Source organism: Tenacibaculum sp. TB-53 (genome assembly GCF_059716285.2).
This window is the reverse complement of the sequence record NZ_CM202790.1, coordinates 1-57,671: the sequence shown is the minus strand read 5'-3', so window position 1 is coordinate 57,671 and position 57,671 is coordinate 1. Positions and strand designations below refer to the sequence as shown.

Below are 57,671 nucleotides of genomic sequence, written 5' to 3'. Positions count from 1 at the left end.
CACTAATTCAACCTATTATTCAAAAACGATTAGCTGAAAAGCTAGAACAAGAACGTTTAGAAAATGAGTAGAAAAGATATATCAAACATACAAATAGATAAAAGCCAAGAACAGCAAAACAAAAACTTTAAACACGAAGATTTTGTTGCAGGTATTGCACCTAACTTACGTGGACCTTACTCTACCATGTATGTTCGTAGACCTTGGACAATTCGTCAATATGCAGGTTTTTCTACAGCTGAAGAAAGCAATGCTTTTTACCGTAGAAATTTAGCTGCTGGTCAAAAAGGATTATCAGTTGCTTTTGATTTAGCTACACACCGTGGTTACGACTCAGACCACGAACGTGTACAAGGTGATGTTGGAAAAGCTGGTGTTGCTATAGATTCTGTGGAAGACATGAAAGTTTTGTTCGACCAAATACCATTAGATAAAATGTCCGTTTCCATGACTATGAATGGAGCCGTTTTACCAATTTTGGCATTTTATATTGTAGCAGCTGAAGAACAAGGTGTAGCTCCTAAACTATTATCAGGAACTATTCAAAACGATATTTTAAAAGAGTTTATGGTGCGTAATACTTACATTTACCCACCTACTCCATCAATGAAAATTATTGCTGATATTTTTAGATATACTTCTGAAAATATGCCTAGATTTAATTCAATTTCTATCTCTGGATACCATATGCAAGAAGCTGGTGCTACTGCAGAAATTGAATTGGCTTATACTTTAGCTGACGGATTGGAATACATTAAAAAAGGGCTAGAAGCAGGAATGGACATTGACACCTTCGCTCCTCGCTTATCTTTCTTCTGGGCTATTGGAATGAATCATTTTATGGAAATTGCCAAAATGCGTGCAGGAAGAATGTTATGGTCTAAATTGGTAAAGCAATTTAACCCTAAAAACCCAAAGTCATTAGCATTAAGAACTCACTGCCAAACTAGTGGATGGAGTTTAACTGAGCAAGATCCTTTTAACAACGTAGCCCGTACTGCAATTGAAGCTATGGCTGCTGCTTTTGGAGGAACACAAAGTTTACATACCAACGCTTTAGATGAGGCAATTGCCTTACCTACCGATTTTTCAGCACGAATTGCTCGTAACACACAAATATACTTACAACAAGAAACCCATATTACAAAAACAGTTGATCCTTGGGCAGGTAGTTATCATGTAGAAAAACTTACTGAAGAAATTGCCAATAAAGCATGGGAGCTAATTCAAGAAGTTGAAGAATTAGGAGGAATGACCAAAGCTATTGAAAAAGGGATTCCTAAAATGCGTATAGAAGAAGCTGCTGCAAAAAAACAAGCAAAAATCGATAGTGGACAAGATGTTATTGTTGGTGTTAACAAATACCAATTAGAGCAAGAGGATCCTTTACATATTTTGGAGGTAGATAATGAAGCAGTTCGTCAATCTCAAATTGACAGACTAAACGACTTAAAATCGAAAAGAAATCAAGCTGAAGTAGATAAAACTTTACGTGATTTAACTGAATCTGCTAAAACAGGTGAAGGAAATTTATTAGATTTAGCGGTAAAAGCTGCAAGAAACAGAGCTACTTTAGGTGAAATTTCTGACGCTCTTGAAACTATTTTTGGACGTCATAAAGCAGTACATAAAACAATATCTGGCGTGTATAGTAAAGAAATAAAAGACGACGAGTTATTTAAAAAAGCTACCGAATTAGCTGATAAGTTTTCAGAATTAGAAGGGCGACGTCCTCGAATTATGATTGCTAAATTAGGACAAGACGGTCACGATCGTGGTGCTAAAGTAGTTGCTACTGGTTATGCTGATTTAGGTTTTGATGTAGATATAGGTCCATTATTCCAAACACCACAAGAAGCCACCAAACAAGCTATAGAAAATGATGTACATATTTTAGGTATTTCATCATTGGCTGCAGGACATAAAACGTTAGTTCCGCAAGTTATTGCTGAACTTAAAAAATATGACCGTGAAGATATTATGGTTATTGTTGGTGGTGTAATTCCAGCACAAGATTACCAATTCTTATTTGACGCTGGTGCTGTAGGTGTTTTTGGCCCTGGAACTAAAATTGCGCAAGCTGCCATTGATATGTTAACTATTTTAATTGATAGTGTAGAAGAATAACAGTTATGAAAATAAAATTTATTGATAGAAAAACAGGTAAAATAATTACCGAAACCCCTCCTGGAGAAGGGTATTTAAAATTGCTATATAATAATCCATTTGGTAAAATGGCTTTATTACCATTAGTTAAACGTAAATTTTTGTCATCGTGGTATGGTAAGCTCATGAACAAACCTAATTCTATTAACAAAATAAACAGTTTTGTTAGAGAACTTCAAATCGACATGAGTGAAGCCGAAAGACCATCTGAAGACTACATTTCTTTCAATGACTTTTTCTATCGAAAATTAAAACCTGGTGCACGCCCTATTGAGGAAGGCTTTGTTTCTCCTGGTGACGGAAAAATGTTAGCATTTAAAAACATTTCTGATATTCATAACTTCTTTATCAAAGGAAGAAAATTTACCTTAGAGGAATTTCTAGGCAATAAAGAGCTAGCCACAAAACATAAAAACGATTCTTTAATTATTTTACGACTCGCTCCAAATGATTACCACAGGTATCATTTTCCATACAACGGAACTCCTTCCGAAGTAACCAAAATTAAAGGACGCTACTTCTCAGTTTCTCCGCACGCTTTGGCTGCTAACTTCACTAGAGTATTCTGCGAAAACAAAAGAGAGTACTGTACTTTGGCAACACAAGACAAAGGAGATATTATCATTGCTCCCGTTGGAGCGACCATGGTTGGAAGTATTATTGAAACCTACAAACCTAATTCCGAAGTAAAAAAAGGCGATGAAATGGGATATTTTGCTTTTGGCGGTTCAACTATTGTGTTGTTAGTTAATAGTTCCAAAATAACTATTGATGAAGATATTTTAACCAACACCAAAAACAAGATGGAAACCTTTGTTAAAATGGGAGAAAAGATAGGTATTTAATTATGCTAACTTTAACAATTCTTTTCTCAAAATAACACTCATTCTTTCAAAAAAGCGAGCTTTAATCCGTAAATTTGCAACGTTTTATACTTAGCAGATTTACTGATGAAAAAAATCTTAGATATTCTCTACTCTACCCGTTTAATGGCTGTATTATTTTTTGTTTTTGCCATTGCCATGGGAATTGCCACTTTTATTGAAAACGATTACGGAACCCAAACCTCTAAAGCATTAGTGTACAATACTTGGTGGTTTGAGTTGATTATGGTGTTCTTTGTTATCAATTTTTTTGGAAATATTTTTAAGTACCGATTATACAAAAAAGAAAAATGGTCTGTGTTATTATTTCATATATCATTTCTATTAATCTTAATAGGCGCCGGTATTACTCGTTATATTAGTTATGAAGGTTTAATGGTTATTGATGAAGGAGAAACAACCAATCAATTTTATTCTGAGCACACCTACTTAAATGTCATTATTGACAATGGTGAATTTCAAAAAACTACTGCAAACAAATTACTTTTATCTGCTTGGGGTAAAAACTCTGCAAGTTTTGAAGAAAACTTTCAACCTAAAAAGGCAGGAAAAAATCATACGGTTTCTTTTAATTTAGTTGACTATATTCCTTGGTCTGAAACAAAAATGGTTTTAGACGAAAACGGAACAGAGCATTTATTTTTTGTAGAAAGTTCTGATGGAAGCAGACACGAGCATTACATTAAGAGAGGAACTATTGAAAATATTCATAATATTTTAGTAGGCTTTGAAGCTCCTAATAAAGAGGCTGCTTCAATTAACTTCTTTTATGAAGACGGTAGCTTAAAAATGATTTCTAAAAATAATGGAGATTGGTTTAGAATGGCTGATCAAAAGAAAGGTTTAATAGTTAAAGATAGTGCTCAACATTTTCAATTATTAACACTTCACAACGTAAATGGATTACAATTTGTAGTCCCTAAGTCTCCAGAAAAAGGAGAGATTAAAACAGTTAGGGGTAAAAAAGATGATAAAAAATATGACACCGTAATTTTTGATATAACTACAAATGGAGAAACTGAACGTGTTGAGTTTTATGGAGGCAAGTTTAATGTAGACAACCAACAACAATTTAGTATTGGAAATTTAAATTTTAGAGCTTGGTATGGATCTAAATTGTTACAAACCCCTTTTAGCGTAAAATTAAATGATTTTCAATTAGAAAAATATCCAGGATCAGAAAGTGCCGCAGCTTATGCTAGTGAAGTTACTGTAATTGCTCCTAACGAAACATTCGATTATAGAATATTTATGAACCATATTTTAGATTACGGAGGGTATAAATTTTTCCAATCAAGTTATAAAATTGACGGTGAACACGAGCAAACACATTTATCTGTAAATCACGATTTTTGGGGTACTTGGGTCACGTACATTGGTTATTTCTTATTGTTCTTTGGTTTAACTGCTTCTTTATTTGTTAAAAATACTCGTTTTTACGACTTAAAACAATCATTAGTTAAAATACGAAACAAGAAATCCAAGCTATCTCTAATTGCTTTATTTATTTCTTTAGCTAGTTATACGCAACATAAACAACATGAACCAAAACAAGTTTCTGAAGCCCAAATTGATTCTATTTTAATCGCAAATAAAGTAGATAATAAACATGCTGATTTATTTAGTTCTTTAGTTATTCAAGATGCTGGTGGACGTATGAAGCCTGCCCACACCTTTGCTTCAGAATTAGTTAGAAAAGTAGCCCATGTAGATAAATTTAAAGACATGGATCCTAGCCAGATTTTACTTTCAATTACAGAAAGTCCGATGCTTTGGTTAAACGTTCCCTTTGTGTATCTGGAAAAAGGGAATACACAAATTAGAGAAATTTTAGGGCTTTCTGAAGATACTGAATATGCTCGTTTTATTGATTTTTACAACCCTGATGGCTCTTCAAAAATTAGCAAACTTGTTGTTGAAGCTGAGAAGAAAAGGATTCAAAATAAATTTGAACAAGATGCTATTAAGATTGAAAGAAGAGTTTGGTTGTTATCGCAAGCTTTAGGAGGTGGTATATTACGTATTTATCCAATTCCTAACGACGAAAATAACAAATGGGTTTCGCAGCCCGAAACACTACAGGCAAATTTTAAAGGAACAGATTCTGTTTTTGTTCGTCAGTCATTACCCGTATATTTACAGTTATTACAAGCATCAAAAAAATCGGGAGATTATACTGAAACCAATAAGGTTTTAAATGGAATTAAGAAATTCCAACAAAAATTTGGTTCAGAAGTTATTCCTTCTAAAGACAAAATCGATTTAGAAATAGCTTACAATAAGTTAAATATTTTTGTAAAACTTTCTAAATATTACGGATACGTAAGTTTACTTTTAATTGTTTTTGTTTTCTTACAAATTTTTAATAACAAACCATGGGTTAACTATATAGTTAAGATACTTATAGGAATTGTTATTTTCCTTTTCGTTTTTCATGTATTAGGATTAACAGCTAGATGGTATATTAGTGGCAATGCCCCTTGGAGTAATGCTTATGAGTCCATTATTTTTGTAGGTTTAGCAACTATGTTATTTGGGTTAATTCTAGGAAAAAAATCTTCATTAACCATAGCTGCTACAACATTTTTAGTCTCGATTATTTTAGCTTTTGCTCACCAAAATTGGTTAGACCCTGAGATTGCTAACTTACAACCAGTATTAAACTCTTGGTGGCTATATGTACACGTTTCTATAATTGTTGCTGCTTACGGACCTTTCTTCTTAGGAATGATTCTTGGTGTATTTGCTTTGTTTTTAATCGTTTTCACCAACAAGAAAAACAAAAAGAAAATGGATTTACACATTAAAGAATTAACTATTATAAACGAAATGGCATTAACTGTTGGTTTAGTAATGTTTACGATTGGTAACTTTTTAGGTGGAATGTGGGCAAATGAAAGCTGGGGACGTTATTGGGGATGGGACCCTAAAGAGACTTGGGCTTTAGTTTCTATTATGATATATTCTTTTGTATTACATATGCGTTTAATACCAGGTTTACGAGGAAGATACACTTTCAATTTAGTTTCTATTTTAGCCATCTCATCAATTATGATGACTTACATGGGGGTTAATTTTTACTTATCTGGCCTACATTCTTATGCAAGTGGTGATAAAGTAGTTACGCCAGCATCAGTTTATTATTCTTTAGCTTTTGTTGCTGTTTTAGGAACTCTTGCTTGGATAAAAAACAAAAAGTATTACAAAAAATAAGTTGATAGGTTTTCTGTTAAAAAAATGTATTTTTGCAAACCGATAAAAAGAAGAGACAATTATGTTCAATAAAAATATAAAATTAGTTTTAGCTACCTTAATTACTATATGGTCTGTATATGAGTTCATACAAGGGCACATTATGAACGGTATATCAATACTATTACTTGCTGGACTATTTATTTTATTTTATTTTAAAAACGAGTTTATTCTTTTAGCTTTCTTACAACTACGTAAACAAAATTTTGCTGGAGCTCAAAAATGGTTAGGGTATATTAAAAACCCATCTACTGCATTAACAAAAAAGCAAGAAGGGTATTATAATTACCTACATGGTATTATGCTATCTCAAACTAACATTACTCAAGCCGAAAAGTTTTTAAAGAAAGCTGTTAAGTTAGGTCTAGCTATGGATCATGACTTAGCCATGGCTAAATTACAATTAGCAGGAATAGCAATGACTAAACGTAGAAAAAGAGAAGCTACAAACTTAATGGCAGAAGCTAAAAAGCTAGATAAACATGGCATGCTTAAAGAGCAAATGCAAATGATGAAACAGCAAATGAAGAAGATTTAATGCTTCTTCTTATTTTTTCATATTTCTCTTAAACTCTTTTAATTATATATTTAGCTTAAAAAAGAAAATAAGAAATGGTTTTAATTGCCGATGGTGGTTCTACTAAAGCTGATTGGATAGCTCTCGATGATACTAAAAAAGAAGTTTTTAGAACAACTACTCTAGGTCTAAACCCGTCTGTTTTAACAAAAGATGAAATGCTTAGCACAATAAATAGTGCTAACAACTTATTAAAAATACAAAACGACACTTTACAAGTCCACTTTTATGGAGCTGGTTGTGGAAGTCCTAAAGCTGCTAAAAGTTTACAAAATGTTCTAAAATCTATCTTTAAAAAAGCAACTGTATTTGTTTCTGAAGATACCTTAGCCGCTGTTTATGCTAGTACTGGTAAAAACCCTGGTATTGTGTGTATCTTAGGAACAGGTTCTAACAGCTGTTATTATGATGGAAAAGACATGATTACTACAGCTCCATCACTTGGCTACACTATTATGGATGAAGCTAGCGGGAATTATTTTGGCAAAAAATTATTACGTGATTTTTATTATAATAAAATGCCAAAAAAAATAGCTTCAGCATTTAAAACTTCTTTTGAACTTGATACTGATACCGTAAAAATAAACCTATATAAAAAACCATATCCAAATATGTATTTAGCTTCTTTTGCTAAATTTATGCTGGAGTATAGAGATGAAAAATACGTCAGAAAAATGATAAAAAAAGGGGTTCAAGAGTTTTTCAAGTATCGTATTCTTCCTTTTGAAAAAAATAGTCAAACACCAATTTATTTTATCGGATCAATTGCTTATTACTTTCAGGATATATTAGACAATGTCGCCTCTAAAAATAATTTATCTATTACTAATGTAATTCAACGTCCTATTGATAATTTGGTTAACTTTCACCGAAATAATTCTTTTTAAAAAAGCGCTACAACTCTTTCTAAAGCCATACCTCTAGAGCCTTTTACTAAAATTGTACTACTCTCGATTTGGTTGTTCTTTATATATTCTTCAAACTCATTAAACCCATTAAACCTTTTATACTTAGTCGTGGTTTTATAAAAATTCTCACCTATAAGGAAAGCTTCGTCTAAGTTTAATTCTTTTATAAAATTTACAATACTCTGATGTTCGTTTGAACTATATTTTCCAAGTTCAAACATATCTCCTAAAATTATTGTTTTATTATTAGCTTGCAGCTTACTAAAACTCTCTAAGGCTGCTTTCATACTTGTAGGGTTAGCATTGTAAGCATCTAGAATTATTCTATTAGTTTTTGTATTTATTACCTGAGACCTATTATTAGAAGGGACGTAATTTTCAATTGCCTCTTTTATTAATTCTGTTGTTACATTAAAGTAATTACCAATAGTTATCGCCGCTGATATGTTAGCAAAGTTATAGGCTCCTATTAAATTACTTAATATCTCTGTATTATTATACGACAACTTTACAAATGGATTAGCCTCTATAAACTTTATGCTTTCATCAAAGGTAATACTCTCTATATCTTTTGTTTTAGCTATCTGCTTTTCATCATTGGGATTAACAAAAACTTTTTTGTTTTTGGCTCTCAAATAATCATATAATTCTGATTTAGCCTTTACCACACCTTCTAAAGAACCAAAACCTTCTAAATGTGCGCTTCCAAAATTTGTTATATACCCATAATCAGGGTTTGCTATTTCTGATAAAAACTCAATTTCTTTAGCATGATTTGCTCCCATTTCTACAATGCCAACTTCTGTATTCTTATTCATTGACAATAAAGTTAATGGTACACCAATATGATTATTAAGATTTCCTAAAGTTGCTGTAGTTTTATATTTTTTTGATAAAACTGAATTTATCAATTCTTTTGTTGTTGTTTTCCCATTACTTCCTGTTAATGCAATTACAGGAATTCCTAGTTGATTTCTATGATGATTTGCAAGTTTTTGTAGAGTTTCCAAAACATTATCAACCAAAATTAATTTTTCTGAAGTTTTATAATCAGCTTCATCAATTATTGCGTAACTAGCTCCATTAGTTATTGCCTCTTCGGCAAACTTATTTCCATTAAAATTCTCTCCTTTTAATGCAAAAAAAAGTGTGTTTTTTCTAATAGTTCTAGTATCTGTATCTACTAAACCATGTGTGATATATAAACTGTATAACTCTTCTATCTTCATAAAGTAAAAATAAAAAACCTCATTGAAATTCAATGAGGTTTTGTTGTATAAAATACTATTTTATTATCTAGCTCTATCTGGTGTAGCTGTTTTTCTTTTATTTAGCACCATTGGTCCCATTTTATCTGTAGCACATCTAAACCCTATGTAGTTTGTTGCCATATATTCTGGGAAATATCTTCTTTGAGCTGGATCTAACCAGTACTCTCTGTCAGCCCAAGAACCACCTTTATATACTCTAGACTTATCACTAATTAATGTAGTTCTTCTCTTATCATCATATTTATAATTATTAACCACATTACCTAATGTGTCAATTTCAGCTTCTGGCTTTTGAGGAGAGTTATACATTCTTTTTGTACGATCTAATTGATCTTTATCTAATCCATAGAACTTAGAAGAAGCCTGATCTCCATCACCTAAACTAGAATTGTTAGCTAAGTTATAATTTCTTCTCATGTAAGTATCTTCTTTAGTAATAGGAATATACTTAACACTTCCTGGTAAATCTTTAGGAACAATTCTACCGTTTTCTAAAGTATCATACTCTACTTCACCATCACCCACAATAACAACTTTACCCTCTTCATTGATTAATTTTTTAGTAAAAATGTTACCTCTAAAATAATTAAAGTCATTTGCTTCAGAATCGATAATTGGTCTATACACATCTTCTACCCATTCAGAAACATTACCAGACATATCATATAGTCCAAAAGCATTAGGAGGGTAACTTCTTACTGCATTAGGAATATCTGATCCATCACTACTCCATCCAGCAATACCACTATAATCTCCTTTTCCTTGCTTAAAGTTAGCTAATTGATCTCCTCTTCTTCTCTTATCTCTGTCACGAGTATACTTTCCACTCCAAGCATATTTTTTTCTTCCTCTAATATTATTATATTCACGGTTTTCAAAAATAGCTTTTGCAGCATATTCCCATTCTACCTCAGTAGGCAGTCTGAATTTTTGAGATAAAATACCATCTGAAGATGTAACCTGTCTACCTGTAAAGGTTCCTTTTTCTGGTTTTGGTTCTCCTTTTACCTTTGGAACTGGTATACCCTTTTTATAAATTGTAGAGTCTCCGTCGAATATCGCGTAAGGATCTGTTAAATAAGTATCGGTATCAAAATTATTTTCTCCTTTAAAGCTTATAGAATCTTCTTTAAAAATGTTTTTTATAACACCTTTATCCATTAAAATTTTCAAGTTAACAGCATTGGTACGCCACTTACAATATTTATTTGCTTGAATCCAACTAACACCTACAACTGGATATTCAGCATAAGAAGGGTGTCTTAAATAACTCTCTGATAAAAGATTCGTATTCCCTAAACCTTTCCTCCATACCAAAGTATCTGGTAATACCGAAGGGTAAATGTTTTTAAACTGTGGGTCTTCTGGAGGAAAAACATCTTTAGTATACTGCATAAATAACCCATATTCTGCATTCGTTACCTCTGTTTCATCCATATAAAAAGTACGAACATGCATTTTTTGTGGAGTTGTATTCCAATCAAACATAACATCATCTTGTACTAATCCCATGGTGAAAGTACCTCCTTCTATGTGAACCATCCCTGGTGGTACATTTTTTCCTTCTTTATACTCTCCCTTTAAATATCCTCCATAGTTTGGGTCATTAAAGTTCCAACCAGTTAATGAAGATTTACTCGACCCACCTCCATTACTTTTACAAGAAGTAATTAATAAACTAGTGATCGCCAATAAACTAAATAATTTCAACGTACTTTTCATGTATTTTTAACTGTTTTTTAAGGGTGTCGCAATTTACAATATTTCTAATTTCTTACAACTAATTTATTTATAAATTCACATTTAGTAACCTTATCTATGCTAGATTACAAACGACAGTTTTTATACTTTAGTATTACGAATCTAAGAAAAAGATTAAAAAACAGACCATTAAAGTTTATTATTTTTTAACAGCGTAAAAATATTTTTTTCATTATTACGTATACAATATATAATATTGTTTAAGCAAACTCGTTTAGTTAGTTAACTAATAAATAAACCATTAAGTTTTATTTATACGAAATCTAAAAAAAGTTACTAGTTATAAACTCCCTCAAGAAAAATTATATATTTGCTAAACAATTAATCATATTTTACATGAAAAAATTATCTATCGTATTATTTTTTGTGTGCTTTACCCTTCAAAATAAAGCGCAAGCCCAAACATCAATAAACACAACGGCAATGCCTTTCTTATTGATTACACCTGATGCTCGTGCTGGTGGTATGGGAGATATTGGAGTAGCTACCTCTTCAGATGCTTATTCAATTTTTCATAACCCTGCAAAAACTGCATTTAATCAAAACAAAATTAGCATAGGACTCAATTACACGCCTTGGCTTAGAAACTTAACTGACGATATTTTTGTTGGTGGAGGCTCTTACGTTAATAGGTACAGTGAAAAATCTGCTTGGGGTGTTGACTTAAAATACTTTTCTCTTGGAGAAGTTAATTTAACAGATACTAATGGCGGTTCTAATGGAATTGAAAACCCAAATGAATTAGCTATTACTGGTATTTATTCATTAAAGTTGAGTGAAAATTTTTCTATGGGTATAGGTTTAAAGTATATTCATTCTAATTATAAAATCAGAAGTAATGACTCCAACTTAGATGCAGTTAATTCTTTTGCAGTTGATGTTTCTGGTTATTATCAATCTAAGGAAAAAAACTTTGGAAGCTTTAATGGTCGTTACCGATTAGGTTTTAATATCGCTAATATTGGCCCAAAAGTAGAATATAGTCCTGGTGTTCCTAACTTCATCCCAACCAATGCAAAAATTGGTGGTGGTTTTGATTTCATTTTTGATGACAAAAACATTTTGGGACTTAACTTGGAACTTACAAAATTACTTGTTCCTTCAAGTCCTAACTCAGAGAGAGGTTGGTTTGAAGGAATGTTTACATCTTTAGGAGATAGAAGTTTTAGTGAAGAATTGCAAGAAACTACATGGGCTTTAGGTGCAGAATATCTGTATAACAATGCCTTTGCTCTTAGAGCTGGTTATTTTCATGAGAGTGAAGAAAAAGGACAACGTCAATACTTTACCTTAGGTACAGGATTTACTGCTAGAGCTTTTACTTTAGATTTATCTTATTTAATAAATACTGCAGCTGTTAACAACCCGTTAGAAAATACATTACGTTTTTCTTTATCGTTTGATTTAGGAGAACTATATGAAGTATATTAAAAAGTGGTATTTTTTTTATAAATTCGTATCAGAATACAAAAGCAGTCTTACCGACTGCTTTTTTTGACTAATTTATTTACGATGAAGAAAATTGACGTAACTACTAAAGCAACTGTATTTGATAATATATCACAATTATCAACTGAAGATGCTTTTTTAATTCAAAAAGCTATTGAGGCAAGACAAAAAGCTTACGCTCCTTACTCTAAATTTAATGTTGGAGCTGCTGTATTACTAGACAATGGTCAAGTTGTTTTAGGAAACAATCAAGAAAGCGCTGCTTATCCCTCAGGTATGTGCGCAGAACGAGTAGCTATTTGGAAAGCGGGCTCTGAATACCCTAACATGAAAGTACTAAAAATAGCCATTACTGCTGCTTCTGAAAACTCTACGGTAGATAAACCTGTTGGTCCTTGTGGAGCTTGTCGTCAAACATTATCAGAATATGAAATCAACCAAAAACAACCAATTGAAATACTATTTACAGGAGAAGTTGGACAAATAGTAAAAACGGAATCGTTACTTTCATTATTACCTTTTTCATTTGATAGCTCATATTTGTAACAACCATCGAGTATCAAAATCACAAAAAAAAGCACCTCTGATTTTTAAAAAAAAAATTTAACTTGTTTTTTTTAAAAACATAACAAATATTTGAAATTGAATGTAAATAAAACGGTTATCATCAATAAAAATATTTTATTTGTAATTACCAACCCTAAAAAAAATCATTTATTTCAATGAAGAAATCAGTAATTACAGGAACAGGTTCATTTATCCCATCTATCAAAAAGGAAAATGCTAACTTTAATAATCATTCATTTTTAAATGCCGATGGAACATCTTTTGACAACCCTAACCCTATAATTATTGAAAAATTCAAATCCATTACTGGCATTGAAGAACGTCGTTACGCTAAAGATGAATATAAAGCTTCAGATTTAGGTTTTTTTGCTGCGCAAAAAGCTATTAAAGATGCTAAAATTAATCAAGAAGAATTAGATTATATTATTTTTGCTCATAATTTTGGTGATGTTAAAAAGAATGCCATTCAAAGTGACATTCTTCCAAGTTTAGCTACTCGTGTAAAACATTTGTTACAAATAAAAAACCCTAACTGTGTTGCCTACGATATTTTATTTGGTTGTCCTGGTTGGGTTGAAGGTGTCATTCAAGCACAAGCGTTTATAAAAGCAGGAATTGCTACAAAATGTTTAGTTATTGGTGGTGAGACTTTATCAAGGGTTGTTGACATGAATGACCGTGACTCTATGATTTATAGTGATGGTGCTGGTGCCTGTATCATAGAAGCTACTGATAAAAATGATAGTGGAATTTTAAGCCATGCTTCACAAACCTTTACTAAAGATGAAGCCTACTTTTTATTTTTTGGAAATTCAAACGATAAAAACAAAGACAAAGACGTACGCTACATTAAGATGCATGGACGAAAAATTTATGAATTTGCCTTAACCAATGTTCCAAAAGCTATGCAAACTGCTTTAGATAAAAGTGGTGTAGCTATTGATGATGTAAAAAAAATATTCATCCATCAGGCCAATGAAAAAATGGATGAAGCTATTATTAAACGTTTTTATCGTTTGTACAAAAAACCAATTCCTGAAGGTGTGATGCCAATGAGCATTCATAAATTAGGAAATAGTTCAGTAGCAACCGTACCTACCCTACTTGATTTAGTTTTAAAAGGAAATATTGAAAACCAAGAAGTAAAAAAAGGAGATGTTATTATTTTAGCATCAGTAGGTGCTGGTATGAATATTAATGCTATAGTTTACAAGATTTAATAGTTTAAAAAACTCTTTAATTTCTTACTAAATATTCTCGCAAATATAAAATCTAAGTACTATTTTTGCGCATGCAACAACACAACGTACTTATATTAGATTTCGGATCGCAATACACACAGTTAATTGCGCGCCGTGTAAGAGAATTAAATATTTATTGTGAAATTCACCCTTACAACAAAATACCACAAAATTTAAACGATTTTAAAGCTGTAATCCTTTCAGGAAGCCCATCTTCAGTTCGTTCAGAAGAGGCTCCTCATCCAGATTTGTCTGAAATCAGAGGTAAGAAACCATTATTAGCAGTGTGCTATGGCGCACAATATTTAGCTCATTTTTCTGGTGGTTTAGTAGCTCCTTCTAATACTCGTGAGTATGGTAGAGCTAACTTATCTTTTATTGAAGAAGGAGAAGAATTCTTTAAAGATATTTCTGAAGGAAGTCAAGTTTGGATGAGTCATTCAGACACAATTAAAGAGTTACCTACTGGAGGAACATTATTAGCAAGTACTCATGATGTACAAAATGCAGCATACAAAATTGATGGAGAGACTACTTATGCTATCCAATTTCATCCAGAAGTATATCATTCTACAGATGGTAAACAATTATTACAAAACTTTTTAGTTAATATAGCTGGGGTAGCTCAAACATGGACACCAGATTCTTTTGTTGACGAAACTGTAGCTGAATTAAAAGCTAAGATTGGTAATGACAAAGTTGTTTTAGGTTTATCTGGAGGAGTAGATTCTACCGTAGCTGCAGTTTTATTACACAAAGCAATTGGAAGTAATTTGCACTGTATTTTCGTAAACAACGGATTGTTACGTAAAAATGAGTTCACCGACGTATTAAAACAATACGAAGGTATGGGATTAAACGTTAAAGGGGTCGATGCTTCGGCACGTTTTTTGGACGAACTAGCTGGATTAAGTGACCCAGAAGCAAAACGTAAAGCTATTGGTAAGGTTTTTATTGATGTTTTTGATGATGAAGCACACCAAATAGAAGATGCCAAATGGTTAGCACAGGGAACAATTTATCCCGATGTAATTGAGTCAGTTTCAGTTAATGGAGGTCCTTCAGCTACTATTAAAAGTCATCATAATGTAGGTGGTTTACCTGATTTCATGAAATTGAAAGTTGTTGAGCCTTTACGTATGATTTTTAAAGATGAAGTACGTAGGGTTGGTGCTTCTATGGGAATTGATAAAGAATTATTAGGTCGTCACCCTTTTCCTGGGCCTGGTTTAGCTATTAGAATCTTAGGAGATATTACAGCTGAAAAGGTTCGTATTTTACAAGAAGTAGATGCTGTATTCATCAACGGATTAAAAGAAAGTGGGTTGTATGATAAAGTATGGCAAGCTGGTGCTATTTTATTACCCATAAATTCTGTTGGGGTTATGGGAGATGAAAGAACCTACGAAAAAGTGGTAGCTTTACGAGCTGTAGAAAGCACTGATGGTATGACTGCTGACTGGGTAAATTTACCTTATGAGTTTTTACAAAAAACATCAAATAAAATAATTAATAATGTAAAAGGTGTAAACAGAGTTGTATATGACATTAGCTCTAAACCACCAGCAACAATTGAGTGGGAATAAAAATCCACCATTAATATAAAAAAAGAGTAGATGAAGAAATTACAGTTTTTACTATTAGTTTGTGTTTTAACTTTTGCCGTTTCTTGTGGCCAGCAAAAACGTTATGTATCCTACAAAATTCAAGAAGGTGAAACGATGCGAGACATTGCGGATCGTTTAGACATAAAAACGAAAGATTTATTACGTTTAAACCCTGATGTCGGAAGACGTCCTGAAGCTAACACAGTAATTGTAATACCAAACCCTAAAATTAAAAATAGTACTTCTTCGTCTACTACCTCAGCTGAAGAAGAGGTAAATACTACCGATACCAATAATAACAAAGGTACGGCTATTGAAACTGAAGAAGATGATACTGTTTTTCAACAAACAGTTGTTGAGTATGAAACTCACGAAGTTCAAAAGGGAGAAACTGTGTATCGTATTACAAAACAATATGGTATAACAAAAGAGGATTTAATTAAATTTAACCCTGAGTACACCAATATTCAAAGTAATAATTTAAGTATTGGTCAGATATTAAAGGTTAAGGCTTTAGAAAAAACAGTTACTATTAATAAAAATGAAGTTTTAGAAAAATTCTTAACGCATACTGTTAAGAGTAAAGAAACTATGTATAGTTTAACTCGTTTTTACAATGTATCTAAAGAGGACTTACTACGCTTGAACCCAGAATATCCAGATTTGGCTGACAATAAATTATCAGTAGGTCAATTATTAAAAATAAAACCTATTGAAGAGGTTAGTAAAAGAGAAAACTATTCTTTTTACAAAGATTCTATTCAAGTTAACACATCTATTAATCTTGCTATTTTACTTCCTTTCAAGGCTGATGAATATAGTGAAAAATCAAATAAAGATATTTTTGATGACAACCCTTTAACTAATATGGTAACTGACTTCTATATGGGAGCAGAAGTTGCTATTGATTCTATAAAAAGACAAGGAGTTAAAGTAAATGTTAACGTTTTTGATACAGGAAATAGAGGAAAGAATGTAACCACAATTCTTGAAAATAAAAAATTAGAAAATACAGATGTAATTATTGGTCCTTTTTATTCTGATAAAGCAGAAGTTATTGCTCGTAATGTAAACTCTAAAGTCGTTTTTCCACACTACTCTAATAAACAAGATAAATTTTCTTCACCTAAGTTAATTAAGACAGCTCCTGAAAAAAACAGCTATCAGATATACTTAGCATCTTATTTAAAAGATAGTTATAAAGATCAAGAAATATTTATTGTCAGTGACGAAAAGAAAGACACAAATTCAAAAGTTTCTATAATTATATCTGAACTGAAAAAACATGATAGTATTAATAATATACATATCTTAAAGCCTGAAAAAGGCTATATAAAGAGAACGCGTTTTACAAGTAAGATGTCTTCTAAAAGACATAACTGGGTTATAATTGCTTCTGACGACAATGTAGTAGTTGCTGATGCTCTAAATAGTATGATTAGCTTACCTGACGAAACTAAAGTTCAGGTATTTGCTATTAGTAAAGGCAATGCTTACGATAAGATTGATAATAATAAACTTGCTAGTATAAATTTCACTTATGTTTCTAATACTTATTCAGACGAAAATGCCATAGAAACTAAAGATTTTAACAATAAATATTTACAAAAAAACAACACTATTCCTTCAGACTATGCTATTAAAGGTTTTGATATAACATATGATGTTTTAATGCGTTTGGCTTCAGGAAATGAACTTACAGACACCTTTAAAAAAGGTGTTTCTTTACGTGTTGAAAATAAATTTGACTACCATAAAAAGATGTTTGGGAGCAGTGGAAATCAAGGTTTATTTATTGTTAAATACAATGAAGATTTAAGTTTAAGTAGACTTAGATAAAATCTAATCTAAATTTTATAATACAAAAGCCAAAACTAAAAAGTTTTGGCTTTTGTATTACCCATACATTTCTTTGTAATATTTTTGGTACTCTCCACTTGTGACATTCTTAACCCAATCTTTATTTTTCAAATACCATTTAACTGTTTTTTCTATTCCTTCTTCAAATTGTAAAGAAGGTTTCCATCCTAGCTCATTCTTAAGCTTTGATGCGTCTATTGCATAACGAAAATCATGACCTGCTCTATCTTTAACGTGAGTGATAAGTTTTTCTGACGCTCCTTCATCTCTTCCAAGAAACTTATCTACTACTTTTATTAGAACTTTAATTAAATCAATATTTTTCCATTCATTAAGCCCTCCAATATTATACGTATCTCCAATTATCCCTTTATGAAAAATAACATCTATTGCTTTCGCATGATCTTCCACATATAACCAATCTCTTACATTTTCTCCTTTACCGTACACTGGTAAAGATTTGTTATTACAAATATTATTAATGAATAACGGAATTAATTTCTCAGGAAACTGATATGATCCGTAATTATTTGAACAGTTAGAAATTACGATTGGCAAACCATAGGTATTTTTGTATGCTCTTACAAAATGATCTGATGAAGCTTTGGATGCTGAATATGGTGATTGGGGATTATACGAAGTTTTTTCAGTAAAAAAACCATCATTTCCTAAGCTTCCATAAACCTCATCCGTAGAAATATGATAAAACAATTTTCCTTTAAAATTGTCTTTCCAACTATTTTTTGCTACTTCTAATAAATTTAAGGTTCCATAAACATTTGTTTTAACAAACGACAAAGGATCTGTAATAGAGCGATCTACATGCGATTCAGCTGCTAAATGAATAATTCCATCAATTGAATAGCTAGAAAACAATTTTTTCAATAAATCTTCATCGCAAATATCTCCTTTTACAAAGGTGTAGTTCGGTTGATGCTCAATGTCTTTTAAATTTTCTAGATTTCCTGCGTATGTTAACGCATCTAAATTTACTATGTGTTTGTTTGGGTATTTATTTACAAACAATCTTACCACATGAGAGCCTATAAAGCCAGCTCCTCCTGTAATTAATATATTCCTCATGAAAGTTTAGTATATAAACTCAAAGTTACTAATAAATAAACGGAGTTTTTAACTCTGTAAAAGTAGAAAGTTGTTGGTCTTTTGAAGAAAGTATTATATCTTCAGTATCAATTCTCCAATCAATATTCAATGTAGTATCATTCCAAATAATTCCTGAGTCATATTCAGGGGCATACCAATTATCTACTTTGTATGCAAAAACAGCTTCTTTGGATAAGGTTACAAATCCGTGTGCAAACCCTCTCGGTATAAATAGTTGTTTTTTATTTTCTTCAGATAATTCTAAGGTGATGTGCTTACTATAGGTAGGTGAATCTTTTCGAACATCTACAACTACATCTAATACTTTTCCTTGAATACATCGCACTAGCTTCGCTTGAGCAAAAGGTGGCTTTTGAAAATGTAATCCGCGTAGAACTCCATAAGTCGATTTCGACTCATTGTCTTGAACAAAATTTACATTTCCTATATTTTCTTTAAATTCTTTTTGATTGAAAGATTCAAAAAAATACCCTCTTTGATCTCCAAAAATTTTTGGTTCAATAACAACAACTTCAGGAATTTTAGTCTTCGTAAAAATCATTATTTCTCTTTTGCTAAGTTTAATAAATATTGTCCGTAGCTGTTTTTTTTCAAAGGTCCTGCTAAATTTCTGACTTGTTCCTTATTAATATACCCCATATAGAGCGCTATTTCTTCTATACATGCTACTTTTAAACCTTGACGTTTTTCAATGGTTTCAATAAATTGACTTGCTTCTAATAAAGAATCATGCGTCCCGGTATCTAACCAAGCAAAACCACGTCCCATCAATTCAACTTTTAGTTGTTCGTTTTCTAAATAATACTGGTTTACAGAGGTAATTTCCAATTCTCCTCTTTCTGATGGTTTTACATTTTTGGCTACTTGAATTACATCATTTGGATAGAAATACAAACCAACTACCGCATAATTAGATTTAGGAATCTCAGGTTTTTCAATAATAGAAATAGCATTTCCATTAACATCAAAATCTACCACTCCATAGCGTTCTGGGTCTTTTACATTGTAGCCAAAAACAGTGGCTTTATTTTTTTCTTTTATATTATCAATTGCAGATTGCAACATTTCAGGTAATCCATGGCCATAAAAAATATTATCTCCTAAAATAAGACAAACATCATCCTTCGCTATAAATTCTTCACCAATGATAAATGCTTGTGCTAATCCGTCAGGTGAAGGTTGTACTGCATAACTTAAGTGTATTCCTAAATCATTACCATCTCCTAATAATTTTTGAAAACTTGGAAGATCATCTGGTGTAGAGATAATTAATATTTCTCGAATACCAGCTAACATCAATACTGATAATGGATAATAAATCATCGGTTTATCATATACCGGAAGTAACTGCTTTGATACTCCTTTAGTAATTGGATATAATCGTGTTCCCGAACCTCCTGCTAATATAATACCCTTCATTTATTAAACGTTTAAAGTACGCTAATTTATAGAAAAAATAAAGCTCAGGAAAACCTGAGCTTTGAATTCTAAATTATTACTGTTTTTGCTACCATTTCCAGGCGGATAGTAAAGCCTCTTCTAATGTTTCTTGAGGCTTCCATCCTAAAACTTCATTCGCTTTAGTTGTATCTGCATATACATATGTAACAATGTATTACTCGATCAATTACACTCTCATTAAAAAAGCTATGTACTACTTTTTTATCTCTTAGGTATATTTAATAAAAGTTTGGTTTAACATTAGAAATCTCAGTTATTTGACCTAATACTTCAATTTTACTGTTTGATTACTCATCAATAATTATAACTTCAAAACTTTCGTTTTGTAGTTCTATAACTACATTAAATCCTATAAATCCTAAATTATTTGTTACGAGTATTTTTTGCGTTTATAAGAAATTTTTAATGTGTCTTTTAAAGTATAATATTTCAAGAGTAATTAAGTTTAGTGTAAAAGCATCTCTATTGTTGTAAAAGAAGCTTTTTTTTCTATAAAAACACACTTAAAATGGAGTCTGCTACTCTATTTAGAAAATTAGCGTTTTTTTTTTAAGTCATTAGACTCATTTTTTTTTAACAAATAAAAAATAGCTAAATAAAAAACCATTGATAATAAAACAAAAAACAATAATAAAATAAAACTATTAAATCTCATTGACAACAAATATATTATCAATGTAATAATCATGTTTATTATAACTATAAAAAATGTTGTTTTTTTATGAGTAAAACCTCTATCTATAAAAATATGGTGTACATGATTTCTATCTGCTATAAAAAAGCTTTTTTTATTTACAGTTCTAATAATAAAAACCCTTATAGTATCAAGAACAGGGATTGATATTATTGAAGTTATAATTATAGGTAAATTTTCAGGTAAAACTCCTATAGACCCAATTTCTTTTTGATATGATAGTATTTTTAATGCCAATACAGCTATTAGAAAGCCTATAATCATAGAACCGGTATCCCCCATAAATATCTTTTTCTTTTCAGATAAGTTATAAGTCAAAAAAGCTAGTAGTGTCCCTACGATAACCATACATAGAAAGAAATAATAATTCTGTTCTAAAAAGTAAAAAATAACAGCAAAAAATGTAAATATTGTTATTCCAACTGAAGAAGCTAAACCATCAATACCATCAATTAGGTTAAATGAATTTATTATAAAGAAAATTGAAAAATAAATAAAGAATAAGTAAAACCAATAATTTAATTCAGTTATTCCTAAAAAGCCTCCTAGAGACTCTATCAACAAATTATTATCACATACTAAAAAAGTTATGGCTAATATTTGGGCTATCGATTTTGTAGTAGCTGACAATGCTACTAAGTCGTCTTTCAAACCAATTATAAACAAAACAGTCAAGCTCACCATTAAGTTTAAACTTATTATATCTTCATCCCATTTTTTTAAAAAGAAAAAAGACAATATTATAGTTATAAAAAAAGCGACTCCTCCAAGTGTTGGTGTTACTCTTTTGTGAGAACTCCTTATATTAGGTTCATCTAGCAATTTCTTATGAAATACTACTTTAATTATTTTAGGTATAATACAATAGGTTACTAAAAAAGATCCTAACAAAAACATACCCAATAAGCCTAACAACATAATAGCATGGAATTTTTAACGCAAAATTAAGAAAGTTACTGGCATTAAAAAATTTATTATAGTTTTTATTTAACTTTGATACGCTCCATATGTTACTCTTTTAATCTAGTTTTTCATTTTCTAAATATCTTTTTACTATTTTTTCAATACCTTCCTAATTCACCTTTTAACTTCGATGAGTCAGTAACAATAATCGAGACCAACTCTATCTTTAACAAATGTAATTAACCATCTCTTATAATATTTCCTTTTCCTTAAATAGGAAAAGACTTATTATTACAAAATTATTAATAAACAAGCGGTATTAATATGTCTGGAAATTGATATGATTCATGATTATTAGAAACAATTAAATATCATAACCGACAAACCGAAAGCTGTTCAACATAACTTAATTGAATACATAACTCTCTTCCATTACCTAACAACATTTTGAATATTTGGCAAACCATTTAGGAGTGAAAATAATTAATACTTTTTATCACTACTTGCATCGACATAAATAACCGATGATATGTCATCGATTTAACATATACAGTAAATAACTGTCATGATACCACTCGTCAAGTTAAACCGGCATAACATTGTTCATTATCCCTCTACTAGTATGATTCTTTTTTTTAATTATTTAATTTTTTTCTAAGCTTGCTATTATAAATTTTTTCAACCAAAAATACTGGTAACAATCTAAACAATAATCTAAACAAAGGATATATCAACTTAAAACTAAAGCCATAGTTAGTTATAATTCCTTTGTAATATATTTTAAATTCTCCAATAGCTTTTTTATAACTTCTTCTTTTATAAAAATTATCTTGAACTCTCAGCTTTAATACTACATCTTTAATATTAGCAATTTCAATATTTTTATTTAATGCCCTAAACCACAAATCTACATCTTGGCTAAATTTATGGTTTGCATCGTACCTAAACCCCTTATTAAAAAAATCTTTTTTGAAACATACTGCTGGATGCGCAAATATTGATGCTTTATATATATATTTTTTGGCTTCTAAGATATTTTTAGGATATTCCCTTATCATTTTTACACCTTCAGTCTCAGAAAACTCTTCAATAGCTCCACCACTAATTAAAACTTTTGGATTAGCATTCATAAAACTTACCTGCTTAGATACTCTATTTAAATAACAAATATCATCGCTATCCATTCTAAACACAAAAGCTTCTTCTTCTAAGTTATCTATTAGCCTATTTAAAGTAAAAGCTAAACCTTTATTATTTTCATTTTTAATAACTTTATAAAAGAACTTAGAATTTTCATTGATATAGCTCTCTATTCCATTTGGCAATTCTCCATCTATTCCCAAGTAAATATGTATATTTTCAAAACCATAATCTTGATTAACTATAGTTTCTATAGCCTTTTGAAAATAAGTTAATTTATCTCCTTTATATACCGTTATTATAAATGCTACTTTTTGTTTCATTATAATTTGATATTAATCATATTACCGTACTCTAAATTTTTAGATTCTGGAGAAAAAACTCCAAAACCAGATTCTGGATGAAATGTTATTTCACCAAAATAAATTTCCTCTTCTATTTCATAAAAATCAACTCTCGCAAAAATAAAATTTTTAGAAATCTCATTAGACAACTGAAGCATTTTTTCTATTTTTTTTGGTCTAGAAACTTTTGTTCCTTTTTTATAATGATAGCTAAAATTTAATAATTTCCAATCAGAATCAAACATACTTCTAGTATGTTTTTCTTGTCTATCTATATCTACCTGTATAAATTTAACCTCCCCATTGAAACAATGAAATTTAAGATCATTAGGCACTTTATTGCTTTTTGTTTGCAATAGTTTTTCTACAACAATATGAGGTTCTATATTTTTGTACTGCCACTCTCTACCATTATAATAAAAGTTACTCTTTAGAGCAGTTATTAATTTCCTTCTAATTTCTTCCCAATTTTGTTTTGTTTTATCTTTAACAATAAAATAAGTACCACTATCGTGATTTGTTTTTATAATAAATGGATAGTCAGGTAAGTTATTAGGTGTAATATCCTCGACATTCTTTGTTGCTAACACTAATGGTATCAAGTATTCTTCACCTATTTTTTCTTTAATAAAGTCACGTACTTTTAATTTATCTGCACATAGCGTATGTAACGGTGTACGGTCATTTAATTTTAACCATTGAATTTTCTCGTTAAATGTTTTAGGTTTTTTTAAATTTAATATTTTTCTTAATTTAAGAAGATATTTGATTTTTATAAATAATGAGTCTGGAACAATTTTTAAAAAATTGTAAATTATTTTTTTAAGCATTTTTTATTATTAACGAATTCCTGTTACTAACTTATAAATTATATTTTTACTCTTATACAAGAAGCTATTATAATGAAACACAGCTGAAACTTTATCAGTAATAGTTGCTTTATTTTTAAACAGCATTGTAAAAAAATTACGATTATACCTGCTTGATTCTAATTTTATAATATTTTCAAGTCGTTTTATTTCATGTTGTTTAATTTTATCTCCAAACTCATTTAAAAATAACTGATACACCTTACGTCTTTTGTGGATTTTTTCTGTTCGGATATCAAATGGTAAAGAGATACCAACAGAGTTGTTTGCATGAATTCTATATTTTAGCACTATATTATTTATTACTATAATCTCTTCTGCAAAATTATCTATATGAAGTCCTGTCCACGCATCTTCGTTTGGTAACGAAATCGGTATTGGAAAAACTTCATTGGCTAATTCATTTGAAATCATCACTGCTCCTCCGCTATTATTCCCTTTTCTATTGTTTTTAGGAATAATAACTCCATCAAATTTTTTGTTTTTTGAAAAAGTAACAATTCTAGATTTTAAAGCTACTTTCTTGTTTTTTGATTGACTAATTGCAGTTACCCTACTATTTATAGAGTTTTCTGTTAATATATCATCCCCCCCAAAAAAACAGTAATAATCACCCTTAACCATTTCAAATCCTAAATTATAGGCATTGTTTTTTCCTTTCTTTGTATTTTTAAGTACAACTACTTTTTCCGATTCATATTTTTTAGCTATTTGGAAAGTGTTATCTTCTGACAAATCATCTATTACAACCAGTGTAGCATTTACGTTTTTTTGTAATAAAAAACTCTGAATGGCTTCATCAATATATTCTTGTTCATTGTATACAGCCATTAATACAACTGCTTTTTTATTGTTCATTTTCACTAATATCTTTTTGCTTATTATAACTTAAAATTGCACTAATGAATAGCCAATATGATGTAAATGTATATCCTCTCGCTGAAATCATTTCACCAAAAATAAATATAAAACCTGTCAAAAGTAATATTAAATATTGGTTAGGTCCCTTTATCGATTCTTTATATATTTTTAATAATGTTTTTAGTAATAAAACAACAAGTGTAATAAAAGGAATAAAACCAAATTGACGCCAAAAAGACAACATGTTGTGCATATAAGCTCCTGTATTTCCATAATTATCTCTCACTTCTCCTAGAAAATCTCCAAAAAACCAGTTTTCAGACAATGCAATCATTCCATTATCCAACATTTCATCTCTAGATGATAATGACTTATCTGAACCTGTAATAATAAACCCTATCATTCTATTATTTTTTAACTCTTCTAGATCGATATCATTTTTTATGATATACAAGCTTGTTAAAAAAAACAATGATGCTACGAGTAAAAAAAAGCTTTTTCTTCTAAGCAAAAACATATAGCACATATAAGAAAAAACAAATAGATAAAAGCTTGTTCTAGATAATAACGCAAATAACATAACTGAGCTAAAAAGAAAAGCTATAAACCTTATGTTTTCTTTTTTTATCAGGCTTAAAAACATAAATGCTAAAATGGCATAAGCATCTGCTATTTGTAAATAAATTTTTGCATTATCTAAAAACAAATAAAATCCTCGAGGATTTGTTATTGTATAAAATGACAAAATAAATGTAGACAAAAACCAAGAGAATTTAATACTTAAGTTAAATATTTTAGTTTTATAAAGGTTTTGAAGTTTTACTCCTATAAAAAACAAAGCCAAAGGCTTTATAATAGTATTTGATATTGTTTTGAGAAAGATAATGTTTCCCTGATCAGAGTAATTTTTTACATGAAAGTATAATACTAACTGATAGAAGGTTATATAAATAAATAAAGCTATTAAAAAATATAATGATATATCCTGTTTTAAGGTGTTAATTTTTTTTAATGTAAAAAACATTAAGAATGCTATCAATACTCCTAAAGCAAAAGAAATTAATGCCCCATTAACCCTAACACCTCCATGTACGTATTCAAAATACTTTAAGGTTGGGAGTATAAAAAAGGTATACACTAAAAAGAGTATAAGTAATTTGTTTATTATTTTATCTAAAAACATTATATCACCTGCTCTATTGATTTTTTAAATAATTGCATTAATTTTTTATTATATAAATTCGAATTGTGCCATAAGAACACAAAATCGCCCGAATATTTTTTTACAGTTTCAGATATCTTTTTTAAATCAATATTTATATTATTATCAATAATGGTTGTGTCCATAAAACACAATGTTTTTTCTTTAACTTTTAACTCTCTTCGAGTTAAAAAATCAAATAGTGGATATTCATAACAACATCCTGTTCTGAAACCTCCTTCTTTAGAGTAATACAAACTAGAGTCCCACTTCATATCGTTCTTATCCCAAAGAGCAGCTGTTTTAGGCACTTGATACCTTAAGTAATGCTGCCTCCCTACATTAATAGGAACCATTACATTCTCTTGCAAAGTATGTAACTCTTGCTGCCATATTTTTTCATTGATATGCGAATCATACCCAGGATGAAAACCAATTTTATGTCCTCTATTAAGAATGGCTGCTATTATTTTTTTTATCTTTTTGTTAGAAAGGTTGTAGCATCCGTCTAGTTTTTTATTAGATCCTGTCATTAAAAAAAAATAGGTGCTCAATTTTTTTTGGTCGTAAAAATTAAATAAAAAATCAAACGTATAGAAATTATCATTTTTATAATTAATCTTTGTTTTAATGAAATTCAGCAATAATTTAAAAAAATTGACAAAATCCAGTTTTAGTATTCTACCACCAAGTTTTCTAATAGCTTTTTTAGGAGTTGTCCAAGCAAAGGGGTAATCTAAATCATGTGTTACTATTAGATTGTAGTTTCTTTTTTTACGTTCCTTATTATAGCCTATACTAGTCAACATATTCCATAAGAGCTCTACATACTCATTTACTATTGGCCTATCTAAAAAGTTCTGTTTGTATGCTAATGATGAACTCCCAGGAAAACGCCCGTGATTATCTAGCTCCTCAACTACATATTCTTCCCATCTTGTAAGCATAAAAAAAGCACTCGCAAAAATATCAATATCACAAGTTATCGAGTTAGAATTCTTAGCTATGGTTGTTCCTCCATAAATAACTGGTAAATTATCTTCTGGGGTATATTCATTAGTAGCAAATTGTATAGTTATAGGAATATTATTTTTGTCTAAATAAGATAACTCTTGATGAAAGTTACTAAAAAAAGTATCTTTAATAACTATTAATTTATCTTCAACTTGAAGCAACCAATCATTATTTTGATGCTTCTCTACCGTATAATCGACACCTAAAAAAGTAGTAAAAAAAACATCAATGATATACATTCTTTCTTCTAAATTATTATTAGGAACAAAAACTTTCATATTACTATGGTTTATCTATTCTTTACTACTCTTGCAGGATTACCTACTACTACAGCATTTTCAGCTACATCTTTAGTTACTACACTTCCTGCTCCTATTACTGCTCCATTACCAATAGTTACTCCTTTTAGAATCGTTGCTCTTGCTCCAATCCAAACATCATTACCTATAATAACTGGCTTAGAAGTGTGCTTTTGTGCGTTCATTTTTTCTCCTCTATCCATTCCATGGTCTCTTCCCCAAATTATAGTTTTAGGACCAATCATTACATCATCTCCTATGGTAATATCTCCTAAAAAATGACAAAAGGCATTACAGTAAAAATTATCTCCTATAGTAATCTTAGGTGTACCATTTAATCTGCAATACGGTTCTATCGTCGCTTTTCCCTTAAAAACCACTGAATAAAACACTGTATTATTATGTATGATTACTTTTTTTCTTCTTAAAAGAATTCTTTTAACTAGGAGTGCTATTTTATTTTTAAAGCTTTTAGGCATCTTGACAAAATAAATTTTACGGTTGCAAATTGGTCAAATATAAAGGGTTTTAAATCTTTAACATCATAAAGAGCTAAAGAGTTTACCTCTCCTTTAAACACATTGTTCTTAAAATGCTTAAAATATTTTTTTCTAAAAAGTAAGTTAGTTATTTCGTGTTTCAAATAAATAAAATGAATATTTCCATTTAAGTTTTGAGTATAGCTTTCTATCTTATTATTAGTTGCATCTAGGTATTGTGTATATTGCAAATACACACCTGTAAGGTTACCTAACCTATGCCACATCATTGATCGAAGATTAATTTCCATTAATTTATATTGACCGTCTCTTTCATCATATTTAAACTCAGGTTGTGCTATACCATATAGATTTAAAACTTTTAACAATTCACGACCTTGTTTTCTTACAATTTCTGGAGCTGAATTTACAGCACTAGAAAAAACACCAAATTCATCTGGGTATTGTGTTAGTTTTTTACCAACCCATTCATTTAATATTTTTCCTTCTTTACTTCTATAAGCTGTATATGCATATATATTAGTATCATCACCTGGTATAAATTCAGAAAAAATCAAACTAACATTGTCGTTCAATAAGCTGGTAATTAACTCTAAACTATTATCAAAATCTTGCTTGCTTGCTAAATATAAGTTTCTAAATATTTTTTTTGTATCCGAATATCTCTTAGCAGGTTTCACCAATAATGGGAACATTATATATTGTAGTTCTTTTAAATTTTCTTTTTTATTTACAACTATACTTTTAGGATAGGGTATATTATAATCTTTACAAAATTTATATTGATAATTTTTGTCTAAGCATGAAATTATATTTTCTTTATTAAAAGGTATAAAGCAAAAGCTTTTTATATCTTCATAAATTTCGTGTAAATTTTCTATTTGAATATCATCGGTAGGATAAATAACAATATAATCACATTGTTCTTTTAACTCAAAAATAGCTTCTTTAAGGCTATTAGCTTCCTTGCTAATTATTTTAAAACACTCTAATTTTTTACTTTTAGTTGCTAATGAATTAGAATAAGAAAATAAGGCTATATTTTCTACCTTTTTTTCATATAACTCAGACACTATAGAATAGCCATTTACATAACCTCCTAATATTAAATTGTATGTTTTTTTACTTGTCATAATCTTTTTTTAACCTTTTTCAAAAAAGCCTTAATTCCTAATTGCCTTAAATAAAAAAACATAATTTGAGTGCGCCATAAAATAATACTTAATAAAGTGTTATTCTTTTCTAAAAAAATATAAATTCCTTTAGGTAATTTATACAAAAAAGTTAAAAATTTAAATTTAAACTTACTCAATAATTGAGGGACTCCTTTTTGCTCTTTAATACACACTTCATTATCTTCTTGATATACAAAAACATGACTAAGTTCTTTAACCTCTGTATCAAAAGACACTATGATGGATTTTCTATTAACATTCTTCCATTTTTTATAAGTAGGTTTAAAAACACTGTGATATTGTCTTGTTTGATAATCACACTTAAAATCTTTATGTGGATAATATATTTTTGTCGGTGGCTTTATATGAAAGTTAGGAAAAATAAAATTACCTAAAGACATATATGCTTTTTTTCCATTAAATTCAACTACTCCTTGGAACCTGTGAGAATGCATCCCTATTATCATTGCTACTTTTTCATTCCTTAACAAATCTTTAGCTAATAGAATGTCTTCATACTTTGGTAATGAAACATGCTCTCTTCCCCAATGAAAAAAAAGTATTGCTTTCTTTCCTTCCTCCAAATTTGATAAGTCATCAATAATGTTTTGATAATTTAGAGGATTAATCCCTGGAGTATTTTTATCTGCTATTTGTATTTGATTAAGGTATTTTTTTCCATAATCACAATATCCTAAAATACAATAATCTTTATCTAGTTTTTGATTTAGTTTTGCTTCATTAATATTTAAACCAGCACCAAAATATTTAATATTAAATTTCTTTAAATTTTCTAATGTATCAACAATGCCTTCGTTTCCCTTATCTTGAATATGGTTATTTGATAAATTAACCATATTAACTCCCATTTCTCTAAGTTTCATAGTTGCACTTGAATTTGTGAACAGTGTACACTTATCTAATTCAATATCGTTATCACTAATAGGGTGTTCTAAATTCACAACCCTAAAATCTGCATTATTAAATGATGATACCTTAATAATTTTTTTTGCAGATTTTTTTTGTAAATCTCCCCCCAAAAAAACGTCACCAGTAAAACTTATTTTCATAATTTCCCTTTTATTGATATTCTTCTGACACAATAAAGTAATAATAGATAATGTAAAAAAGTTATAAATGCTATCCAAATTAAAGATTTTTCAAATGAAAAATTCAAGTAACTGGAAAGAGATAGTATAGATATAAATATAACTAATAAAACAAATTGCCATAATAATGAAAATATTTGCTGTTCAAAAACATTTACTATGTTACTTAAAGTTCCTACTATAAACCTAATATAAAACATTGGTATTAATATCTTTGCATAGTATCCTGCAATACGCCACTCTTCACCAAAAACAAATGCAAATAATTCTTCTACAATAAAAAATAATATTAAAAAGAAAGGAGTACCAATCAGTAATAACTTTTTTAATGTTCTTTTAAACACCTTTTCAGCTTTTCCTGTAGTGTGTTTTTCTTTGGTCGCTTCTTGAAAAAACACTTGTCCTATAGCACCCCCAATAAGTGTAGAGGGCATCGCAAGTACCCTACCTACTAATGAGTAAAACCCTAAAGTGGTGATAGAATAAAGGGTTGAAATGAGTATTTCTGTTAATTTGAAAGACAATGTATTACATAAAACTGCCCACATTGAAAACTTAGGGAACCTTTCATAACGCTTAGCTACTCGCTTAATTTTGTCTTTATGTATGCTTGCTAATAATTTTTTATTATCTGAAATATTACTAATCAATTTTATATTGGCAAATAATTGTGATGCTATTTGCCCAGTAATTAGCCCAAGAGCTCCTTTCTTCACCAGTCCAAGACAAACTTGTAATACTGATAGAATAACCGATTTTATAACTTTAGCTTTCGCTAAATCTTTATATTTTTTTATTCTGTTATTATAGTAATTTAGCATATTAAAAAGCCCTATAAAAAAGACTGTTAACGGAACAAAATAAAGCCAAAAACCTATTTCTTTATTATCTAATAAACTAACAAAATAGTCTTTAAAAAAAATTACGACTCCAAATAAAGTAACGGATAAAAAAGTTACAATAAGTACACCTAGCGCAAAAATATTAATAGCTTCTTCATCATCTTCAGGTAACATAACTGCCAACTCATATCTTCCGTTGGCAATAGAACCAAAAATAGTCGTTATTGCTAAAAATAAGGTTAATACGCCAAAATCTTCAGGGGTATAAATTCTTGTAAGTATTGGACTAATTGCTACAGGAATTGCTTGTGCAATAGTAGTTCCCGTCATCAAGGTTAGTACATTTTTTGCAAACTCTGATTTTGGTAAAATGTTTTTCAATTTTTTTTTGATATTAAACCTAAAGCTTAAAAGGATGCTTCGCCAAGTTCTTTTGTGCAAAAGGATGGTATTCTCCTTTTAATCCAATAGGTTCTGAATTTCTAATTTTATGTACTATCTCAATTGCTTGCCTTGCATCTTCTAGTCCATATCCATTTCCGTTTAATATTCCTTTATAAACTCTTGTATGTAAATCAGTAAACCCTCCAGAAAACTCTAGTTCTTCTCCTTCAATTGTAATTGATCTATATGTTCTTTGTCCTTTTGCTTTTATTTCTTCTGGTAGAACATCATAATTTATTGATAAAAACCAACGAACTCTTGCTCTTTCAAATTCTAAATAACCTGCCGCTCTATCATGAGTATGAATGTTAACTACATTAGTTTTAACTTCACCAAATATATACGAAAGCATGTCGTAAAAATGTACTCCAATATTGGTTGCTATCCCTCCTGATTTTGTAATATCTCCCTTCCATGAAGTATAGTACCAATTTCCTCTTGAAGTAAGGTAGGTTAAATCTACATCAAAAATTTTGTCTTTAGGAGCTGCTTCTATTTTTTTCTTTAAATCTATAATGCTTTGATGTACCCTTAATTGTAATATATTATATACTCTTTGACCTGTTTCTTGTTCCATTTTCTGGAGCGCATCTAAATTCCATGGATTTAACACTAAAGGTTTTTCACAAATAGCATCTGCTCCTCTTCGGAGAGCCATTCTAATATGAGAATCGTGAAGGTAGTTTGGTGTACAAATACTTACATAATCTAAGTTAATTCCTTCATCATATTTTAACTTTTCTAAATGTCGATCAAATCGTTCTGTCTCAACAAAAAACGCCGCATCTGGAAAATAGCTATCCATTATACCTACACTATCAAATTTATCAAGTGCTGCCAAAAGGTTGTTATTAGTATCTTTAATAGCTTTTAAATGTCTTGGTGCGATATATCCAGACGCCCCAATTAGTGAAAAGTTCTTCATTTTATTTAATTCTTGTTACTGTACTATTTATTAATTTGTATTCTTGTAAACTTTCTTTACAAGTAGCTATACCTTTTTCATTAAAAATTAATCGGTGGCCGTATTCACTAACCCAACCAATTTGTCTAGAAGGATTTCCAACAACTAATGCAAAATCTGGTACTTCCTTAGTAACTACAGATCCTGCACCTATAAAAGCATATTCTCCAATATCATTACCACATACTATGGTTGCATTTGCTCCAATACTTGCTCCTTTTTTTACCGTAGTTCTCATATACTGTGATCTTCTATTTATAGCGCTTCTCGGGTTAATAACGTTAGTAAACACCATTGATGGTCCTAAAAAAACATCATCCTCGCAAATAACTCCTGTATAAATAGAAACATTGTTTTGTACTTTAACATTATTTCCTAAAATAACTTTTGGTGACACTACTACATTTTGACCAATATTACAATGATTTCCTATTTCGCAATAATCCATGATATGAGAAAAATGCCAAATTTTTGTATCTACCCCTATTTCACTTAAACTACTTATCACAGCTGTTTGGTGAGCAAAAAAATGTTCCATAATTTTACAGTACTAATTTAAAATTACACTAATTGACTACTTATTAGGCTCTCTTTAATTTTTTTATACTCTATTTTCACAAAAAAATAACCTACAGAAAATATAGTACATAAAACAAATCCTATGATTAAGATTATCAATCTACTCATACCTGTTTTAAAAGTAGGTGTAAAGATAGGTTCTATTACAATAAAGGTAGGTGTTTGTTGGTTAATCTCTAGTTTAGCGGACTCTAATTCTTTTTCTAATTGAGAATAAATTTCAAATGAAAGATTATACTTTGAGCGTAAATCAAGCAACTTTATTTTAGATTTAGATGTCCCTAAGAAGGAGTTTCTATCTTCAAAACTAGCTAACTGGAGTTGATCTTTTTTAAACTCTTTTTCTTTTTCTTTATATCTCTCTTCTATGAATTCTAGTTCTTTTTTTGCTTTAGCTATTTTTAGCTTTATTATTTCCTTTTTCAGTATTTGTGTAGAGTAATAAACTAGCTCTGATGCTGTTTCAGGAACTTCAGAAGTTGCTCCTAAAGTAATAATGTTTTCATCTTCATTATACTTCAAATAAATTGATTTTAATAAACTTTTAAACATTACCATCTCATTTTTTGAATATTGTACAATTCCAAGCTCATCAGTATAATTATGTTCTTCTCTTTCTTCCTTCTTAAACAATGAGACTAAAAACGATTTAACTTTATTAGTAATTGATTTTGATTTATATTTTAAAAAATAATCTCTATATATTATTTTTTTAACCTTTCCTTCTACCTCTAAAGTAATCGACTGTTTAGATAATTCATTAAGAAAAGGTTTGCTTTTTATTATTTCAGAATATAAAATAGGAGTAATTTCTTCTCCTCCAGATTTATTAGCAGCACCTAAACCAGCGAATGAAGCTAGACTTCCTAGCTTTGAAGCTAAATTACTAGACTGTGTAACTTGTGGTACAAAAACAATTTTAGACTGATAATTCTTTGTATAAATAAAAAATGTGTAGACCACAACAACTATAAAAAGCATGAACGTATTCTTTAAAAGCTTCTTTTTATGTTTATTAACTTTAAAAAAGAAATCTATCAATTCTTTATTCATCTATTCTATTTTTTCTCCGTTAACGTTTTTACCAATACTCCTAATGTTGCTAACCCTGTAGTAATAGCTATTACTTGTTGGGTTGTAACTTTATTTGTTACCTCAGGCTTTTTAGGTACTAAAATAACTGCTCCTGGTTTTACATCTGGATATGATTTAAAGAATAAAAACCTCTTTGTTGTTCTAATATCTCCATTTGCATACACTATATATGCTCTACTCTTTTTCGCATTTTCAGAAAAACCTCCAGAGTTTTCTATATAATGTTTAAATGATTTCCCTTTTTCATATCTCACCAATGATGGTGACAATACCTCTCCTTCAACCTTTACGGTTTGTCTTTCAGAAGGAATAAATAACTCATCTCCTTCTTCTAAAATTATATCATATTTTGACTTTTTTCCTCCTGAGGCTAATATTTTTTGTAACTCTATTCCAATCTTAAAATCTTTCTTCTTTTTTATACGCTGTTCAACATTACTAGATAATGAATCTCTTTGGGCAAAGTCAGCTATAAAGTCTGATTGCTTTTCATCTTCCTCTTCATTGTTCTTTCTTGTTAAAAAAGCACCTTCTACATAAGCGTATTTTGTTAAACCTCCAGCTTGTTCTATTAAATCAGAAATTCTTTGATTTTTTTGACCAATTGAATATTCCCCTTCAAAATTAACTTCTCCTGTGATAGTTACTCTTTTTTGTTCAGTATATCCTTTTAAATATCTTACAGAAACAATATCAAACGGTTTTAGTACAAAATTATCTAAATGATCAGTACCTAGATTTTTACTTGCACTTAAATCAAAATTTTCACTAACCGTTTCAAAACTTCCATCTTTCAGTCTTCTAGATACATCAATCATGCTTGCATCCGCTCCATCTTTCAATCCTCCCGCTAATACTATTAAATCCTCAACACGCATTCCTTTCATGTAATCAAATTCCCCTTCTTTATTCACTGCTCCATTAATTGTGATGAACTCTTTTTCTTTCAATTCTTCTTTCGTGAAAATGTAAATACTATCACTTTCTTTTAAGAGTATATGTTCTTTATTTTCCATTGCCTTTCTTGGAGAGAAAGATAGCGTTTCCTTATCACTCTTATCATGTGTTCTTACAATAATACCTCTATCTAAAAAGGCTTCTTTGGTTACCCCTTCAGCTTTTAGTAACAAGTTAGAAGCAGTCATTCCTTCTTTATATTCGTAGTTACCAGGCTGAAAAACAGCCCCACCAATACTAACTCTATTCAAAAACTCGTCTACTATTTCATTTACTTTGATATAATCTCCGTCTTTTATTTTAACTAAATCAAAATTATCTTTTGAAACCTCTACAATCTCTTTTTGAACCCCTTTAATTCTCTCTATAACAACTTTTTGTCTATATGCATTTGAGGTAAAACCACTACAATAATTTAATAAGTCTTTTACACTTTCTTCAGTTTTCATCTCAAAAATACCTGGTCTTTTAACGGCTCCTTCAATAGTAATTTTACTTTCATAAGGTTTTACTATTATAACATCTTGATCTTGAACCGTTATGTTTCCTTCTTCTGAACCATTTACTAAAAACTGATAAAAATCAAAATCAGCTTCCTTCACTCCTCTCCTAAAAAGCTGGATCCTTCTGAAAGTACCATTCTTTGTTGGTCCTCCTGCTGCATATAAAGCATTTAATACTGTGGATAAAGCACTAATTGAATATGACCCTGGGACCTTCACTTCTCCTACAATATTCACTTGAACATTTCTTACTTCTTTTATAGAAACAGCTATATTTACTTTATTATAACTACTAGAAGAAGCTCCTATTCCTGCATAGATTCTTTTTAGGTAATTTTTTATTTTAGATTTTGCAGCACTAACTGGTAATCCTATTAATTGAATATAACCAACACCTTCTACATTTATTGCTCCTTGTTTGTTTACTTTTTTCTCATAATTTACCTCTGCAGCACCCCAAAGATCAATTGAAACTACATCTCCCGCTCCTATTATATAATTCTCTGGTGTAGCTATATTTAAATTTGGTGTAAACGAAATATTTGGATTATTAAAAAAGTCATATCCGAAGAGTTCTTCTTTTTTTTCTTCCTTTTTTTCTTCTTCTCCTGTTAACCCAAAAAGAAGTTGAGTACTATCTACTTCTTCTTGTAGTTCTTCTTCATTTTCCTCTTTTTTATTTAGTGGTTTACTTTTAAGCGTCTCTATTCTTGCTCTAAGCTTTTGAGCTTGTAATTCGGACATTCCTCTTGTTTTTGCTATTGCTAAAGCCTGATCTAGAGTATATCCTTCTTCTTTTATTTTTTCCCAGTACTTAGTTACTTGTTCATCAGATAAATCATCAACTTCTATTTGACTCATTTGATTCTGAATATTTTGGGCTTGTCCCTCAGCACTAGCTAACACCAAAAAAGTAGCTAGAAATATTTGTAGCAGAATTCTCTTAAATAACATTTTAACTTCCAATGTAAAAAACTTTAAACCAATTAATAAACTCTTTTATTCCTTTACTTAAACTTGTATTAGGACTGTAATTATAATCTTTAATTAATCCATCAACATTTGCCCAAGTTTTTTTCACATCCCCCATTTGCATAGGTAACATTTCTTTTGTAGCTTCTTTTCCTATACTCGTTTCAATCTGAGTAATAAATTCTAACAATTTTACAGAATCATTATTTCCTATGTTATAAACTTTATACAAGTCTCTTTCTTCAACAGGCTTCTCTATTACTCTTTTCACTCCTTCTACTATATCATCTATATAAGTAAAATCTCGCTCCATATCACCATTGTTGAACACTTTGATTGGACGATCATTTGAAATGGCATCGGCAAATAGTATCGGTGCCATATCAGGTCTTCCCCAAGGCCCGTATACAGTAAAAAAACGTAATCCTGTTGTTGGTATTTTATATAAATAACTGTAGGTATGTGCCATCAATTCGTTACTCTTTTTTGTTGCAGCATACAAACTCACAGGATTATCGACTATATCTTCTTCTGAAAAAGGTACCTTTTTATTCATTCCATAAACACTTGAACTACTTGCATACACTAAATGTTTAATCTCATGATGCCTACAAGATTCTAAAATATTTAGGAAACCAACAATGTTACTTTGAATATAAGCATTAGGATTTTCAATACTATAACGAACACCTGCTTGTGCTGCTAAATTACATACAACATCAAAGCTTTCTGTAGTGAATAACTGAAATAATTCTTTTTTATCTTCTAAGTTTAGTCTGATAAACTTAAATTTTTCACTAGTACTACTAGTTATTTCTTTGTAGTATACCTCAGCACTTTTTCTTTCAACTCCTAACTCTTTTAATCGAGCATACTTTAAATTGACATCATAATAATCGTTGATATTATCTATTCCTACAACTGTGTGCCCTAACTCTAATAGTTTTTGACTTAGATGAAATCCAATAAAGCCTGCTGCTCCTGTAACTAAAATTTTCATTAGTTTTTTCCTATTTGATAGTATTCAAATCCTTTTTCTTCCAATCCATAGGTAGTATATTGATTTCTTCCATCAAAAATAACTGGAGCTTTCAGTTGTTTTTCAATCTCAGAGAAATCTGGTGAACGGAACTCTTTCCATTCTGTCAATAAAATCAACGCATCTGCATTATCTAGCACCTCGTACTTTGCATTTTTATAGTCAACATTCTCTACATCTTTTAAATAAAAGTGTTGTGCTTCTTCCATAGCCTTAGGATCATATGCTTGTACTTTAGCTCCTCTCTTTACTAGTTCTTTTACCACATAAATTGCAGGCGCTTCACGCATATCATCCGTTCCTGGCTTAAATGCCAACCCCCAGAGACCAAAAGTTTTTCCTGATAAATCTTCTCCAAATTTATTGATGATTTTATCAGCTATCACAAATTTCTGACGATTATTTACTTCCTCAACAGACGTAATCAATTTTGCTTCATATCCATTCTCTTCAGCTATCTTTTTTAAGGCCTTTACATCTTTTGGAAAGCAAGAACCTCCATACCCTGCGCCTGGGTAAATAAAACTATATCCAATTCTTGAGTCTGAACCAATTCCTACTCGAACATTATTTACGTCAGCTCCAACTCGCTCGCAGATATTTGCCATTTCGTTCATGAAGGATATCTTTGTTGCCAGCATTGCATTTGCTGCATACTTGGTCATTTCTGCTGAGCGAACATCCATAGCAATAAAACGTTCATGCGACATAGTAAAAGGTGTATACAGTTGACGCATTTTATCAAAAGCATAATCAGACTCTGCTCCTATTACCACTCTATCAGGTTTCATAAAATCATTGATAGCATCCCCCTCTTTTAAAAACTCAGGATTAGAAACTACATCGAATTCAAGCGTTTCGTTTCTTTTATCTAATTCTGCTTGAATCGTAGCTTTTACTTTATCTGCTGTTCCTATTGGCACAGTAGATTTATCAACAACAATCAATCTGTTATTCATCTTCTGACCTATCTCTTTAGCAACAGCTAATACATATTGTAAGTCCGCCGATCCATCTTCTCCCATTGGAGTTCCAACTGCTATAAAAACAATTTCAGATTCATTAATCGCTTCTTCTAATTCGATAGTAAAGAATAAATTCTTCTTTTCTACATTTTTCAACACCATTTTTTCTAAGCCTGGTTCATAAATGGGAATAATCCCTTGATGAAGCTTATTTATTTTTCCTTGATCAATATCAACACAAATCACATTATTTCCCATCTCTGAAAAACATGTTCCCGATACTAACCCCACATATCCTGTTCCAATAACAGTTATATTCATCTTTTCCTTTTTTTAAATTAAAAGAGTTGATGATAACTCTTCTGTCTCTTAACTATATAGTAAAAAAACATCTCCACCTTACAAAGTCTTATCTGCTATACCTTTAGGCAACACTCCTTTAACATCATACACCACTCCTCCATCTTTCAAAATTGACTTTAAATCTAAGTCTTTATATTCATCATGAGCCACTGCTAATACTACCGCATCATATTTACCCTTCGGTAATTCTTTTACTGAATACAAATTGTATTCTTTTTGAACTTCTTCTACATCAGCCCAAGGATCATAGATTGTTACATCCGTATTATACTCTTTTAACCCCTTTACCACATCTACAACCTTTGTATTACGCACATCTGGACAATTTTCTTTAAATGTAATTCCTAAAAGTAATACTTCCGCCTTTTTTATCTTGATATCTTTATCAATCATTAGTTTTATAACCTGAGAAGCCACATACTCTCCCATTCCGTCATTCATCCTTCTTCCAGCTAAAATGATACCTGGATGGTATCCAAACTCCTGTGCTTTTTGTGCTAAATAATACGGATCTACCCCTATACAATGCCCTCCAACCAAACCTGGCTTGAATCGTAGAAAATTCCATTTTGTCCCAGCTGCTTCCAATACATCGTTTGTATCGATATTCATTAACCCAAAAATCTTTGCTAATTCATTTATAAAAGCAATATTGATATCTCGTTGAGAGTTTTCAATTACTTTTGATGCTTCTGCTACTTTAATAGTTGGCGCTAAATGTGTTCCCGCTGTAATTACTGATTTATATAAATCATCTACTTTTCTCCCTATTTCAGGTGTAGAACCAGAAGTCACTTTTAAAATCTTTTCAACTGTGTGTTCTTTATCTCCTGGATTGATACGTTCTGGAGAATATCCTCCATAAAAATCGTCATTGAACTTCAAGCCAGAAACTTGTTCTAATACCGGAATACATTCTTCCTCTGTAACTCCTGGATACACTGTCGATTCATAAATAACAATATCCCCTTTTTTTAACACCTTTCCTACTGTTTCACTTGCTTTAATTAATGGAGTAAGCACAGGGTGATTATTCTTGTCTACAGGTGTTGGTACTGTTATTATATAATAGTTACATTCTTTAATATCTTCCAATGATGCTGAACAAAAAAGCCCATTCATACCTGAAGGATTTTTTACTAATACTGACTGCAATACCCTATTCTCCACCTCTAAAGTAGAATCTACTCCAGACATTAACTCTTCAACTCTATCTTTATTGATATCGAAACCTATTACAGGATATTTTGTTGCAAACAACCTTGCTAACGGCAGTCCAACATAACCTAACCCTATTACGGCAATTTTTTTATCATTCATATCTCTATTTCCTAAATATGCAAAACTACAAAAAAATGCATGAATGAGAAGATATAAAACAAAAAAGTCTCATCAAGAATGATGAGACCTTACAGTGGGCGCGAAGGGATTCGAACCCCTGACCCCTTGGGTGTAAACCAAGTGCTCTGAACCAACTGAGCTACGCGCCCGTTTGCAATTAAATCTTTGTAAGAGTTGTGGGCGCGAAGGGATTCGAACCCCTGACCCCTTGGGTGTAAACCAAGTGCTCTGAACCAACTGAGCTACGCGCCCTTACTTGTCAATTGCGGGTGCAAATATATAACAGTTTTAGAGATTAACAATAACTTTTTTACATTTTTTTCTATAAAATTTCTGCTACCACAAATGTGCTCCCTCCCACGTAAATCATATCTTCTTTAGATGCATTTACTTTTGCTTTTGCAAGTGACTGACTTACAGAACAAAACACCTCCCCCATCAATCCAAACTCACTTGCTTGCTCTTTTAATTTATCTACTGGCAACCCGCGAGGAATATTCGGTTTACAGAAATAATATTTTGCTTTTTCAGGAAACATTGGTAAAATTTCACTCAAATCCTTGTCTGAAACAACACCTAAAACAATATGTAATTGCTTATAATTTTCTTTTTTTAATTGCTCCAATGTATAAAACAATCCTTCTTTATTATGTGCTGTATCACAAATCACTTTTGGTTTTTCTTGCAACACCTGCCAACGTCCTTTTAAATTGGTGTTTTTTACCACATTTAACAATCCTTTTTTAATATTTTCTTCTGTAATTCTAAATTCTTTCAATTGCTGAGTAGCTATTACCGCCGTTGTTACATTATGTTTTTGGTATTCACCTAATAAATCAGTCGTATAATTTTGCTTTTTATCTGAAGCAAAAAATATTGGTGCTTCGCATTCTTCCGCTTTAGTGTTAAAAACATTTTCCGTTTCTTTTTGACGCTCACCAATAACTACTGGAACATTTTCTTTTATAATCCCTGCTTTTTCAAACGCTATTTCTGGTAAAGTTTCTCCTAAAAACTGTGTATGATCTAATCCGATATTAGTAATTACTGAAACTTCTGGTGCAATTATATTTGTTGAATCTAATCTCCCTCCCAAACCTACTTCAATAACAGCAACATCTACTTTTTGATTCGCAAATTCTTCAAATGCCATTCCTACCGTCATTTCAAAAAAAGATAACCCTTGTTTTTCTAAAAAGACCTTATTCTTTTCTATAAACTTAACCACAGAATCTCTTGAAATTTCTTTTCCATTGATTCGAATTCGTTCAGTAAAGTTTTTTAAATGAGGTGAAGTATACAATCCTACTTTATAACCTGCTTCTTGTAATATAGAAGCTACCATGTGACTAGTAGATCCCTTGCCATTCGTTCCTCCTACATGAATGGTTTTAAACTTTTTTTGTGGATTATCTAACTCATCACACAATGCTATGATATTAGTTAAATCTTTTTTTAATGCTGTTTGTCCCTTACATTGATACATTGGTAACTGAGCAAACATCCAATCTAATACTTGTTGATAAGTCATCTTAATATTTTAGTGTAAAAAATAGATGTATTTATTTTGAAAGAGAAAACTTATAGATAATTGTTCCTCGTTGTTTTGATGGTGCATTTCCATCTGCATTCCATTTTGTTTTTAATGCTGCTTTTTTTGCTGCATCGTATAAACATGATGCTGAATTTGTAGTCCCTTTAGCTCCTGGAGTTGCTTTAATTACTTTTCCATTTTGATCAACCTCAATACTTACCACTACCGTACCTTCTTCTTGACAGTCTGGTTTTTGAATAGGTTTTGACAAAGCTTTTCTTCCTGCTAGGTTATAATTACCTCCTGAGCCACTTCCGGAATTGCCGTAATATTTATCTGAATTTGGGTCTCCATTTTCATTTCCTTTTACACCAGATTTTTTATCATCTCCTTCGCCAGAATTAGCTCCATCTTTTGACGTTCCGTTTAACAAACTATTTAAAGCATCAGTTGTTTCTTTTGATGGCTTAGGCTTCTTTTTTTCTTTAGGCTTTTCTTCTTTGGAAGTTTCTTTTACAGCTTCTTTTTTTTCAACCACTGGAACTTCTTCAGCAGTATCATTTGTAATAATTTCTTCTTTTATTGTTTCCTCTGGGGTTTCTTCTACTTGCTCTTCAACAACCTCTTCTTGTTGTGATGTTGCTTGTGCTTTAGTTTTTTCAACAGGCTCTCCACTTCCTACTTCAGAGGTACCAAAATTAATCGCTAGACCATATTCAATAGGTGGATCGAGATATTTCATTCCGTAATTGAGTATTCCAATAACAAATAATATCAGAATAATTGCTGTAATAATAGCTGATTTACGTTTATGTTGAGTATCTAAAACTGTCATTTATTTACCTTTAACAGCTAAAATCATTTTTAACTTGTTTCTATTCGCAATATCAATCACCTGCATTACATTTTTATACTGCACATTTTGATCACCACGAATAACCACTGTTTTCTTTTTATCTACGCCTACCTTAGTTAACAACTCTCTTTCTAAATTTACGTTACTAACTTTTGTTTTATCTATGTAAAACAACGCATCATTAGTTATAGTTACCGCTACTGATGTATTATTCTCTGTTTTACCTCCAGCTTTAGGCAACAAGACATCAATGGCACTTACTGTAACCAATGTTGATGTTAACATAAAAAATATCAACAACAAAAAAACAATATCAGTCATTGATGACATATTGAAGTTTGGATTGACTTTATTTCTTCCTCGTAAATTCATTATACCGGTTCGTTTAATAAATCTAAAAACTCAACAGATTTTGCTTCCATTTGATAAACAACCTTATCGGTACGAACTACTAAATGGTTATAAGCTATATATGCTATAATCCCTACAATTAACCCAGCAACTGTCGTTGTCATTGCTGTATACAAGCCATCCGATAACATTTTAATATCTATTTGTCCTCCTGAATTTGCTATTTCATGAATCGCAACAATCATTCCAATTACAGTTCCTAAAAAACCTATCATTGGAGCAGCTCCTGCTATTGTTGCTAATACTGACACATTTCTTTCTAGCTTATAAACCTCTAGTTTTCCTGCATTTTCTATTGCTGTATTAATATCTTCAAGAGGTTTTCCTATTCTAGAAATTCCTTTTCCTATTAATCTGGCTGTTGGCGTAACTGTATTATCACAAAGTGATTTAGCACTATCTATTCTTCCGTTCGTTACATGATCCCTAATTTGGTCCATGAAATTAACATCTACTTTTGATGCTTCTTTAATAGCAAAAAAACGTTCAAAATAAATGTAAAGAGCCACGGCTAACAACACGAATAACAAAGCGATAATAATTTGACCGCCTACACCTCCGTCCATAATTAAATTATAGATTGATAACGTTTTTTCTTGAGGTACTTCCTCTACCAACTCCTGAGTTTCTTGAAATAATAGCATGAATACTAAATTAGAATTTATATTATGTTTTCGCTATTTAACTAACGATTTCTTTTATTTAAAATTGTTTGATGTAAAAAGTCTTCCTTACTTTTAACAATGAAGGAAGACTTTTACTTTTATTATGCTTAATTACTTAAACAGTATTTCTGAAGTCATAAAAAAGAACTTTATACTAGTTCTTTTAATGCAATTTCAAAAGCTGTTTCACTTATTTGTGTTTTTGCAGCACTCTTAGCATGTGTTCTTTGTAACGCTTTTTTAATAGTATTTGAAGTATCTTCAAAAATAGCTTGATCTGTCATTTCTACTCTTCGCTCCATAAAGTATGCAAATACTCTTGCCATACCACAGTTTGAAATAAAGTCTGGAATCAAACTCACTTTTTTATCAGTATCTTCCATAATAGATCCAAAGAAAATTTCTTTATCTGCAAATGGAACATTTGCTCCACAAGAAATAACTTCTAATCCTGAATTTATCATCTGGTTAATTTGCTCTTGAGTAACTAACCTTGAAGCTGCACACGGTGCGAAAACTTCACAAGGAAGATTCCAAACACGCTCATTCATCTCCTCAAATGGAATCATGTTTTCAGACACTAACGTATTCCCATCTTTATTTAAAAACATTTCTTGAATTTCTTCAAAAGAGAATCCTTCTTCTTTAATAACTCCTCCAACACGATCAATAATTCCTACTACTTTAGCTCCCATTTGTGCTAAATAATACGCTGCGGCTGAACCTACATTACCAAAACCTTGTACTACAGCACGCTTTCCTTCTACTGTTCCTCCATAAATATCGTAGTAATGACGAACTGCTTCAGCAACTCCATATCCAGTAATCATATCAGCTACGGTATATTTTCTGGCTACGCTTGGTGATAAACTTTCATCTTCTAACACTTTAATAACTCCATGGCGTAACTGACCAATACGGTTAATTTTATCTGCTTCGGTAGGCTTGAAATGTCCATTAAAAACTCCCTCTTGCGGGTGCCAAACTCCACTATCTTCTGTAATCGGAATTACTTCATGAATTTCATCAACATTTAAGTCTCCTCCTGTTCCATAATAGTTTTTTAATAATGGAGCAACAGCTTTATACCAACGCTCTAAAACTCCTTTTTTACGAGGATCGTGCGGATCGAAATTAATCCCTGATTTTGCTCCTCCAATTGCTGGACCCGATACCGTAAATTTCACTTCCATAGTTTTAGCAAGTGACATTACTTCGTATTTATCTAATCCTTTACGCATACGTGTACCACCACCAGCAGCACCTCCTCTTAATGAATTAATAACTGTCCAACCTTCTGCTTCTGTTTCAGGGTCTTTCCAATTAAATACTATTTCTGGTTGCTTTTCTTCGTATTGCTTTAATAATTCTTTCATTGTTTAATGTTATAATAGATGATTTTCAACTTTACTTGTTTCTTTTTCATATTCAAAAAATTCGCTGTAATTATTCCCCTGTGGGGAAGCTAAAGTTGATTCATTATACTATAGGTTTTAGTGTGTAGTTGTTACCGAACAAATTTATCATAAAAAACTACATTACTCAAATACTTTAAATTATTTCTGCGGATAAAAAATATTACCTGAAGAATGATCCTTCTTTGCCCCAGTAACTGACTGTAAACAGTTTACTTTGCTTTGGGTCTTTAGCACTCCTAACAACGCAAAAATCAAAGCTTCTTTGTAATCAATGAGTTCTGTACTTACTTGTTTTATTTTTGTCTGTGCAAAAAACTCTATTCTCTTCATTAAAAACGTATTGAACGCTCCTCCTCCTGTTACTAAAATAGTAGCATCATTTTTAACAACATTACCTATTTGCATCGCTACATGTTCTACAAAAGTTCTTAGAATAGTTGATATATCTGCTTCCTCTTTATCTATTAAAGGAAAAATAGTTGACTGTACCCATTCTAATCCTAGAGATTTTGGAGGAAGCTCTTGATAAAAGGAAAGCTCGTTCAATCGTCTTAATAATCCCATATTAATTTTCCCTTCTGAGGCTATTTCCCCTTCATTATCATACTCTAAGTCTATTTTACGTGTGTAATGGTTCAGTACAATATTCACAGGACAAATATCAAAAGCTATTCTTTGTTTATTTTCTTCATAAGAGATATTAGCAAAACCTCCTAAGTTTAAACAGTAATCATAATCAGTAAATAATAGTCTATCTCCAATAGGCACTAAAGGAGCTCCTTGTCCACCTAACGCTACATCTTGAGTTCTAAAATCACATACTACTTTTTGCTGAGTAACATTTGCTATGACTTGCCCATTTCCTATTTGTAGGGTAATTCCTTTTTCTGGTTGATGCAAAACTGTATGCCCGTGAGATGCTATAAAATCTAATTTAGAAATACGGTGTTCTCTTATAAAGTTATTCAATATACTCCCCAAAAATTCACCATAATTAACATCTAAAATTTGTAAATCTTTCTCATCGTAATTTATAGCTTCTTGCAGTTTTTTCTTCCATTCATTAGAATATGATACTGTCTCTGCCTGTATAATTCTAAAATCTTCGTATAAATTTTCATGCATTTTTATATATGCCAAATCTATTCCATCTAAAGAAGTTCCTGACATTAATCCAATACAATAAATATAGTTGTCTTGCATAAAGTAAAAATAACAAGTCTATTGAAAAATTGCTATTAAAAAAGTATCTTTGAACACATTTTTTACGAATTTAACAAAATATAAAATAGATAATGGATTTTAACCTTACAGAAGAGCATTTAATGATTCGTGATGCTGCACGTGATTTTGCTCAAACCGAATTATTGCCAGGAGTTATAGAAAGAGATGAAAAACAAGAGTTTCCTAATGAACTAGTTCGCAAAATGGGTGAGTTAGGATTTATGGGAGTAATGGTAGATCCTAAATACGGAGGAAGTGGAATGGATGCTGTTTCTTACGTATTAATTATGGAAGAATTATCAAAAATTGATGCTTCAGCTTCAGTAATGGTTTCTGTAAACAATTCATTAGTATGTTATGGTTTAGAAGCTTATGGTACTGAAGAACAAAAACAAAAATATTTAACAAAATTAGCTACTGGTGAGCAAATTGGTGCGTTTTGTTTAAGTGAGCCAGAAGCTGGTTCTGATGCTACTTCGCAAGCAACTACTGCTGAAGACAAAGGAGATTACTATTTATTAAATGGTACTAAAAACTGGATTACTAATGGTGGACGTGCTGATACTTATTTAGTAATCGCTCAAACAGATAGAGCTAAAGGCCATAGAGGAATCAATGCTTTTATTATTGAAAAAGGTATGGAAGGTTTCCACATTGGTCCTAAAGAAGATAAATTAGGTATTCGTGGTTCTGACACACACACGTTACAATTTAACGATGTAAAAGTTCCTAAAGAAAACCGTATTGGTGAAGACGGATTCGGTTTTAAATTTGCGATGAAAACTTTATCTGGTGGACGTATTGGTATTGCTGCTCAAGCATTAGGTATTGCTTCAGGAGCTTATGAATTAGCGTTAAAATACTCTAAAGAGCGTAAAGCTTTTGGTACTGAAATTTGTAACCACCAAGCTATTGCATTCAAATTAGCTGATATGTATACAGAAATTGCTGCGGCTCGTCACTTAGTAATGGCTGCTGCTTGCAAAAAAGATGCTGGTGAAAACTATGATCGTGAAGGTGCTATGGCAAAATTATATGCTTCTAAAGTAGCAATGGAACAAACTGTTGAAGCTGTTCAAGTTCATGGAGGTAATGGTTTCGTAAAAGAATACCATGTAGAGCGTTTAATGCGTGATGCTAAAATTACTCAGATTTACGAAGGAACTTCAGAAATTCAGAAAATTGTAATCTCAAGAAGTTTAATTAGAGATTAACTCTAATTAAACATATTTTGTAAAAATAAAGCTTGTCAATTGACAAGCTTTATTTTTTAAATTCTACTTTATGTAAATGTAGTCCAGAAGCTGGTGCGATGGTTTTCATAAAGTCTATATCACTATTTTCAGGACTCAAACTTTTTTTGATGAACTCTAAATCATAATTTCCTTTTCCTAATTCAGCTAAAGCTCCCATAATCAAACGAATTTGATTCCGTAAAAACCCACTCCCTCTAATAACCAACACAAAACTTTTCTCCGGAAAAAAAGAAGCGGATAATTCCGTATTTTCTTCTATTTTACATACATCAATACTACGCGCTACTTTGGTTTCTGCTGATGGTTTGGTGCAATAATGTTTAAAATTATGAAAACCTTCAAACAACTGTGCACCTTCTTTCATCAATTCAACATCTAATTCATCTAAATACCCCGTTAAAAAAGGAGCGCAGTAGGGATGATTTTTCTCTCCAAAGGAAAAATAATAACGATACTCTTTTACTTTAGGATGCTGAATGATATTAAACTCTTCATCGTGAAGTTGCTCTACACCTAACACTCGAATATCAGAAGGTGAATTGCGATTAAAATCTTCAATAAAAAAAGATTCGTCTAATTTTTCATCAATAAACAACTGAAAACAATAGTCAGTCGATGAAACTTTTGCATCCGTTCTCCCAACTCCTACTGACTTGCAACGAATTCCTTTACACACAAACTTTAATGTCTTGTCAACAAAAAAATGAACTGTTTTTAAATTAGGTTGTTTTTGCCAACCGTGTAAACGAAACCCTAAATATTGAAACCGTACTAAATAAGAGTAGTTATAATTCATATTATAATAATTCGTACGCTTGCTTTGCTATTTCTAACTCTTCATTAGTTGGAATTACTAGCACTTTTACTTTTGAAGTTTCTTTATTTATCTCCCTTATTTGTTTAGATCTAATAACATTTTTTTCATCATCTAATTCAATTCCGAAATATTCCATATTAGTACAGACTAACTTTCTAATTACATAAGAATTTTCTCCAATACCCGCTGTGAAAACAACTGCATCTAAACCGTTCATTACCGCAACATACGAACCTATATATTTTTTAATTCTATAAGCATTAATTTCCAAGGCTAATTGACAGTTTTTATTACCCTTAGCAGCAGCAGCTTCAATATCTCGTAAATCACTAAAACCTGTTAAACCCAACATTCCACTTTCTTTTTGCAACATGTTATTAACATCATTAATATCATATCCCAAATTATTTGTTAGATAAAAAATTAAAGAATGGTCAATATCACCAGATCTTGTTCCCATAATTAAACCTGTTACAGGACTAAAACCTAAACTATGGTCAATACTTTTTCCATTTTCAACCGCAGTAATACTACATCCGTTTCCTAAATGAATCGTAATAATTTTTGACTGTTTTTTTTGAAGATACTCATTTGCTTTTTCTGACACATATTTATGACTTGTTCCATGAAAACCATACAAACGTATTCCATACTCTTCTAATAATTTAGTAGGTATTGCGTATTTATACGCTTCAACCGGTATGGTTTGGTGAAATGCTGTATCAAAAACCGCTACTTGTTGTGCATATTTAAAAATAGACTCAGAAACCTTAATCCCTTCCAAGTTTGCAGGATTGTGTAAAGGTGCTAATGAAAATAACGATTCTATTTTCTTTTTAACCTCTTCAGTTACTATAGCCGTTTTTGTAAAAGTACTTCCACCATGCACTACTCTGTGCCCAACAATTTTAATTTCATCTGTAGAAGAAATTACTCCTACTTTTTTATCCAATAATAAATCAACAACCTTTTCTAAACCAGATTTATGGTTTGCGATAATTACTTCTTTTTCTACTTTAATATTGTTAGATTTATAGTGAACTTTTCCAAGTTCTAAACCAATTCTTTCTATCAACCCTGAACAAAGCACTTCTTGCTGAGGCATTTGAAATAATTGATATTTTATTGAGGAACTTCCTGAATTTATGACTAAAACTTTCATCTATTTTTTATTAATAAACAAGCTATTCTTGTGCTTGAATTGCAGTTAAAATTACGGTATTAAAAATATCATCAACGGTACAACCTCTACTTAAATCATTTACAGGCTTATTTAGCCCTTGCAACATTGGTCCAATAGCCAAAGCTCCTGTTTCTCGCTGTACTGCCTTATAAGTATTATTTCCTGTATTCAAATCAGGAAAGATTAACACATTGGCTTGCCCCGCTACTTCCGAATTTGGTAATTTCTTTTTTCCTACGGAAAGATCAACTGCTGCATCATACTGAATTGGTCCTTCTACTTTTAAGTCTGGACGTTTTTCCTTCACAATTTCAGTAGCTCTTCTAACAGTATCTACATCTTCTCCTTTACCTGAAGCACCTGATGAATATGATAACATCGCTATTTTAGGATCTATACCAAAAGCAATACTTGAATCTGCTGAAGAAATTGCTATTTCTGCTAATTCTTCTGCTGTTGGATTAGGGTTAATAGCACAATCACCAAACACTGAAACTCTATCCTCCAAACACATAAAGAAAATTGATGAAACTACTGAAAATCCTGGTTTTGTTTTTACAAACTGTAAAGCTGGTTTTATAGTATGTTGAGTAGTATGTGCTGCTCCAGAAACCATTCCGTCAGCTAACCCTTTATATACCATCATAGTTCCGAAATAAGAAACATCAGCCATCAAATCTTCTGCCATAGCAGGACTTAATCCTTTGTGTTTCCTTAATTCATATAACGTATTGGAAAAATCTGAAAAGTATTTAGATTCTATTGGATTAATAATTACAGTTTTATCGAAATCAAAAGGAATATTTAATCGTTTAACTGAAGCTTCTATATTTACTTTTTTACCTAATATTGTTAACTGAACAACATCTGTTTTTTGTAGTTGAGAAGCGGCTATCAAAATCCTATCATCGTTTCCTTCAGGTAATACAATGTGTTTACGCCTTTCTTTAGCTTTTTTTAATAAGTTATATTGAAACATTCTTGGAGTTAACGCTTCTGATCCTTTATAACTAACTAACTTTTCATTCAAGCTTGCAACATCAACATATTTTTCAAACATATTGATAGACATTTTTATTTTATCAATATTCTCGGCATAAATATGAGAACGAACAGCTCCTAATCTAGAAGCAATACTAAATGTTCCATCTTTAACCCAAAGAATAGGCACCACTTTTTCTAGACCTTCAATAAGTTTAATGATTGAAGAATTTAACTCCATTCCTCCTGTAAGAATAATCCCAGCTATAGATGGATAATTACTAGAAATATTGGCTTGTAAGGTACCTAATAATATATCAGATCTATCTGCTGGTGTTACCACAACGCTATCATCTGTCAAATGATGCAAAAAATGAGATAGTTGCATAGCTCCAACTTTAATATCACCTGTAGTATTATTTAGCAATCCTTCTCCAAATAGAACTTTTCCTTCAATTTCCATTAAGAACTCCTTAATTGTTGGGTTATTTAATTTTTGATCTATCGGAATGGCATTTATTGAAACTGACTTTGGTAAATTTACACCTACTTCTTGTACTATCGTTGGAATATTCTTTTCTTGTACTTTGTTTGCCACAACCGCAATAACCTGTACATCTTTGTTTACAAAAGAATCATAAGTTAATCGTAAGCTCTGAATAAAGTCCTCAAGTGATTTATTCACTCCTCCTGAAACTATAATTACAGGCGCTCCAATATTTTTGGCAATAAGTACATTTAAATCCATTTCTATTACAGCTCCATGATCAGAAAAATCAGTTCCTTCAATAATTACAAAATCATTTTCTTCTTCTAGTTTCTTATACTTTTCAATGATTATATTAATTATTTCATCCTCTCTGTCATCATTCAATTTTCTAATAAGCTCTGAGCGTGTAAAAGCATAACAATCTTCATACTCACTTTTTAAATTGAAATAATTAAGAACTGTGTTTATGTGATTATCTCTCTTATCACCTATCGGATTATCAATTATAGGTCTAAAGTATCCTACTTTAGGTTTTTTACGAAGTAACAGCTGCATCAAACCCAAACTTAGCATAGATTTTCCAGAGTTTGCATCACTCGCTGCGATATAAATTGCTTTATTCATATTCTTGCTTTTAAAGCAAAATTACTTCTTTTATAATTATAAAAATAACGGGCAAAGGATTAAAAACTACGAGATACAGCAATCCCAAAAATAAGATCAAAAAAAAACCTCAATCTTTTAAAGATTGAGGCTTGATAAAGAAAGGCAACGACCTACTCTCCCACCTGTGGCAGTACCATCGGCGCTAATGGGCTTAACTTCTCTGTTCGGAATGGTAAGAGGTGAGCCCCATTGCGATAATCACCTTAAATCGTTTCAGTATATTTCAACTGTAAAAGTTAACATATTAGTAAAATCATATCCTAAATTCATCAAAGAGTTTGCTCCCGGCCACTAGGACCGGGATACGTACATAAGCCTATGGGTTATTAGTACTACTCAGCTACATACATTACTGCACTTACACTTATAGCCTATCAACGTGGTGATCTTCCACGACCCTTTAAAGAAATCTCATCTTGTGGTGGGTTTCGCGCTTATATGCTTTCAGCGCTTATCCCTTCCCGACGTAGCTACTCTGCAGTGCCCCTGGCGAGACAACAGATACACTAGAGGTCAGTCCAACTCGGTCCTCTCGTACTAAAGTCAGATCCACTCAAATTTCTAACGCCCACAGCAGATAGAGACCGAACTGTCTCACGACGTTCTGAACCCAGCTCGCGTGCCACTTTAATGGGCGAACAGCCCAACCCTTGGGACCTTCTCCAGCCCCAGGATGTGACGAGCCGACATCGAGGTGCCAAACCCCCCCGTCGATGTGAGCTCTTGGGGGAGATCAGCCTGTTATCCCCGGAGTACCTTTTATCCTTTGAGCGATGGCCCTTCCATGCGGAACCACCGGATCACTATGCTCTACTTTCGTACCTGATCGACCTGTATGTCTCTCAGTCAAGCTCCCTTATGCCATTGCACTCTACGCACGGTTACCAAGCGTGCTGAGGGAACCTTTAGAAGCCTCCGTTACTCTTTTGGAGGCGACCACCCCAGTCAAACTACCCACCACGCACTGTTCTCATTGCTGAGTTAGGCTCTAGATAAGCAAAGGGTGGTATTTCAAGGATGACTCCACAACGCCTAGCGACGCCGCTTCAAAGTCTCCCACCTATCCTACACATTACTTATCCAAAGTCAATACGAAGCTATAGTAAAGGTTCACGGGGTCTTTTCGTCCCGCTGCGGGTAATCGGCATCTTCACCGATACTACAATTTCACCGAGCTCATGGCTGAGACAGTATCCAGATCGTTGCACCATTCGTGCAGGTCGGAACTTACCCGACAAGGAATTTCGCTACCTTAGGACCGTTATAGTTACGGCCGCCGTTTACTGGGGCTTCATTTGATTGCGTCGCCGAAGCTAACAACTCCACTTAACCTTCCAGCACCGGGCAGGTGTCAGGCCTTATACATCATCTTTCAATTTAGCAAAGCCCTGTGTTTTTGATAAACAGTCGCCTGGATCTTTTCACTGCGGCCAACATTGCTGTTGGCGACTCTTCTCCCGAAGTTACGAGTCTATTTTGCCTAGTTCCTTAGCCATGAATCTCTCGAGCACCTTAGAATTCTCATCCCAACTACCTGTGTCGGTTTACGGTACGGGTTCTTATAACCTGAAGCTTAGAGGTTTTTCTTGGAAGTTTTTAGGCACACTATCCACGCATCCGAAGACTTGTGGTACTATCACACTTCAGCTAAACCAGCGGATTTGCCTACCAGTCTAATACCTAAATGTTTCAACGAACTATTCCGTCAGTTCGCGGTGCTTTCAGTACTCCGTCACCCCATCGCAATTATAAGAAGTACAGGAATATTAACCTGTTGTCCATCGACTACTCCCTTCGGATTCGCCTTAGGTCCCGACTAACCCTCAGCTGATTAGCATCGCTGAGGAAACCTTAGTCTTTCGGTGAGGGGGTTTCTCGCCCCCTTTATCGTTACTTATGCCTACATTTTCTTTTCTATACGTTCCAGCATGCCTCACAGCACACCTTCAGCACATATAGAATGCTCCCCTACCACTTTTAAAAGTCCATAGCTTCGGTAATATGTTTATGCCCGATTATTATCCATGCTCGACCGCTCGACTAGTGAGCTGTTACGCACTCTTTAAATGAATGGCTGCTTCCAAGCCAACATCCTAGCTGTCTGGGCAGTCAAACCTCGTTTTTTCAACTTAACATATATTTGGGGACCTTAGCTGATGGTCTGGGTTCTTTCCCTCTCGGACATGGACCTTAGCACCCATGCCCTCACTGCTGAAAAACATTTTATAGCATTCGGAGTTTGTCAGGAATTGGTAGGCGGTGAAGCCCCCGCATCCAATCAGTAGCTCTACCTCTATAAAACTTTTATTCAACGCTGCACCTAAATGCATTTCGGGGAGTACGAGCTATTTCCGAGTTTGATTGGCCTTTCACCCCTACCCACAGGTCATCCAAAGACTTTTCAACGTCAACTGGTTCGGTCCTCCACTGTGTGTTACCACAGCTTCAACCTGCCCATGGGTAGATCACTCGGTTTCGCGTCTACTACTACTAACTATAATCGCCCTATTCAGACTCGCTTTCGCTTCGGCTCCAGACCTTAAATCTTTAACCTTGCTAGCAACAGTAACTCGTAGGCTCATTATGCAAAAGGCACGCCGTCACACAGTAAATGTGCTTCGACCGCTTGTAGGCGTACGGTTTCAGGTTCTCTTTCACTCCCTTACTTAGGGTTCTTTTCACCTTTCCCTCACGGTACTAGTTCACTATCGGTCTTTCAGGAGTATTTAGCCTTACCGGATGGTCCCGGTGGATTCATACAGGATTACACGTGTCCCGCACTACTCAGGGTACTGCTATATCCTCTTCGATTACCTGTACGAGACTATCACTCTCTGCGGTTCGTCTTTCCAAACGATTCCAGTTCTCTTAGATTCTAATGTCGCAGCCCTACAACCCCAATATTGCCGTAACAACATTGGTTTGGGCTAATCCGCGTTCGCTCGCCACTACTAACGGAATCACTTTTGTTTTCTCTTCCTATGGTTACTTAGATGTTTCAGTTCACCACGTTTGCTCACCCGAAGGTGTGACATGTCTTCAACATGACGGGTTGCCCCATTCGGAAATCTACGGATCATAAAATATGTGCTTCTCCCCGTAGCTTATCGCAGCTTATCGCGTCCTTCTTCGCCTCTGAAAGCCTAGGCATCCTCCATACGCCCTTATTTAGCTTATTGTACTTTTTGCTGTAGTATCTCTACTACAACGAGCTCTTTATAATTCTTGTTCTTATAAAAATATGTTGTTAGATGTTATCTAACTCTCTATCTTGATTCTTTACGATATCATTTTACCAATATGTCAATGAACGTGGCGAATCGCCACTGATAAGTATTTATCAGTGCAACTCGTGCAGCACTCTGAAACAACTCATTTATTGTCTCGAGGCACTGCCTCGTGGAGAATATCGGAGTCGAACCGATGACCTCTTGCGTGCAAGGCAAGCACTCTAGCCAGCTGAGCTAATCCCCCAATTGCAAATTCAAAATTATGAATTCAGAATTATGAATTGTGAATCCCAACTTCTAGAATTTCCTGTACTTAGTCTTAAAATTGTAGTCTCGGGCAGACTCGAACTGCCGACCTCTACATTATCAGTGTAGCGCTCTAACCAGCTGAGCTACGAGACTGTCTTAGACAGCTTAGATATTAATATCAAACATCTAAAAATTATCTCCTTTTTAAGATCTTAGTCTATTTTTTAAAATTAACAGCAAAGAGTAAAATAAACCTCTATTGTAACTCACCATCTTTCTCTAGAAAGGAGGTGTTCCAGCCGCACCTTCCGGTACGGCTACCTTGTTACGACTTAGCCCTAGTTACCAGTTTTACCCTAGGCAGCTCCTTGCGGTAACCGACTTCAGGCACCCCCAGCTTCCATGGCTTGACGGGCGGTGTGTACAAGGCCCGGGAACGTATTCACCGGATCATGGCTGATATCCGATTACTAGCGATTCCAGCTTCACGGAGTCGAGTTGCAGACTCCGATCCGAACTGTGATATGGTTTATAGATTCGCTCCAACTCGCGTTGTGGCTGCTCATTGTCCATACCATTGTAGCACGTGTGTAGCCCAGGACGTAAGGGCCGTGATGATTTGACGTCATCCCCACCTTCCTCACGGTTTGCACCGGCAGTCTCGCTAGAGTCCTCAGCTTTACCTGCTAGCAACTAACGATAAGGGTTGCGCTCGTTATAGGACTTAACCTGACACCTCACGGCACGAGCTGACGACAACCATGCAGCACCTTGTAAAGTGTCCGAAGAAAAAGGTATCTCTACCCCTGTCACTCTACATTTAAGCCCTGGTAAGGTTCCTCGCGTATCATCGAATTAAACCACATGCTCCACCGCTTGTGCGGGCCCCCGTCAATTCCTTTGAGTTTCAATCTTGCGATCGTACTCCCCAGGTGGGACACTTATCACTTTCGCTTAGTCACTGAGACAAATCCCAACAACTAGTGTCCATCGTTTACGGCGTGGACTACCAGGGTATCTAATCCTGTTCGCTCCCCACGCTTTCGTCCATGAGCGTCAGTATACACGTAGTAGACTGCCTTCGCAATCGGTATTCTAAGTAATATCTATGCATTTCACCGCTACACTACTTATTCTATCTACTTCCGTATAACTCAAGTCAACCAGTATCAAAGGCAGTTCCATAGTTAAGCTATGGGATTTCACCTCTGACTTAATTGACCGCCTGCGGACCCTTTAAACCCAATGATTCCGGATAACGCTTGCACCCTCCGTATTACCGCGGCTGCTGGCACGGAGTTAGCCGGTGCTTATTCTTACAGTACCGTCAAGGTCGTACACGTACGACTGTTTCTTCCTGTATAAAAGCAGTTTACAACCCATAGGGCAGTCTTCCTGCACGCGGCATGGCTGGTTCAGAGTTGCCTCCATTGACCAATATTCCTCACTGCTGCCTCCCGTAGGAGTCTGGTCCGTGTCTCAGTACCAGTGTGGGGGATAATCCTCTCAGACCCCCTACCTATCGTTGCCATGGTAAGCCGTTACCTTACCATCTAGCTAATAGGACGCATAGTCATCTTGTACCAATAAATCTTTAATTTAAAAATGATGCCATCTCTAAACATTATGGAGTATTAATCTTCATTTCTAAAGGCTATCCTCCTGTACAAGGCAGATTCTATACGCGTTACGCACCCGTTCGCCGGTCGCCGACATCTAGCAAGCTAGATTCGCTGCCCCTCGACTTGCATGTGTTAAGCCTGCCGCTAGCGTTCATCCTGAGCCAGGATCAAACTCTTCATTGTATAATCTTTAATATTATTAATGTTAAGTTCCAAAAGAATTTTATAATAGCTTAATCTCTTAAACTACTACCGGTAATTCTACTCTTTAATTACGCTGTCAATTTCAATATTTTCAATGAACTTGTGGCGAGTCGCCAATGACAAGTTGTTACTTATCTTACGACTCATCCTCTTGTAGAAACACTAGACTCGAACTAGTAACTTATCGTCTTCCAAAATTTCTGTGATCGTGCCGCTTTGTGAAAGCGGATGCAAAACTACAAACTCTTTTTAATCTGACAAAACTTTTTTTAAAGTTTTTTTCTCGTTTGATTTGCTACACTATGTTAATGAACTGTTCCCCTAAAATTCGGACTGCAAAGATACTCACTTTATTTCCTAATAAACAAGAATTTGTTAAACTATTTTTTAACCTTTTCTTTAAATATCTTAAACCCTATTTTAATGAACTTTTGCTAACTTTAAAACTTAGCGCTTCTCCGTTGGCGGGTGCAAATATAGATACCTTTTCCCACTTAACAAGCAATTTTTAAACCTTTTTTTTAAATATTTTTTAATACGTTATTATATAATTAGTTACACCC

At 32.3% G+C, this 57,671-nt stretch carries 43 protein-coding genes, 4 tRNA genes and 3 rRNA genes (1 of these 50 running past the window's edge); 12 read left to right on the top strand and 38 right to left on the bottom strand.

Annotated features, from left to right (window positions below):
• The 6 genes from AC3VJB_RS00250 to AC3VJB_RS00225 form a co-directional block, all read left to right on the top strand.
• Positions 1–71 carry the final stretch of a methylmalonyl-CoA mutase subunit beta gene (locus AC3VJB_RS00250; protein WP_437823912.1) on the top strand. 1,276 nt of this gene lie to the left of the window's left edge, so only the last 71 of its 1,347 coding nucleotides appear in the window; its start codon lies off the left edge, out of view; its stop codon occupies positions 69–71.
• Positions 64–2,127 carry a methylmalonyl-CoA mutase gene (gene scpA, locus AC3VJB_RS00245; protein WP_437823911.1) on the top strand — a complete coding sequence of 688 codons (2,064 nt, stop codon included), beginning with the start codon at positions 64–66 and terminating at the stop codon, positions 2,125–2,127. Before AC3VJB_RS00250 ends, scpA begins: the two co-directional genes overlap by 8 nt.
• Positions 2,128–2,132: 5 nt before the next feature.
• Positions 2,133–3,011, top strand: coding sequence for a phosphatidylserine decarboxylase (locus AC3VJB_RS00240; RefSeq protein WP_437823909.1), 879 nt, complete (start codon positions 2,133–2,135; stop codon positions 3,009–3,011).
• Between the two features lie 105 nt (positions 3,012–3,116).
• Positions 3,117–6,263 (top strand): cytochrome c biogenesis protein CcsA, encoded by a 3,147-nt coding sequence (locus AC3VJB_RS00235; protein ID WP_073184695.1) that lies wholly within the window; start codon positions 3,117–3,119, stop codon positions 6,261–6,263.
• 61 nt (positions 6,264–6,324) lie between these two features.
• The gene (locus AC3VJB_RS00230; RefSeq protein ID WP_047790228.1) at positions 6,325–6,840 is read left to right on the top strand and encodes a hypothetical protein; all 516 of its coding nucleotides are present in this window, start codon (positions 6,325–6,327) and stop codon (positions 6,838–6,840) included.
• A gap of 74 nt (positions 6,841–6,914) precedes the next feature.
• Positions 6,915–7,766, top strand: a complete 852-nt coding sequence (locus tag AC3VJB_RS00225) for an N-acetylglucosamine kinase (RefSeq protein ID WP_159615364.1) — start codon at positions 6,915–6,917, stop codon at positions 7,764–7,766.
• On the opposite strand, the gene AC3VJB_RS00220 is transcribed toward AC3VJB_RS00225, so the two are convergent.
• Positions 7,763–9,016, bottom strand: coding sequence for a UDP-N-acetylmuramoyl-tripeptide--D-alanyl-D-alanine ligase (locus AC3VJB_RS00220; protein WP_167714257.1), 1,254 nt, complete (start codon positions 9,014–9,016; stop codon positions 7,763–7,765). The genes AC3VJB_RS00225 and AC3VJB_RS00220 overlap by 4 nt on opposite strands.
• Positions 9,017–9,079: 63 nt before the next feature.
• Positions 9,080–10,780 (bottom strand): gliding motility lipoprotein GldJ, encoded by a 1,701-nt coding sequence (gldJ, locus tag AC3VJB_RS00215; RefSeq protein ID WP_047790231.1) that lies wholly within the window; start codon positions 10,778–10,780, stop codon positions 9,080–9,082.
• Positions 10,781–11,155: 375 nt separating this feature from the next.
• Here gldJ and porV point away from each other — a divergent pair, with 375 nt between their 5' ends.
• The 5 genes from porV (at position 11,156) to AC3VJB_RS00190 (ending at position 17,522) form a co-directional block, all read left to right on the top strand.
• The gene (gene porV, locus AC3VJB_RS00210) at positions 11,156–12,250 is read left to right on the top strand and encodes a type IX secretion system outer membrane channel protein PorV (protein WP_047790232.1); all 1,095 of its coding nucleotides are present in this window, start codon (positions 11,156–11,158) and stop codon (positions 12,248–12,250) included.
• A gap of 81 nt (positions 12,251–12,331) precedes the next feature.
• The gene (gene cdd, locus AC3VJB_RS00205; protein WP_047790233.1) at positions 12,332–12,814 is read left to right on the top strand and encodes a cytidine deaminase; all 483 of its coding nucleotides are present in this window, start codon (positions 12,332–12,334) and stop codon (positions 12,812–12,814) included.
• Positions 12,815–12,990: 176 nt separating this feature from the next.
• On the top strand, positions 12,991–14,055 hold the full coding sequence (locus AC3VJB_RS00200) for a 3-oxoacyl-ACP synthase III family protein (RefSeq protein WP_047790234.1): 1,065 nt from the start codon (positions 12,991–12,993) through the stop codon (positions 14,053–14,055).
• A gap of 71 nt (positions 14,056–14,126) precedes the next feature.
• The gene (gene guaA, locus AC3VJB_RS00195) at positions 14,127–15,662 is read left to right on the top strand and encodes a glutamine-hydrolyzing GMP synthase (RefSeq protein WP_047790235.1); all 1,536 of its coding nucleotides are present in this window, start codon (positions 14,127–14,129) and stop codon (positions 15,660–15,662) included.
• Between the two features lie 30 nt (positions 15,663–15,692).
• Positions 15,693–17,522, top strand: a complete 1,830-nt coding sequence (locus AC3VJB_RS00190; RefSeq protein WP_437823903.1) for an amino acid ABC transporter substrate-binding protein — start codon at positions 15,693–15,695, stop codon at positions 17,520–17,522.
• Between the two features lie 57 nt (positions 17,523–17,579).
• Here the strand turns inward: AC3VJB_RS00190 and rfbB are convergent, their stop codons facing one another.
• The 28 genes from rfbB to AC3VJB_RS00050 all read right to left on the bottom strand — a co-directional run bounded on the left by rfbB (position 17,580) and on the right by AC3VJB_RS00050 (position 46,389).
• The gene (rfbB, locus tag AC3VJB_RS00185; protein WP_047790236.1) at positions 17,580–18,626 is read right to left on the bottom strand and encodes a dTDP-glucose 4,6-dehydratase; all 1,047 of its coding nucleotides are present in this window, start codon (positions 18,624–18,626) and stop codon (positions 17,580–17,582) included.
• Between the two features lie 28 nt (positions 18,627–18,654).
• Positions 18,655–19,209: a dTDP-4-dehydrorhamnose 3,5-epimerase gene (gene rfbC, locus AC3VJB_RS00180; RefSeq protein ID WP_047790237.1), complete on the bottom strand. Its 555-nt coding sequence runs from the start codon at positions 19,207–19,209 to the stop codon at positions 18,655–18,657.
• A complete protein-coding gene (gene rfbA / locus AC3VJB_RS00175; protein ID WP_159494535.1) occupies positions 19,209–20,087 on the bottom strand; it encodes a glucose-1-phosphate thymidylyltransferase RfbA in 879 nt (292 codons plus the stop codon). Before rfbA ends, rfbC begins: the two co-directional genes overlap by 1 nt.
• Before the next feature lie 577 nt (positions 20,088–20,664).
• Positions 20,665–21,741: a glycosyltransferase family 4 protein gene (locus AC3VJB_RS00170; RefSeq protein ID WP_437823900.1), complete on the bottom strand. Its 1,077-nt coding sequence runs from the start codon at positions 21,739–21,741 to the stop codon at positions 20,665–20,667.
• Between the two features lie 620 nt (positions 21,742–22,361).
• The gene (locus AC3VJB_RS00165) at positions 22,362–23,189 is read right to left on the bottom strand and encodes a glycosyltransferase (protein WP_497666618.1); all 828 of its coding nucleotides are present in this window, start codon (positions 23,187–23,189) and stop codon (positions 22,362–22,364) included.
• Positions 23,189–24,040 carry an ATP-grasp fold amidoligase family protein gene (locus AC3VJB_RS00160; RefSeq protein WP_497666617.1) on the bottom strand — a complete coding sequence of 284 codons (852 nt, stop codon included), beginning with the start codon at positions 24,038–24,040 and terminating at the stop codon, positions 23,189–23,191. The genes AC3VJB_RS00165 and AC3VJB_RS00160 overlap by 1 nt, the downstream gene beginning before the upstream one ends.
• A gap of 9 nt (positions 24,041–24,049) precedes the next feature.
• A complete protein-coding gene (locus AC3VJB_RS00155; RefSeq protein ID WP_497666616.1) occupies positions 24,050–24,937 on the bottom strand; it encodes a glycosyltransferase in 888 nt (295 codons plus the stop codon).
• A complete protein-coding gene (locus AC3VJB_RS00150) occupies positions 24,927–25,343 on the bottom strand; it encodes a hypothetical protein (protein WP_167714265.1) in 417 nt (138 codons plus the stop codon). The genes AC3VJB_RS00155 and AC3VJB_RS00150 overlap by 11 nt, the downstream gene beginning before the upstream one ends.
• Positions 25,344–26,122: 779 nt before the next feature.
• Positions 26,123–27,433 carry a DUF7033 domain-containing protein gene (locus AC3VJB_RS00145; RefSeq protein WP_497666615.1) on the bottom strand — a complete coding sequence of 437 codons (1,311 nt, stop codon included), beginning with the start codon at positions 27,431–27,433 and terminating at the stop codon, positions 26,123–26,125.
• Positions 27,434–27,444: 11 nt separating this feature from the next.
• Positions 27,445–27,933 carry an acyltransferase gene (locus AC3VJB_RS00140; RefSeq protein ID WP_159494529.1) on the bottom strand — a complete coding sequence of 163 codons (489 nt, stop codon included), beginning with the start codon at positions 27,931–27,933 and terminating at the stop codon, positions 27,445–27,447.
• Positions 27,906–29,087: a hypothetical protein gene (locus AC3VJB_RS00135; protein WP_253680835.1), complete on the bottom strand. Its 1,182-nt coding sequence runs from the start codon at positions 29,085–29,087 to the stop codon at positions 27,906–27,908. Before AC3VJB_RS00135 ends, AC3VJB_RS00140 begins: the two co-directional genes overlap by 28 nt.
• On the bottom strand, positions 29,084–30,199 hold the full coding sequence (locus tag AC3VJB_RS00130) for a CapA family protein (RefSeq protein WP_167714268.1): 1,116 nt from the start codon (positions 30,197–30,199) through the stop codon (positions 29,084–29,086). The genes AC3VJB_RS00135 and AC3VJB_RS00130 overlap by 4 nt, the downstream gene beginning before the upstream one ends.
• Positions 30,196–31,461, bottom strand: a complete 1,266-nt coding sequence (locus tag AC3VJB_RS00125) for an oligosaccharide flippase family protein (RefSeq protein WP_159494526.1) — start codon at positions 31,459–31,461, stop codon at positions 30,196–30,198. Before AC3VJB_RS00125 ends, AC3VJB_RS00130 begins: the two co-directional genes overlap by 4 nt.
• Before the next feature lie 19 nt (positions 31,462–31,480).
• Positions 31,481–32,449, bottom strand: coding sequence for a Gfo/Idh/MocA family protein (locus tag AC3VJB_RS00120; RefSeq protein WP_497666614.1), 969 nt, complete (start codon positions 32,447–32,449; stop codon positions 31,481–31,483).
• A 1-nt stretch (position 32,450) separates the two neighbouring features.
• Positions 32,451–33,026: an acyltransferase gene (locus AC3VJB_RS00115; protein WP_159494524.1), complete on the bottom strand. Its 576-nt coding sequence runs from the start codon at positions 33,024–33,026 to the stop codon at positions 32,451–32,453.
• Positions 33,027–33,049: 23 nt separating this feature from the next.
• Positions 33,050–34,120 carry a hypothetical protein gene (locus AC3VJB_RS00110; protein ID WP_159494523.1) on the bottom strand — a complete coding sequence of 357 codons (1,071 nt, stop codon included), beginning with the start codon at positions 34,118–34,120 and terminating at the stop codon, positions 33,050–33,052.
• A gap of 5 nt (positions 34,121–34,125) precedes the next feature.
• Positions 34,126–36,483, bottom strand: a complete 2,358-nt coding sequence (locus AC3VJB_RS00105) for an SLBB domain-containing protein (protein WP_437823893.1) — start codon at positions 36,481–36,483, stop codon at positions 34,126–34,128.
• 94 nt (positions 36,484–36,577) lie between these two features.
• Entirely contained in the window at positions 36,578–37,594 is a 1,017-nt protein-coding gene (locus tag AC3VJB_RS00100; RefSeq protein ID WP_159616362.1) for an NAD-dependent epimerase, read from the bottom strand.
• Complete coding sequence (locus tag AC3VJB_RS00095) at positions 37,594–38,919, bottom strand: UDP-glucose dehydrogenase family protein (RefSeq protein WP_159494520.1); 1,326 nt, start codon at positions 38,917–38,919, stop codon at positions 37,594–37,596. The genes AC3VJB_RS00100 and AC3VJB_RS00095 overlap by 1 nt, the downstream gene beginning before the upstream one ends.
• Positions 38,920–38,997: 78 nt before the next feature.
• Entirely contained in the window at positions 38,998–40,281 is a 1,284-nt protein-coding gene (locus tag AC3VJB_RS00090) for a nucleotide sugar dehydrogenase (RefSeq protein ID WP_159494519.1), read from the bottom strand.
• A 95-nt stretch (positions 40,282–40,376) separates the two neighbouring features.
• A tRNA-Val gene (locus tag AC3VJB_RS00085) sits at positions 40,377–40,451 on the bottom strand.
• Between the two features lie 28 nt (positions 40,452–40,479).
• Positions 40,480–40,554: transfer RNA gene (locus AC3VJB_RS00080), tRNA-Val, on the bottom strand.
• Positions 40,555–40,624: 70 nt separating this feature from the next.
• On the bottom strand, positions 40,625–41,833 hold the full coding sequence (locus AC3VJB_RS00075; protein ID WP_497666613.1) for a bifunctional folylpolyglutamate synthase/dihydrofolate synthase: 1,209 nt from the start codon (positions 41,831–41,833) through the stop codon (positions 40,625–40,627).
• A 31-nt stretch (positions 41,834–41,864) separates the two neighbouring features.
• Positions 41,865–42,671, bottom strand: coding sequence for an energy transducer TonB (locus tag AC3VJB_RS00070; RefSeq protein WP_167714273.1), 807 nt, complete (start codon positions 42,669–42,671; stop codon positions 41,865–41,867).
• Positions 42,672–43,064, bottom strand: a complete 393-nt coding sequence (locus AC3VJB_RS00065; RefSeq protein ID WP_047790254.1) for an ExbD/TolR family protein — start codon at positions 43,062–43,064, stop codon at positions 42,672–42,674.
• The gene (locus tag AC3VJB_RS00060) at positions 43,064–43,747 is read right to left on the bottom strand and encodes a MotA/TolQ/ExbB proton channel family protein (protein ID WP_047790255.1); all 684 of its coding nucleotides are present in this window, start codon (positions 43,745–43,747) and stop codon (positions 43,064–43,066) included. Before AC3VJB_RS00060 ends, AC3VJB_RS00065 begins: the two co-directional genes overlap by 1 nt.
• A 170-nt stretch (positions 43,748–43,917) precedes the next feature.
• A complete protein-coding gene (locus tag AC3VJB_RS00055; RefSeq protein WP_159616332.1) occupies positions 43,918–45,144 on the bottom strand; it encodes a Glu/Leu/Phe/Val dehydrogenase dimerization domain-containing protein in 1,227 nt (408 codons plus the stop codon).
• 180 nt (positions 45,145–45,324) lie between these two features.
• Positions 45,325–46,389, bottom strand: coding sequence for an anhydro-N-acetylmuramic acid kinase (locus AC3VJB_RS00050; RefSeq protein WP_437823887.1), 1,065 nt, complete (start codon positions 46,387–46,389; stop codon positions 45,325–45,327).
• Positions 46,390–46,481: 92 nt separating this feature from the next.
• Here AC3VJB_RS00050 and AC3VJB_RS00045 point away from each other — a divergent pair, with 92 nt between their 5' ends.
• Positions 46,482–47,624: an acyl-CoA dehydrogenase gene (locus AC3VJB_RS00045; RefSeq protein WP_437823886.1), complete on the top strand. Its 1,143-nt coding sequence runs from the start codon at positions 46,482–46,484 to the stop codon at positions 47,622–47,624.
• A gap of 49 nt (positions 47,625–47,673) precedes the next feature.
• Here AC3VJB_RS00045 and AC3VJB_RS00040 read toward each other — a convergent pair whose 3' ends face one another.
• The 8 genes from AC3VJB_RS00040 to AC3VJB_RS00005 form a co-directional block, all read right to left on the bottom strand.
• A complete protein-coding gene (locus AC3VJB_RS00040; protein ID WP_437823884.1) occupies positions 47,674–48,462 on the bottom strand; it encodes a tRNA pseudouridine synthase A in 789 nt (262 codons plus the stop codon).
• Between the two features lies 1 nt (position 48,463).
• Positions 48,464–49,645, bottom strand: a complete 1,182-nt coding sequence (locus AC3VJB_RS00035) for an acetate/propionate family kinase (protein ID WP_437823882.1) — start codon at positions 49,643–49,645, stop codon at positions 48,464–48,466.
• Between the two features lie 22 nt (positions 49,646–49,667).
• Complete coding sequence (gene pta / locus AC3VJB_RS00030) at positions 49,668–51,761, bottom strand: phosphate acetyltransferase (RefSeq protein ID WP_437823880.1); 2,094 nt, start codon at positions 51,759–51,761, stop codon at positions 49,668–49,670.
• A gap of 139 nt (positions 51,762–51,900) precedes the next feature.
• Positions 51,901–52,009: ribosomal RNA gene (gene rrf, locus AC3VJB_RS00025) — 5S ribosomal RNA — on the bottom strand.
• Positions 52,010–52,109: 100 nt separating this feature from the next.
• Positions 52,110–54,982: ribosomal RNA gene (locus AC3VJB_RS00020) — 23S ribosomal RNA — on the bottom strand.
• A 221-nt stretch (positions 54,983–55,203) separates the two neighbouring features.
• Positions 55,204–55,277 (bottom strand) — tRNA-Ala (locus tag AC3VJB_RS00015).
• Positions 55,278–55,361: 84 nt separating this feature from the next.
• Positions 55,362–55,435 (bottom strand) — tRNA-Ile (locus AC3VJB_RS00010).
• Positions 55,436–55,565: 130 nt separating this feature from the next.
• A 16S ribosomal RNA gene (locus AC3VJB_RS00005) occupies positions 55,566–57,087 on the bottom strand.
• The 16S, 23S and 5S rRNA genes sit together here with 2 tRNA genes alongside, the layout of an rRNA operon.
• Between the last annotated feature and the right edge of the window lie 584 nt (positions 57,088–57,671).

Bases quoted from the DNA above. Each gene is read 5' to 3' on its own strand.
- AC3VJB_RS00120 (WP_497666614.1), bottom strand. From the start codon at position 32,449: ATGAAGAACTTTTCACTAATTGGGGCGTCTGGATATATCGCACCAAGA.
- AC3VJB_RS00220 (WP_167714257.1), bottom strand. From the start codon at position 9,016: ATGAAGATAGAAGAGTTATACAGTTTATATATCACACATGGTTTAGTA.
- AC3VJB_RS00070 (WP_167714273.1), bottom strand. From the start codon at position 42,671: ATGACAGTTTTAGATACTCAACATAAACGTAAATCAGCTATTATTACA.
- AC3VJB_RS00230 (WP_047790228.1), top strand. From the start codon at position 6,325: ATGTTCAATAAAAATATAAAATTAGTTTTAGCTACCTTAATTACTATA.
- AC3VJB_RS00035 (WP_437823882.1), bottom strand. From the start codon at position 49,645: ATGAAAGTTTTAGTCATAAATTCAGGAAGTTCCTCAATAAAATATCAA.
- AC3VJB_RS00135 (WP_253680835.1), bottom strand. From the start codon at position 29,087: ATGACAAGTAAAAAAACATACAATTTAATATTAGGAGGTTATGTAAAT.
- AC3VJB_RS00060 (WP_047790255.1), bottom strand. From the start codon at position 43,747: ATGCTATTATTTCAAGAAACTCAGGAGTTGGTAGAGGAAGTACCTCAA.
- AC3VJB_RS00165 (WP_497666618.1), bottom strand. From the start codon at position 23,189: ATGAAACAAAAAGTAGCATTTATAATAACGGTATATAAAGGAGATAAA.
- AC3VJB_RS00130 (WP_167714268.1), bottom strand. From the start codon at position 30,199: ATGAAAATAAGTTTTACTGGTGACGTTTTTTTGGGGGGAGATTTACAA.
- gldJ (WP_047790231.1), bottom strand. From the start codon at position 10,780: ATGAAAAGTACGTTGAAATTATTTAGTTTATTGGCGATCACTAGTTTA.
- AC3VJB_RS00160 (WP_497666617.1), bottom strand. From the start codon at position 24,040: ATGCTTAAAAAAATAATTTACAATTTTTTAAAAATTGTTCCAGACTCA.
- AC3VJB_RS00150 (WP_167714265.1), bottom strand. From the start codon at position 25,343: ATGATAGGGTTTATTATTACAGGTTCAGATAAGTCATTATCATCTAGA.
- AC3VJB_RS00140 (WP_159494529.1), bottom strand. From the start codon at position 27,933: ATGCCTAAAAGCTTTAAAAATAAAATAGCACTCCTAGTTAAAAGAATT.
- rfbA (WP_159494535.1), bottom strand. From the start codon at position 20,087: ATGAAGGGTATTATATTAGCAGGAGGTTCGGGAACACGATTATATCCA.
- AC3VJB_RS00155 (WP_497666616.1), bottom strand. From the start codon at position 24,937: ATGAACAATAAAAAAGCAGTTGTATTAATGGCTGTATACAATGAACAA.
- AC3VJB_RS00050 (WP_437823887.1), bottom strand. From the start codon at position 46,389: ATGCAAGACAACTATATTTATTGTATTGGATTAATGTCAGGAACTTCT.
- cdd (WP_047790233.1), top strand. From the start codon at position 12,332: ATGAAGAAAATTGACGTAACTACTAAAGCAACTGTATTTGATAATATA.
- AC3VJB_RS00105 (WP_437823893.1), bottom strand. From the start codon at position 36,483: ATGAGTCAAATAGAAGTTGATGATTTATCTGATGAACAAGTAACTAAG.
- AC3VJB_RS00115 (WP_159494524.1), bottom strand. From the start codon at position 33,026: ATGGAACATTTTTTTGCTCACCAAACAGCTGTGATAAGTAGTTTAAGT.
- AC3VJB_RS00040 (WP_437823884.1), bottom strand. From the start codon at position 48,462: ATGAATTATAACTACTCTTATTTAGTACGGTTTCAATATTTAGGGTTT.
- AC3VJB_RS00065 (WP_047790254.1), bottom strand. From the start codon at position 43,064: ATGAATTTACGAGGAAGAAATAAAGTCAATCCAAACTTCAATATGTCA.
- AC3VJB_RS00110 (WP_159494523.1), bottom strand. From the start codon at position 34,120: ATGAATAAAGAATTGATAGATTTCTTTTTTAAAGTTAATAAACATAAA.
- AC3VJB_RS00090 (WP_159494519.1), bottom strand. From the start codon at position 40,281: ATGAATGATAAAAAAATTGCCGTAATAGGGTTAGGTTATGTTGGACTG.
- AC3VJB_RS00145 (WP_497666615.1), bottom strand. From the start codon at position 27,433: ATGAAAGTTTTTGTTCCTAATAATAATTTAGAAGAAAGAATGTATATC.
- AC3VJB_RS00190 (WP_437823903.1), top strand. From the start codon at position 15,693: ATGAAGAAATTACAGTTTTTACTATTAGTTTGTGTTTTAACTTTTGCC.
- AC3VJB_RS00100 (WP_159616362.1), bottom strand. From the start codon at position 37,594: ATGAAAATTTTAGTTACAGGAGCAGCAGGCTTTATTGGATTTCATCTA.
- rfbB (WP_047790236.1), bottom strand. From the start codon at position 18,626: ATGAGGAATATATTAATTACAGGAGGAGCTGGCTTTATAGGCTCTCAT.
- AC3VJB_RS00045 (WP_437823886.1), top strand. From the start codon at position 46,482: ATGGATTTTAACCTTACAGAAGAGCATTTAATGATTCGTGATGCTGCA.
- pta (WP_437823880.1), bottom strand. From the start codon at position 51,761: ATGAATAAAGCAATTTATATCGCAGCGAGTGATGCAAACTCTGGAAAA.
- AC3VJB_RS00240 (WP_437823909.1), top strand. From the start codon at position 2,133: ATGAAAATAAAATTTATTGATAGAAAAACAGGTAAAATAATTACCGAA.
- scpA (WP_437823911.1), top strand. From the start codon at position 64: ATGAGTAGAAAAGATATATCAAACATACAAATAGATAAAAGCCAAGAA.
- AC3VJB_RS00225 (WP_159615364.1), top strand. From the start codon at position 6,915: ATGGTTTTAATTGCCGATGGTGGTTCTACTAAAGCTGATTGGATAGCT.
- rfbC (WP_047790237.1), bottom strand. From the start codon at position 19,209: ATGATTTTTACGAAGACTAAAATTCCTGAAGTTGTTGTTATTGAACCA.
- AC3VJB_RS00055 (WP_159616332.1), bottom strand. From the start codon at position 45,144: ATGAAAGAATTATTAAAGCAATACGAAGAAAAGCAACCAGAAATAGTA.
- porV (WP_047790232.1), top strand. From the start codon at position 11,156: ATGAAAAAATTATCTATCGTATTATTTTTTGTGTGCTTTACCCTTCAA.
- AC3VJB_RS00075 (WP_497666613.1), bottom strand. From the start codon at position 41,833: ATGACTTATCAACAAGTATTAGATTGGATGTTTGCTCAGTTACCAATG.
- AC3VJB_RS00095 (WP_159494520.1), bottom strand. From the start codon at position 38,919: ATGAATATAACTGTTATTGGAACAGGATATGTGGGGTTAGTATCGGGA.
- AC3VJB_RS00170 (WP_437823900.1), bottom strand. From the start codon at position 21,741: ATGTTGTTAGGCTTATTGGGTATGTTTTTGTTAGGATCTTTTTTAGTA.
- AC3VJB_RS00235 (WP_073184695.1), top strand. From the start codon at position 3,117: ATGAAAAAAATCTTAGATATTCTCTACTCTACCCGTTTAATGGCTGTA.
- AC3VJB_RS00200 (WP_047790234.1), top strand. From the start codon at position 12,991: ATGAAGAAATCAGTAATTACAGGAACAGGTTCATTTATCCCATCTATC.
- guaA (WP_047790235.1), top strand. From the start codon at position 14,127: ATGCAACAACACAACGTACTTATATTAGATTTCGGATCGCAATACACA.